The organism is Clostridium fessum (assembly GCF_003024715.1).
Lineage (GTDB): Bacteria > Bacillota > Clostridia > Lachnospirales > Lachnospiraceae > Otoolea > Otoolea fessa.
In genome coordinates, this window is the sequence record NZ_PYLO01000001.1 from 805675 (window position 1) to 861434 (window position 55760).

General features: G+C 49.9%; 63 protein-coding genes and 2 pseudogenes (2 of these 65 only partly in view). 7 read left to right on the forward strand and 58 right to left on the reverse strand.

Annotation, left to right across the window (positions count from 1 at the left end):
- From C7U56_RS03695 to C7U56_RS03715, 5 genes are all read right to left on the reverse strand, one after another.
- A protein-coding gene (locus C7U56_RS03695; RefSeq protein WP_107000179.1) for a phosphopentomutase crosses the window boundary here: on the reverse strand, positions 1-357 show its 5' portion. The gene continues 831 nt to the left of window position 1, outside the view; 357 of the gene's 1188 nt are visible here — the first part of the coding sequence; the start codon lies at positions 355-357; its stop codon lies off the left edge, out of view.
- A gap of 49 nt (positions 358-406) precedes the next feature.
- The gene (locus C7U56_RS03700; RefSeq protein ID WP_107000180.1) at positions 407-1423 is read right to left on the reverse strand and encodes an alpha-hydroxy-acid oxidizing protein; all 1017 of its coding nucleotides are present in this window, start codon (positions 1421-1423) and stop codon (positions 407-409) included.
- 148 nt (positions 1424-1571) lie between these two features.
- On the reverse strand, positions 1572-2933 hold the full coding sequence (locus C7U56_RS03705; RefSeq protein WP_107000441.1) for an MATE family efflux transporter: 1362 nt from the start codon (positions 2931-2933) through the stop codon (positions 1572-1574).
- A gap of 255 nt (positions 2934-3188) precedes the next feature.
- Positions 3189-3263 (reverse strand): hypothetical protein, encoded by a 75-nt coding sequence (locus C7U56_RS16270; RefSeq protein ID WP_368043812.1) that lies wholly within the window; start codon positions 3261-3263, stop codon positions 3189-3191.
- Positions 3264-3296: 33 nt separating this feature from the next.
- Complete coding sequence (locus C7U56_RS03715) at positions 3297-3824, reverse strand: VanZ family protein (protein ID WP_107000181.1); 528 nt, start codon at positions 3822-3824, stop codon at positions 3297-3299.
- Positions 3825-4034: 210 nt separating this feature from the next.
- Between C7U56_RS03715 and C7U56_RS03720 the strand changes: the two genes are divergently transcribed.
- Complete coding sequence (locus C7U56_RS03720; RefSeq protein ID WP_107000182.1) at positions 4035-4310, forward strand: hypothetical protein; 276 nt, start codon at positions 4035-4037, stop codon at positions 4308-4310.
- A gap of 346 nt (positions 4311-4656) precedes the next feature.
- Here the strand turns inward: C7U56_RS03720 and C7U56_RS15850 are convergent, their stop codons facing one another.
- From C7U56_RS15850 to C7U56_RS03800, 16 genes and pseudogenes are all read right to left on the reverse strand, one after another.
- Positions 4657-5229 (reverse strand): hypothetical protein, encoded by a 573-nt coding sequence (locus tag C7U56_RS15850; RefSeq protein ID WP_233430170.1) that lies wholly within the window; start codon positions 5227-5229, stop codon positions 4657-4659.
- Between the two features lie 52 nt (positions 5230-5281).
- On the reverse strand, positions 5282-5431 hold the full coding sequence (locus C7U56_RS15555; RefSeq protein WP_181357156.1) for a hypothetical protein: 150 nt from the start codon (positions 5429-5431) through the stop codon (positions 5282-5284).
- Between the two features lies 1 nt (position 5432).
- A pseudogene (locus C7U56_RS03730) lies at positions 5433-5657 on the reverse strand (VOC family protein); the annotation flags it as partial.
- A 356-nt stretch (positions 5658-6013) separates the two neighbouring features.
- Positions 6014-6337: a hypothetical protein gene (locus C7U56_RS03740; protein ID WP_146143898.1), complete on the reverse strand. Its 324-nt coding sequence runs from the start codon at positions 6335-6337 to the stop codon at positions 6014-6016.
- Between the two features lie 111 nt (positions 6338-6448).
- Complete coding sequence (locus C7U56_RS15855; protein ID WP_233430171.1) at positions 6449-7234, reverse strand: hypothetical protein; 786 nt, start codon at positions 7232-7234, stop codon at positions 6449-6451.
- Positions 7235-7236: 2 nt separating this feature from the next.
- Positions 7237-7620 (reverse strand): SMU1112c/YaeR family gloxylase I-like metalloprotein, encoded by a 384-nt coding sequence (gene gloA2 / locus C7U56_RS03750; protein ID WP_107000186.1) that lies wholly within the window; start codon positions 7618-7620, stop codon positions 7237-7239.
- Between the two features lie 122 nt (positions 7621-7742).
- Positions 7743-8063: a hypothetical protein gene (locus C7U56_RS03755; protein WP_107000187.1), complete on the reverse strand. Its 321-nt coding sequence runs from the start codon at positions 8061-8063 to the stop codon at positions 7743-7745.
- Positions 8064-8111: 48 nt separating this feature from the next.
- A complete protein-coding gene (locus C7U56_RS03760; protein ID WP_107000188.1) occupies positions 8112-8303 on the reverse strand; it encodes a hypothetical protein in 192 nt (63 codons plus the stop codon).
- 18 nt (positions 8304-8321) lie between these two features.
- A complete protein-coding gene (locus C7U56_RS03765) occupies positions 8322-8912 on the reverse strand; it encodes a hypothetical protein (RefSeq protein WP_107000189.1) in 591 nt (196 codons plus the stop codon).
- Positions 8913-9054: 142 nt separating this feature from the next.
- A complete protein-coding gene (locus C7U56_RS03770; protein WP_233430172.1) occupies positions 9055-9504 on the reverse strand; it encodes a VanZ family protein in 450 nt (149 codons plus the stop codon).
- 168 nt (positions 9505-9672) lie between these two features.
- Entirely contained in the window at positions 9673-10575 is a 903-nt protein-coding gene (locus C7U56_RS03775; protein ID WP_107000191.1) for a sugar phosphate nucleotidyltransferase, read from the reverse strand.
- 10 nt (positions 10576-10585) lie between these two features.
- Positions 10586-10966 carry an alanine:cation symporter family protein gene (locus C7U56_RS03780; RefSeq protein ID WP_233430173.1) on the reverse strand — a complete coding sequence of 127 codons (381 nt, stop codon included), beginning with the start codon at positions 10964-10966 and terminating at the stop codon, positions 10586-10588.
- Positions 10967-11449: 483 nt separating this feature from the next.
- The gene (locus C7U56_RS03785; RefSeq protein WP_107000193.1) at positions 11450-11935 is read right to left on the reverse strand and encodes a hypothetical protein; all 486 of its coding nucleotides are present in this window, start codon (positions 11933-11935) and stop codon (positions 11450-11452) included.
- Between the two features lie 54 nt (positions 11936-11989).
- Entirely contained in the window at positions 11990-12682 is a 693-nt protein-coding gene (locus C7U56_RS03790; protein ID WP_146143899.1) for an integrase, read from the reverse strand.
- On the reverse strand, positions 12630-14504 hold the full coding sequence (locus C7U56_RS03795; RefSeq protein ID WP_107000195.1) for a recombinase family protein: 1875 nt from the start codon (positions 14502-14504) through the stop codon (positions 12630-12632). Before C7U56_RS03795 ends, C7U56_RS03790 begins: the two co-directional genes overlap by 53 nt.
- A gap of 13 nt (positions 14505-14517) precedes the next feature.
- Complete coding sequence (locus C7U56_RS03800) at positions 14518-15498, reverse strand: AAA family ATPase (RefSeq protein ID WP_107000196.1); 981 nt, start codon at positions 15496-15498, stop codon at positions 14518-14520.
- 249 nt (positions 15499-15747) lie between these two features.
- On the opposite strand from C7U56_RS03800, the gene C7U56_RS03805 reads away from it, so the two are divergent.
- Complete coding sequence (locus C7U56_RS03805) at positions 15748-16089, forward strand: helix-turn-helix domain-containing protein (RefSeq protein WP_107000197.1); 342 nt, start codon at positions 15748-15750, stop codon at positions 16087-16089.
- 554 nt (positions 16090-16643) lie between these two features.
- Here the strand turns inward: C7U56_RS03805 and C7U56_RS03810 are convergent.
- The 12 genes from C7U56_RS03810 to C7U56_RS16175 all read right to left on the reverse strand — a co-directional run bounded on the left by C7U56_RS03810 (position 16644) and on the right by C7U56_RS16175 (position 39650).
- Positions 16644-17042, reverse strand: a complete 399-nt coding sequence (locus tag C7U56_RS03810) for a hypothetical protein (protein ID WP_107000198.1) — start codon at positions 17040-17042, stop codon at positions 16644-16646.
- A 148-nt stretch (positions 17043-17190) separates the two neighbouring features.
- The gene (locus tag C7U56_RS03815; protein WP_107000199.1) at positions 17191-19395 is read right to left on the reverse strand and encodes a recombinase family protein; all 2205 of its coding nucleotides are present in this window, start codon (positions 19393-19395) and stop codon (positions 17191-17193) included.
- Positions 19395-21497: a recombinase family protein gene (locus C7U56_RS03820; protein ID WP_181357157.1), complete on the reverse strand. Its 2103-nt coding sequence runs from the start codon at positions 21495-21497 to the stop codon at positions 19395-19397. The genes C7U56_RS03815 and C7U56_RS03820 overlap by 1 nt, the downstream gene beginning before the upstream one ends.
- Positions 21498-21717: 220 nt before the next feature.
- A complete protein-coding gene (locus tag C7U56_RS16365; RefSeq protein ID WP_107000201.1) occupies positions 21718-23190 on the reverse strand; it encodes a glucosaminidase domain-containing protein in 1473 nt (490 codons plus the stop codon).
- A gap of 65 nt (positions 23191-23255) precedes the next feature.
- Entirely contained in the window at positions 23256-23963 is a 708-nt protein-coding gene (locus tag C7U56_RS03830; protein WP_233430174.1) for a LysM peptidoglycan-binding domain-containing protein, read from the reverse strand.
- A 54-nt stretch (positions 23964-24017) separates the two neighbouring features.
- Positions 24018-24440 carry a phage holin family protein gene (locus tag C7U56_RS03835; RefSeq protein WP_107000202.1) on the reverse strand — a complete coding sequence of 141 codons (423 nt, stop codon included), beginning with the start codon at positions 24438-24440 and terminating at the stop codon, positions 24018-24020.
- 103 nt (positions 24441-24543) lie between these two features.
- Positions 24544-26907, reverse strand: a complete 2364-nt coding sequence (locus C7U56_RS03840) for an SGNH/GDSL hydrolase family protein (protein WP_107000203.1) — start codon at positions 26905-26907, stop codon at positions 24544-24546.
- Positions 26908-27041: 134 nt separating this feature from the next.
- Positions 27042-30440, reverse strand: coding sequence for a hypothetical protein (locus C7U56_RS03845; RefSeq protein ID WP_107000204.1), 3399 nt, complete (start codon positions 30438-30440; stop codon positions 27042-27044).
- 20 nt (positions 30441-30460) lie between these two features.
- On the reverse strand, positions 30461-31141 hold the full coding sequence (locus C7U56_RS03850; RefSeq protein WP_107000205.1) for a hypothetical protein: 681 nt from the start codon (positions 31139-31141) through the stop codon (positions 30461-30463).
- Positions 31141-33000 (reverse strand): phage tail spike protein, encoded by a 1860-nt coding sequence (locus C7U56_RS03855; RefSeq protein ID WP_107000206.1) that lies wholly within the window; start codon positions 32998-33000, stop codon positions 31141-31143. The genes C7U56_RS03850 and C7U56_RS03855 overlap by 1 nt, the downstream gene beginning before the upstream one ends.
- A 15-nt stretch (positions 33001-33015) precedes the next feature.
- Positions 33016-33792, reverse strand: coding sequence for a hypothetical protein (locus C7U56_RS03860; RefSeq protein WP_107000207.1), 777 nt, complete (start codon positions 33790-33792; stop codon positions 33016-33018).
- 14 nt (positions 33793-33806) lie between these two features.
- The gene (locus C7U56_RS16175; RefSeq protein WP_107000208.1) at positions 33807-39650 is read right to left on the reverse strand and encodes a phage tail tape measure protein; all 5844 of its coding nucleotides are present in this window, start codon (positions 39648-39650) and stop codon (positions 33807-33809) included.
- 154 nt (positions 39651-39804) lie between these two features.
- On the opposite strand from C7U56_RS16175, the gene C7U56_RS03870 reads away from it, so the two are divergent.
- Genes C7U56_RS03870 through C7U56_RS03885 form a run of 4 tightly spaced genes read left to right on the forward strand, consistent with a single transcriptional unit; the run spans position 39805 to position 41209 of the window.
- Positions 39805-40026 (forward strand): DUF3791 domain-containing protein, encoded by a 222-nt coding sequence (locus C7U56_RS03870; protein WP_107000209.1) that lies wholly within the window; start codon positions 39805-39807, stop codon positions 40024-40026.
- Positions 40023-40604: a DUF3990 domain-containing protein gene (locus C7U56_RS03875; protein WP_107000210.1), complete on the forward strand. Its 582-nt coding sequence runs from the start codon at positions 40023-40025 to the stop codon at positions 40602-40604. Before C7U56_RS03870 ends, C7U56_RS03875 begins: the two co-directional genes overlap by 4 nt.
- On the forward strand, positions 40585-40845 hold the full coding sequence (locus C7U56_RS03880; protein ID WP_107000211.1) for a hypothetical protein: 261 nt from the start codon (positions 40585-40587) through the stop codon (positions 40843-40845). Before C7U56_RS03875 ends, C7U56_RS03880 begins: the two co-directional genes overlap by 20 nt.
- Before the next feature lie 25 nt (positions 40846-40870).
- The gene (locus C7U56_RS03885; protein ID WP_107000212.1) at positions 40871-41209 is read left to right on the forward strand and encodes a hypothetical protein; all 339 of its coding nucleotides are present in this window, start codon (positions 40871-40873) and stop codon (positions 41207-41209) included.
- Positions 41210-41333: 124 nt separating this feature from the next.
- Here C7U56_RS03885 and C7U56_RS15560 read toward each other — a convergent pair whose 3' ends face one another.
- The 22 genes and pseudogenes from C7U56_RS15560 to C7U56_RS15565 form a co-directional block, all read right to left on the reverse strand.
- Positions 41334-41498, reverse strand: coding sequence for a hypothetical protein (locus tag C7U56_RS15560; RefSeq protein ID WP_173702803.1), 165 nt, complete (start codon positions 41496-41498; stop codon positions 41334-41336).
- Complete coding sequence (locus tag C7U56_RS03890; protein ID WP_107000213.1) at positions 41495-41875, reverse strand: hypothetical protein; 381 nt, start codon at positions 41873-41875, stop codon at positions 41495-41497. Before C7U56_RS03890 ends, C7U56_RS15560 begins: the two co-directional genes overlap by 4 nt.
- Before the next feature lie 66 nt (positions 41876-41941).
- The gene (locus tag C7U56_RS03895) at positions 41942-42769 is read right to left on the reverse strand and encodes an SPFH domain-containing protein (protein WP_181357158.1); all 828 of its coding nucleotides are present in this window, start codon (positions 42767-42769) and stop codon (positions 41942-41944) included.
- A 62-nt stretch (positions 42770-42831) separates the two neighbouring features.
- A complete protein-coding gene (locus C7U56_RS03900; RefSeq protein WP_107000215.1) occupies positions 42832-43446 on the reverse strand; it encodes a major tail protein in 615 nt (204 codons plus the stop codon).
- 31 nt (positions 43447-43477) lie between these two features.
- Positions 43478-43795 (reverse strand): hypothetical protein, encoded by a 318-nt coding sequence (locus C7U56_RS03905; protein WP_107000216.1) that lies wholly within the window; start codon positions 43793-43795, stop codon positions 43478-43480.
- Between the two features lie 10 nt (positions 43796-43805).
- On the reverse strand, positions 43806-44183 hold the full coding sequence (locus C7U56_RS03910) for an HK97 gp10 family phage protein (RefSeq protein WP_107000217.1): 378 nt from the start codon (positions 44181-44183) through the stop codon (positions 43806-43808).
- Positions 44161-44514 carry a phage head closure protein gene (locus C7U56_RS03915; protein WP_107000218.1) on the reverse strand — a complete coding sequence of 118 codons (354 nt, stop codon included), beginning with the start codon at positions 44512-44514 and terminating at the stop codon, positions 44161-44163. The genes C7U56_RS03910 and C7U56_RS03915 overlap by 23 nt, the downstream gene beginning before the upstream one ends.
- A complete protein-coding gene (locus tag C7U56_RS03920) occupies positions 44514-44852 on the reverse strand; it encodes a head-tail connector protein (protein ID WP_107000219.1) in 339 nt (112 codons plus the stop codon). The genes C7U56_RS03915 and C7U56_RS03920 overlap by 1 nt, the downstream gene beginning before the upstream one ends.
- 26 nt (positions 44853-44878) lie before the next feature.
- Positions 44879-46084 carry a phage major capsid protein gene (locus tag C7U56_RS03925; protein ID WP_107000220.1) on the reverse strand — a complete coding sequence of 402 codons (1206 nt, stop codon included), beginning with the start codon at positions 46082-46084 and terminating at the stop codon, positions 44879-44881.
- A 399-nt stretch (positions 46085-46483) separates the two neighbouring features.
- Positions 46484-47041, reverse strand: a pseudogene (locus C7U56_RS15865) (head maturation protease, ClpP-related); the annotation flags it as partial.
- Positions 47038-48447 (reverse strand): phage portal protein, encoded by a 1410-nt coding sequence (locus tag C7U56_RS03935; RefSeq protein ID WP_107000222.1) that lies wholly within the window; start codon positions 48445-48447, stop codon positions 47038-47040. The gene C7U56_RS03935 and the pseudogene C7U56_RS15865, both read right to left, overlap by 4 nt.
- Positions 48447-48662, reverse strand: coding sequence for a holin (locus C7U56_RS03940; protein WP_233430175.1), 216 nt, complete (start codon positions 48660-48662; stop codon positions 48447-48449). Before C7U56_RS03940 ends, C7U56_RS03935 begins: the two co-directional genes overlap by 1 nt.
- Positions 48663-48686: 24 nt before the next feature.
- The gene (locus C7U56_RS03945) at positions 48687-50252 is read right to left on the reverse strand and encodes a terminase large subunit (protein ID WP_107000445.1); all 1566 of its coding nucleotides are present in this window, start codon (positions 50250-50252) and stop codon (positions 48687-48689) included.
- 59 nt (positions 50253-50311) lie between these two features.
- Entirely contained in the window at positions 50312-50791 is a 480-nt protein-coding gene (locus tag C7U56_RS03950; RefSeq protein WP_107000223.1) for a phage terminase small subunit P27 family, read from the reverse strand.
- 191 nt (positions 50792-50982) lie between these two features.
- Complete coding sequence (locus C7U56_RS03955) at positions 50983-51360, reverse strand: hypothetical protein (RefSeq protein WP_107000224.1); 378 nt, start codon at positions 51358-51360, stop codon at positions 50983-50985.
- Between the two features lie 199 nt (positions 51361-51559).
- Complete coding sequence (locus C7U56_RS03960) at positions 51560-51844, reverse strand: Nmad4 family putative nucleotide modification protein (RefSeq protein ID WP_107000225.1); 285 nt, start codon at positions 51842-51844, stop codon at positions 51560-51562.
- 135 nt (positions 51845-51979) lie between these two features.
- Positions 51980-52186 carry a hypothetical protein gene (locus C7U56_RS03965; RefSeq protein ID WP_107000226.1) on the reverse strand — a complete coding sequence of 69 codons (207 nt, stop codon included), beginning with the start codon at positions 52184-52186 and terminating at the stop codon, positions 51980-51982.
- A 123-nt stretch (positions 52187-52309) separates the two neighbouring features.
- Entirely contained in the window at positions 52310-52501 is a 192-nt protein-coding gene (locus tag C7U56_RS03970; protein WP_107000227.1) for a DUF6900 domain-containing protein, read from the reverse strand.
- Positions 52502-52671: 170 nt separating this feature from the next.
- Positions 52672-53121, reverse strand: coding sequence for a hypothetical protein (locus C7U56_RS15435; protein WP_146143901.1), 450 nt, complete (start codon positions 53119-53121; stop codon positions 52672-52674).
- Between the two features lie 202 nt (positions 53122-53323).
- Positions 53324-53584, reverse strand: coding sequence for a hypothetical protein (locus C7U56_RS03980; RefSeq protein ID WP_107000228.1), 261 nt, complete (start codon positions 53582-53584; stop codon positions 53324-53326).
- 15 nt (positions 53585-53599) lie between these two features.
- Positions 53600-53806 (reverse strand): hypothetical protein, encoded by a 207-nt coding sequence (locus C7U56_RS03985; protein WP_107000229.1) that lies wholly within the window; start codon positions 53804-53806, stop codon positions 53600-53602.
- 139 nt (positions 53807-53945) lie between these two features.
- On the reverse strand, positions 53946-54122 hold the full coding sequence (locus tag C7U56_RS15565; RefSeq protein WP_181357159.1) for a hypothetical protein: 177 nt from the start codon (positions 54120-54122) through the stop codon (positions 53946-53948).
- Positions 54123-54330: 208 nt separating this feature from the next.
- On the opposite strand from C7U56_RS15565, the gene C7U56_RS03990 reads away from it, so the two are divergent.
- Positions 54331-54582 (forward strand): hypothetical protein, encoded by a 252-nt coding sequence (locus C7U56_RS03990; RefSeq protein ID WP_107000230.1) that lies wholly within the window; start codon positions 54331-54333, stop codon positions 54580-54582.
- Between the two features lie 198 nt (positions 54583-54780).
- On the opposite strand, the gene C7U56_RS03995 is transcribed toward C7U56_RS03990, so the two are convergent.
- From C7U56_RS03995 to C7U56_RS16180, 3 genes are all read right to left on the reverse strand, one after another.
- Positions 54781-54972 carry a hypothetical protein gene (locus C7U56_RS03995; protein ID WP_107000231.1) on the reverse strand — a complete coding sequence of 64 codons (192 nt, stop codon included), beginning with the start codon at positions 54970-54972 and terminating at the stop codon, positions 54781-54783.
- 71 nt (positions 54973-55043) lie between these two features.
- Positions 55044-55415 (reverse strand): DUF3846 domain-containing protein, encoded by a 372-nt coding sequence (locus tag C7U56_RS04000; RefSeq protein ID WP_181357160.1) that lies wholly within the window; start codon positions 55413-55415, stop codon positions 55044-55046.
- A protein-coding gene (locus C7U56_RS16180; protein ID WP_107000233.1) for a DUF4314 domain-containing protein crosses the window boundary here: on the reverse strand, positions 55412-55760 show its 3' portion. 119 nt of this gene lie beyond the right edge of the window; the window shows 349 of its 468 coding nt (coding positions 120-468); its start codon lies beyond the right edge, outside the window; its stop codon occupies positions 55412-55414. The genes C7U56_RS04000 and C7U56_RS16180 overlap by 4 nt, the downstream gene beginning before the upstream one ends.

The following is a 55760-nucleotide window of genomic DNA, read 5'->3' on the forward strand; positions in this document are numbered from 1 at the left end:
GCGCTTTTCCAGTTCGTCAATCAGTTCCTTGGGAAATCCATGTTCTGTAAATGTGATAAATGGCTTATCCGTCCGGATGCCCATCATCTCCCAATGACCGGTCATGGTATCCTTGCCATTGCTCGCCTCATTCATCGCCATAAAATATCCTTCCGGATGTTCTGCCGGCTTAACCTGCTTAAGGGCCTTGAGATTGGCAAGTCCCAATCTCTGCAGATTCGGAATATCCAGATGTTCCACTGTTTCTGAGATGTGCCCCAGCGTATCCGCACCGGTATCATCAAATCTGGCTGAATCCGCCATGGGCCCGATTCCAAGGGAATCCAGTACGATTACAAATATACGATTAAAACGCATATCACTCACCCTTTCTACTAATTTTTGCTATATTTGATAGTTTACTTTTTTACACTCTCACACAGTCGCGGGTAATTTCAGCAAGGGAAGATACGCCGCACATAGCCATGGTATCTGCAAGCTCACTTCCAATCTTCTGGATATACGCTTCAACTCCTTCTCGGCCTCCGCCATATACAGCTGTGACGAAAGGTCTGGCTATGATAACCGCATCTGCCCCCAGTGCCAATGCTTTAAATACATCAGTACCGGAACGGATTCCGCCATCCACGAAGATTTTCATGGAACCGTCCACTGCTTCTGCTATTTCTTCCAGAACTTCTGCAGTTGCCGGGCACTGATCCAGGACTCTTCCTCCATGGTTAGATACCACGATGGCTGCCGCACCGGCCTCTTTAGCCTTCAAAGCGCCTTTTACCGTCATAATACCCTTTACAATAAAAGGGACTCCTGCTGCCTTCACAATCTCACGAAGCTCCTCCACTGATTTACTTCCGGCCGGAGGATTGAAATTTTTCAAAAATGGAAGGCCTGCCGCATCGATATCCATGGCAGCCGCGAAAGCACCTGCATCCTTGACAAGCGCCATCTTTTCACGAATCATCGCCACATTCCATGGCTTCACTGTAGGAATTCCCAGTCCCCCTGCCTTTTTGATGGCTTCCGTGGCAGCCACCATCACATTGCTGTCCATTCCGTCTCCTGTAAAAGCAGCAATTCCAAACTCTGCGCAGGAAGAAACTAATATATCATTGTAAGAAACATCATTCAGTGAATCGCCGTAATGCATATTCACGGCTCCCACCGGACCTGCAAAAAACGGATACTGAAAATTCTTTCCAAACAACGAAAGAGAGGTATCGATGGGACGTTTCTCCACCAGTGTATCCATCTGGACACGGATTTCCTTCCATTTGTCATAATTCCGAATCGCCGTATCTCCGATTCCTTTGGCTCCCGGACCCGGCATCTGATTCTTGCAGGCTCTTCCGTTGCATTCCGGACAGGCCTTACAGTAATTTCCCATTTTTCCTCTTGCCAGTTCTAAACATTCTGCATAATTCATTAATCTGGTTACCTCCCTGTCACTTTCATGTGGTCTCGAAATCCTTTTGTACTTGATTCTGCGAGAAATTTTTTGACAGCTGCATCATTTCCGGTAAGCAGCTGTCCACCACTCAAAACAACCATTTCACATATGATATAATAAAAACCTATCCCTTCTTCGGCCTCTTCTCAAATCCATGCACCCAATTTCCCCTTAAAAACAAAAACAGAAAAATCACGGAGCTGATGCTCCAGGTCAGTGGGTATGCCCAGAATATGACCCGGATATCCGGAATCAGACGCACTGCCAGTGTGATGTAGCTGACCCGGAACAGACACCATACACAGAGCAGAACAATCATGGGCACGGCAGCATTGCCGGAACCCCGAAGTACAGCCGCGATACAGTGAGTAAATGCCAATAAACAATAAAACAACGCAATGGTTCTGGCCTGCATCACCCCATATTGTATCACATCCGGATCACGGTTGAATGCTGCAATTAGCACCGGTGCCGCCGTATATATGGTGATACCAATCAGTTCTGCAATGGAGATGGAGCAGAGGATACCGAACTTCGCACCTTTCTTTGCTCTGTCATACTGCTTTGCCCCAAGATTCTGTCCCACAAAGGTAGTTATCGCCATAGTAAAGCAGGTCACCGGCAGGAAGGCAAAACCTTCTACCTTAGAATAAGCTCCGCAGCCTGCCATGGTCATTTTACCGAATGCATTGATGTTGGACTGTACAAACACGTTGGCTATGGCAATGACTGAGTTCTGGAAACCGGAAGGTACACCATTCTGAATAATCTGCCTCAGCATATGTCTGTCAAAACGAATCCTCCTAAGCTCCAGCCGGTAATCTTCCTTCACCCGCATCAGATGCACCATACAGAGAATCGCACTGACAAACTGGGATATAGCCGTTGCCAGGGCTGCCGATCCCACTCCCATGCCAAGTCCTGTGATAAAGAAGATATCCAACACCACATTCACACAGGAGGAAATAATCAGATAGATCAGCGGATGGCGGCCGTCCCCCACCGACTGCAGGATTCCAACGAAAATATTGTACATGACTACACCCAGAGAACCTGCAAAATAGATTTGAAAATATACAATCGATTCCGGAAGTACATCTGCCGGTGTTCCCATCAGTACCAGAATCTTCGGTGCCAGATACATTCCCGCAGCCGTCAGTGTGATTCCGGCCACCAGACCGAAGGCTGTGGTTGTATGAATCGCTCTCTGGAGATAATCCTTGTTTTTCGCCCCATAATACCTGGCAATTACTACACCGGCTCCCATGGCAATACCGTTAATAAAACCTACCATCAGAAAAATCAGATTTCCCGACGAACTGACTGCCGCCAGCGCATTGCTGCCAAGATAATTACCTACAATCAGGGAATCCGCTGTATTATACAGCTGCTGAAACAGATTCCCCAGAAACAATGGTATGGCAAATAAAATAATCTTCTTAGAGATACTTCCCTCTGTCATCCTCGTTTTGCTTTCAGCCCCCATAAAACCCCCAAAATGAATCATATTTATGCACACAGTCGATGACTATTCATCGCCCCCTCTGCACGCATATGTTCTCGATCTCATTATAGCCGACTGCCAGCAAATTCTCAATACTTCTTGCGCTGAGGGTGTAGCCCATTGGCTGTGATTAACAGTGCTAATCGGAACACATCGTTTTTATGTTTCTTTATATTTTTGCTGTCAACCTGATCTCCATTTAACTTGCGTTCTTTTAAATCCAGCCACGCTTTCGCCTTAAATGGTATCAGGCAAATATTTGATGAAGAACACTGCTGTTGTTCTCGTATTGCCTTCCCCAAAGATATGAATTTGCCATAACCTTGAAACAAATACCGCAGCCCTCTATGAATGATGCAAACGGCGATGCACCGCATCGATTATCCGCATCCCCCCATATCCCAGACAACCGCCCAATGTATTCATAACTACATCGTCCAGCTGGCAATATCCTCTTTCTGTCACAAGCTGCATCCCCTCGATCATCATCGACAACAGCATACTGATCAAAAGCATTTTCCACCATTTGGCACACCGCCTTTCTGCCAACGGCAACAAAACTCCAAGCGGAAGAAACATAATCACATTCTCAACCATATATGCCCTGGACTGCCAGGTTCTGCCCCATGTCTCAAACAGCTGCCAGTCAATCCCCGTTCTGGAACCCGACTCCCGCGAAAAAAACGCCTGAATCCACACAACCGTTTCATATACACCCAATAAAAAATAATAATACACCTGCGGTCGCTTCCATGCCTTCTCCCCGGCAACCAGCCGCAATAACAAAAGCATCATAATCGCCGCTCCGACTCCCATGGGAAGGTACGAAACCGGTTCTTTTATATCATCTAACAATATTTTCCAAAATTCCAATGAGGTTCTCCAATTATTGTTTTTGTTTTATCATGATACCCATAAATCACTAACTCACAAGCATGCAACAGCCCCTCTTTCCGTCTTCACAATATTTTTCATCTCCACCACTTGTACCCCTTATACCCAACTGCCTTCTTCAATTATACCGTTTTCTCCTGCTTATAGGCAACCAGTTCTGTATTGGAAGGGTCCAGTTTCAGGAGTTTGTTGACATCCTTCAGTCCGGACTGCGTGACCGCTATGGAGATGTCAAACTATAACTTCACAGATACGCAGAAAGAAAGCTGTGCTGTCAGTCTCATGCGCGATACGGTCAAAGAACTCGCTTTGCGTGATACTATTTCCTGTGAAGATGCACTGTTACGCTTCACAAATTCAAAGGTATATGAAACACTTTTCGACTATGATACCGGAATTTGGAGAGAAAGCCCCGACTATCTTCTGAATCTCTATGACTATTGCAATTCTAAAAAGACTGCCTAAGTTTTCTTTCTGCTTGACTAGCACTACTACATCGGCTATACTTTCAACAGTGATCAGGTTTCGGTAACCTTGCGAGATCCGAGGCCGGGAAGATGACCTCCGGGCCACCTTCTTTCTCCCCCAGTTGTGTACGACTGGGGGATTTCTATGCCTTACCACCAGACGATTGTGCTTATTTCGTTCGTAATATAAGCACGGTTGTCTGGTTTTTGCTTTAGAACATAACGATAAAAAGGCAGTAAGGGCTCTTTCCACACTTAGTTGATTTCACAGCGAAATTGTTCATGAAGCAGTACTTTTGCCTTCAATAATTCAAAACTATTTCTGCCATACATAATACGTTTTATTACTTTGAGTTGCGGTCTTTTAGACGGCCCATCTTCTCCTTTACCTTGTCCGGCACATCAATCAGTCCGAACCGATAGAACATTCCGTATATGTAGGTCATTCCCCGGATATCACCCAGAGCTTTCGGGCGGTCTACTACCTCCCCTTTAATATTCTTCAGCGCCAAAACTATAGAACTCCACGCCAGACTTTTACTCTTCTCCCGGCGGTCGATCCACAGCTCTTTTGTGTACTCGCCATTCCTACCTTTTTTAATTTCGTAAGAGAATGGTAATCCAGAGTAGGTTTTGAATTTCACACCAGCATAGGCCAGAACCGCTCCCCAGAAGCTCTCTTCTGTTGGCTCATCCCTCCACCGCTTCATTGCTCTGTATCTCCGCTGCCGCTCTGCTCCGACACTAATCTTCTCTTTGGATGCAGTACTTGGGTAGTACACGCCCTTTTTATAAGGCAGATACGAAGTAACAGAGGCTTTTGAAAGTTTCAGGGTGTTTGCAGTTGAGAGTATGGAGGTTTTGTAGTCTTGTGTTTCACGGTATTCTTCAAAGGTAGCTTGCACCTTCTCCGCCACTTCTGATTCATACACACCTGCCGTGATGAGGAGCTTTCTTACTTTGATAGGGTTAATTCAGCGCATCTGCGATGGATTGGAGGGAGCATTCCTCCCCATAAAGTGCCACAGCAGCATCCATCTGCTCTTTCAGATTCTTCCCGGCATCATACTCCGGCTTCAGCTTCTTCCGGCCACCACCGGGCTTTCTGGTTTTCTTCATTTTACTCATGCAACTCCAGAGGCAGTCCATCCGGGTCGTGGAAGAAAGTCATCTTCTTGCCGGTGTAATCATCCACGCGGATTGGCTCGCATTCAATGCCTACCTCCGCCATTTCATTCACCGTCTGCTCCACGCTATCAACGCAGAACGCAAGATGGCGTAGACCACAGGCCTCTGGACGGTTTACACGCTTCGGAGGATTTTCCTCAGAGAAAATCTCCAGCTCCGTGTATGCGATAAGCAAAGAACTGCGAATTTACACAGGTTTTATAAATAATACCGGCAAAGAGCTGCCGACCATTATTGCATTTGAAGATATATTAGAGATTGGGGTGAATATGACTTGAATTACTATTTTTGCGATGCCTGCCGTTACTGCTTCTCTGCTGAGAAGCTGCCAGATCGATGCCCCGACTGCGGAGCACAAATATATAAAGAGAAGCCAGCGGTGCGCTTGGCGAATAAAAATGAAATAGAGGAATTGCTCAGAATACGGGCAGAAGATAATAACTGACCAGCGCCCCACTGTGTATCACACACAGCGAGGGCTTTTTTGAACTCCAGTAGTTCATTTTATTTCCGTCATAAACTATATACTTCCATCATGAGTCGTATCCCGACTTTCAGACCTTCCTCAAAAGCAGTCTTCTCCCATGCACAGCACACCGCTCCCTGCCGGTCCATGATCTTCTCCCAAAGCGGAATCTTATCTCCGACGTAGTCATCTACGAGCCTATCCATTCCATCCAGCCCTCTCAGCCACTCTTCCAGTTCCTTTTCCTTGGCCTTTGCTGCTTTTCCGGCAACTGTGTTTTTCTCTACTGGGTTTTTCTCTGTGTAATGCTCGTAGATCAGATCCAGCAGATTCTCCACCGGTGGGTAATACTCCGGCTCTGTTTTCTTCAAATACTCCTCCAGCATTTCCTTCAGTTTTTCTATAATGCTACCGTCCTTCCCAACTGAGATTCACCTCCTCAGTTACGGCACATATTACCGTAGACTTTTGCACATAGCAACCTATTTTTTGCGGTCTTTCGTACACCCCATCTTTTCCTTTACTTCATCTGGCACATCGATCAACCCGAACCGATAGAACATCCCGTAGATGTAAGTCACGCCCCGGATATCCCCCAGAGCTTTGGGTCTCTCTACTACTTCACCTTTTATATTTCCCAGTGCCAAAACTATAGAACTCCATGCCAGACTTTTACTCTTCTCCCGGCGGTCGATCCACAGTTCTCTTGTGTACTCACCGTTCCTGCCTTTTTTAATTTCGTAAGAGAATGGCAACCCAGAGTAAGTTTTGAATTTCACTCCGGCATAGGCCAGAACCACACCCCATAAGTTCTCTTCTGTCGGATCAGCCCTCCACCGCTTCATCGCTCTGTATCTCCGTTGCCGCTCTGCTCCAACACTGATTTTCTCCTTTTCTGTACTTGGAAAGTACACGCCTTTCTGATAAGGTAGGTACGAAGTAACGGAGGCTTTGGAAAGGTTAAGCGCCTTTGCGGTTGAGAGTATGGAGGTTTTGTAGTCTTGTGTTTCTCTGTACTCCTCAAATGTATCCTGCACCTTCTCGGCCACTTCCGATTCATACACACCGTCTGTGATGAGGAGCTTCCGGACTTTGATAGGATTTAGGTTCAGAGCATCGCCGATGGTCTGCAAGGACATCTCAGAATCATAAAGTGCCACAGCAGCATCCATCTGCTCTTTCAGATTCTTCCCGGCATCGTACTCCGGCTTCAGCTTCTTCCGGCCTCCGCCGGGCTTCCGGGGTTTATATGCTCTTTTCTCTCCCATAATTATTCGTGCAACTCCAGCGGCAGTCCGTCCGGGTCATGAAAGAAAGTCATTTTCTTGCCGGTATAATCATCAACTCGAATCGGCTCACATTCAATGCCAACTTCTACCAGTTCTCTGACCGTCTGCTCCACGCTATCCACGCAGAACGCAAGATGACGTAGCCCACAGGCTTCCGGGCGGTTCACACGCTTCGGAGGATTTTCCTCAGCGAAAATCTCCAGCTCTGTGTGTTCATTCACTCGCAGATCCAGCTTCCAGTCCTTACGCTCTGGACGATAGTTTTCTCTGATGACTGAGAATCCCAGTTTGTTTACATAGAAATCCTTTGCGGCTTCATAATCGGATACGATGATTGCAATGTGATGTATTTTTGATAAGTTCATTTTGTGTCACGCTCCTTTTTATTTTCGTTATAAACTATATAGCCACCTTCAAAATATACCGTGTGAACTTCTCGCTGGAGTTCAGTTTGTCCACACGGCATTTATTTTTTTTTGGTTCTTGTTTATTTCAGCTTTTCGAGGATCTCGTCCGCACTCATGCCGCTTGCCAGCAGCTTCTTCAGTACACTCTCGGCTTCAGCCTTCTTTGCTTCTTCAGCTGCTTTCTGATCTGCTTTGGCTTTCTTGGCTTCGAGCTTGACCACTTCTTTCTCGGCGGACTTCAGTTCGGATTTCTTAGCTTTCAGGTCGGCCTTCTTTTCTTCGATATCCTTCTGGATTTCCTCTACCTCTGCGGTAAGAGTTTGGATGACAGACTGCTTCTCTGCAATCTGGGACGCGATATCAGATTTGGTGTGGTTCTTGCTTCCTTTGGTTCTGGGCATAATATGTAGACCTCATTTCTATGTTCATATTGTATTGTTTAGCCGTACTTATTTCTTATCCTTACAGTCCTCTTCATCCTGAGAGAATTGGAGATATTTTGTGCCTCGTATAGCGTCTGCATAATATCCACCGTCATTTTTTGTGCTTAGCTCCGCTGTACCTCGTACCATACTTTCATCCATCGGTCCACTTTTTCTGCTCGCTTCAAGTGCTTTTCTAATATCTTCTTTATCTGACATTGTTTTTCCTTCTTTCTTTTATATGCCTATAAAAATGCTAACCACCGCAAGGGATATTAACGTCACCGTGCTCACACAAAATAATCCAACACATTTGTTAAATGCTGTGTACTTCTTTTCCAAAATTGCATTATTGTTATCTGTGTTCTGAGCGTAAATACTTCCAATAAATCTTACCGCTGTCGTGTCCTTTTCATCCGGCAGACCTTCAGTTAATAAAAGTCCTGCATCTAATCGTCCAAATCTCAGGCTTCTTAATAGATTGACCGACATAATAAGCATCGCAACATTACTTACAATAGCTATAACAAGTAAGAGGGCATAGATTATTATCCCATATAATTCTGGTTTCGTTTGAGGCAAATTCACATTTCCAGCTTTTTCGATTTGTGTTGTCAACAGGACAAATATAAATGCACAAGCCGCCAATAGAATATACACCTTATTTTCTAGCTTTTCTGCACGTGTTACACAATAGTCATATTCAGCTTTTATTGCTTCAAAGCATATGGAAGCACTTGACTCTTCATTATTTGTTGTGTTTGCCTCCACATCGGCTACTTCCACTTGGTATATCTGATCATTTACCTTCACATTATATCTGTTCATCTATTCACATCTTTTCATTATCACATCTTCACATCTCAGCCGATCATAAGATCGTTGCCTGCTGCTCACCACGAAGAGGTGTGTGATTATCAGAGCAGCGTAGGGAGCTACCGCTCCCAGTATATCACAATTTTATCCAGTTTTACAGACGCTTTCTTGCCTTCATTACTGAACAATACATCAATCCGCCAATCATCCCACCGACTGTGTTATAGAAGATATCTGATAGCTGGAATGTTCCCAAGCGAAGCAACAACTGCAACATCTCAATGCTTATCGAGAAGATGAACGCTATCTTCCCGCTTTGCCACAGTATTTTCTTCCAGCCGTTTCCTATCTTCTCTCCGAATGTCCACAGCACTACTGCTGAGAACGGCATCATCATGATTACGTTCTCGATGCACTCGGTTGTCAGCTTCTGTTCGCCGTTCACTGTTTCCCAGATGCCCCAGCCACCCATGACATCGGATAAAGGATTCATCCACAGCTGACGGTTTAACAGGGTTCGGAACAGAATAAGTGAAGTCACAAAAGCCAGGAAAAATAGTTTCCGAAAGAACACACTCTCCTTGAACTTCTGATACCAGGTCACTATGGCGCTCTTCCATCCTTTGCCCGCATGTATTGGCTCATACGCATACAGGTAGAAAAACATAGCCAAAAAGGAAAGAAGAATTGAGAATCCAAACGGTTCATACAAAGCAGTCAGGATGTTTGTGAGAATTTTCCCTAGTAAATCAATCGTTTCCTTCATCGCTGTTTACAGATCACTGAACAGATCAGCCTTGTACACACCGTTCTCCAGCATCTTCTTGAAACTGTCCTTTACTGCTACAACGTCCTCATGATAGGTCATTCCGTACCAGGTGTCGTTAGTCCTCAGAACCTTCACTGACATCTTTCCCTGCTCTAACAATTCACCGATGAAGATTGGGATCAGATACTCTGCTTTCAGAGGATTATCCGGTACCTCCTTCTCGAAGAACTCTTTGAAGCCCTCTTCCAACACATCCAGAAAATCAGGGGTCAATCCCCACATATTCATGGAAACCAGAGAATCAACATCAATCACTTTTCCGTCCGCTTCTGCTCCGGTTGCGGTCTTCACAATATTCTTTGTCTCTACAACTTCGGTCAGGTTTCCATTCTCGTCCATCTTGCAGATGCCACGGGTCACGCCACCATTATCAGACAGAGTGTTCTTCAAAACGAAACCAGCCATACAGGACTTTCCGCCATTCACCAGATACTCATGAACAGCCTTGAAGCCTTCTTTGCCATAGTAATCGTCTGCATTGATAACGATAAATGGCGTCTTGATAACCTTCTTTGCGGCAAGCACAGCCTGACCGGTTCCCCACGGCTTTGTACGACCTTCCGGCAGAATGCCAGGAATATCATTGATATCCTGAAAAGCATAATCCACTGTTACATTATGAGAAGAACAAATGGAGGCAATGCGATCACCGATGACCTCTTTGAACTCTTTCTCAATATCCTTACGGATAATAAATACTACATGGTTGAAACCAGCCTCAATCGCATCATGGATTGAGTAGTCCATGATGATATGTCCAGCATCATCCACTGGCTCCAACTGCTTAATTCCTGTTCCGAAGCGGCTACCGATACCAGCAGCCATGATAAGTAACGTTGTTTTCATAACTCTCTCCTTACTGCGTTGCAATACCATAGCGCATGCCCGAAATCACAAATGCAAATGGGATAACTAAGATTGAAAACAGCATTCCAAGCCATTTCTGATGCAGCCCCTCTGACAAATAGTACATTGCACCACCACTGACCGTTCCATCTTCATGAACTTTACGATACTTAACACCCAATGCAATCTCAGCAAATTTAGTGGCCATTCCAACAAATGCAGCCAGAATCATCCAGATAAGCGCGCCAGGTCCCCCCATAACAATTGCTGTTGCAGCGCCTGCAATATTACCAGAACCCACGATTGCAGAAACAGACGTCATTGCTGCTTGAAAACTAGTAAGTTCTCCCGGGACAGTAGGTCCTTCATCCTTTTTCTGAAACGCTTTCACAATACAAACGCAGGTAGTGATACTGAAAGTTCTTATGATAAAATCATCTGCTGTTACCAAACCCAGGTGGCGAAATAAAAACTGCTCTCGCAGCTCTACTCATCTCTCGAAAAGCGCCGTAAATACGTCATTTTTCCGGCATTTTCACTATGTACCTCTCACTACCTGCGTTCGGTTAGAGGAGATTCCTTTACTACGCATTTCTTCGGTAAAATACAATATGTCGGTATAAAGCAATCATCAACCACTACATATAGTGTTTCTATGTTTTCAGGCGCAAAAAATAGGCCATCAACTCGAAAATTGATGACCTAAATATCGGTGCAAAAAGCTCACTTATTTGATTATTGAAAAAAGCCCACCTGGTTTCCGTTCCTGCCTGCTATGCTTTAAGCAAGCCGGATGGTGACCAAGTGGGCTTCTTTTATTTCGGATATTCTATTTTTCTGATCCAGTCTTTTCCTTTGCTTCGCCACACGCCCCTCACATTGCCCCACTGTCGGCTTTTTCTTCCGGGGTGGGATTGTTTTGCGATGGAGACCCTTCTGCCCGACACAGGGCAAACGTGGGGCTTCCTGTTCCGTCCAGCACTCTTCCATTTTCAATAGGCAGTGCTTCTTGAATTTGAAAGCTGACCAGCCTCTGCTCAGGGAACGGATTTCCAATCATGCGGTAAGATCTGCGCTTATCCCATTGGGCATTTTTATAAACCATTCGCACGAAGGCCACGCACTTGATCTCACAGCTGCTGAGCTCATTCAATTTACCCACCCGATGAGCTCCCGCATCCGTGGCACTACATACCTGCACGGCGATCTGATTCATCTGAGGATTGTATAGAAACCGATAATATGACGGCCAGCCAAGCACTTCAAGCGTACTGCGAAAAATGGTGATTCGTCCTTCATCCACGTTTAATGTCATACCGAGGACACCGGTGTGCCATATTTTTTCTTCCTGTTCTTTCACCTTGCTCACCTCCTAAAAATGGGCGCACTTCCCCCTTGGTTTCTTTTCATCAGTCTAATCCGCACTGGCATTGGGGACCTTCCCCGTCAGGATGCCCATCGACACATACCCATCTATTTGCTTCACCTCTGATTCTTTCAGGTGTTCTTCTACAGGCACGCCAAAAGTACCCGCAATATCATCTGGGTAAAATCCCTTCCTAGTATTCACGGGCTTTGTTTCCTCTGATTGTGGCGCACTTTCCCCTTTCTTCCGTTTCTGACTTTCGTGGAAGATTTCTGGCACAAGAAGGTCAAAAACATACAATGTCTCCCCTTCAAAGTTAATTCGATACCCCAGTATCTTATAGCGGCAGTCGCTATCCCAGCCCATCTCGTTATAAACCAATTCTGAAAAAGGCTTACAGGACATTTTTCTGCTCTTCCGCTTGTCCGGCTTCGCAATACACCAGCGCAAAGCGTCCTTATCATTTTCATCACAACCACGTACAACGATGCGCTTCAAATCACTGTTGAACATGACGTGTACATAAACCACATCTTCCAATCCACTGATGCAGGCTGTGTTGAATGTGATGCTGTCTTTTCGAATCACAATTGCCGGGTCCCGGAGGTGAGCGAACAGTTCTTTTCGCACCACTTGATATCCATCATATGAAAAAGTGCTCTCCAGTTCTTCAGCCTTTGCATCTCTTTCAGTCTCCAATGCCTGCTCCTTCGGCGGCATTAACGTTTTGTTTTCCTCCATCTATGTCAATCCATCCTTCCATTATTTCTTCCGCTTCATGGAGCAGTGTATTTAGACCATCTGCGGTAAAAATGTTCATTTCCTTAATTTCTGATGCCGGCCGAAGTACATCCCAATTGCCGGCATAATGCTCCTGCTGCAAAATACCAATCTGTGCGACGCTCGTGATTGGCTGGCCAAAAGTCCCCGCCCATTCCGGTGGGAAAATATAAATCGTCTTTTTAACTGTTTCGCCTTCCGATTCTTCCTCCTTAGGTGGCAGGACGATTTCCTCCACCTTGATCATCTCCGGCTGATCGAGTTCAAAGAGCATCAGCTTATCGCCTCCCTGCTCCACAAGCTGACCACGGAAGCGGTATTTCAAATCTTCGTCCCACTCCATAATGTCAAAAAGAGCCTTTGCCAGTCCTCGGCACCCAAGGGTATTTGCACACCAGCGTCCTTCTTTCAATCTGCCCCAGCGGATTGCATTCGGATTGCTCTTTTCGCACGGCCGAATGGCAATACATCTGTCAACTGAATTCAGAAGCAATTCTACATACTCCACATCATCAAACTTTTTCAGACAGGCAGCATTAAAACGCAGCCTTCCGTTTGAAATTGTCATCGCCGGATTCTGCAAGGTTGCAAAATACTGTGCCCGGACTACTTCATAGCCAGTAAGATCCAGACGATTCCTTACTTCTACCGTGTTGGACTGTTTTTCCCGCATGACGCTTTCGGATGCTTCCCGGTATTCCTCTGCCGAGAAACCTGTCCAATCCTTATCAAAAGGCACATATCCGCGAAGGATGCCATCATCTACCACACTCAAAACTGGCAACGGATGATTTTTCCTTTTATACGTCCGGGATGCGCGCAGATGATTGGCCGCATTGAAAACATCTCTGGAAACAATCGCCTCGTGATGGTCCCGCTGACGGTACTGCGTTCGATCATTGTTGTTCTTCTTTGCCTTGTGCGTAAGGAAGTTTGGTGTGAAAGTCTTTCTCGCCAGCACATCCCCACAATGGCGTTCATTTGCAATGATTCCGGCAATCGTGCCCGGATTCCATTCCGTGTTTCCCAGCTTCGTCTTCCGCTCGTAATCTGTCAGAAGTTCCGCAATATCCTTTAGCGAAAATCCATTCAGGTACAGGTAATAAATGACCTTTACTGTCTGAGACTCATCCTGATTCACCATAAGGTTGCCATCCTCATCCTGGTCATATCCAAGCAACGCCGGCGTAAGGAAAAGTCCACGGCTGAACCGGCGATCAATGGACCAGTTCATGATAATTGATTTGGAATGGGATTCTTCCTCTGCCACGGATGCCAGAATCGTCAGAATCATGCGTCCGTTACTGTCAAGGGTGTAGATATTATCCGCTTCAAATTTTACCCCTACGGGTGGGTCAAGATTCTTCAGCGTTTCGATAACAGAAAGGCAGTCAACGATATTTCTGGCAAAACGGGCGATGGACTTTGTAAGAATCAGGTCAATCTTTCCCGCCTTACAATCCTCGATCAGTTGCTGCATTCCTTTGCGGTGTGCCAGCGAAGTGCCGCTGATTCCTTCATCATCATAAATGCCAACAAACTCCCAGCCGGGTTGGGCCTTAATGTAGTCCGTATAATAATTTTTCTGAAGCTCATACGAGGAGGTCTGTTCATCATTGTCAGTGGAAACACGTACATAGGCAGCGACACGACGAATAGAGGTGCTTTCTCCAAGCCCCTCCACAATTTTGGCCGGGATAACCTCCAGTTCGGAAGTATCCACGCCTCTATATCGGTCTCTAATTCTCTGCTTACGATCTATCGCTTCTGTTCCACTGCTCATTCTATAGTTCCTCTCATTCCCCCGGTTTTATGCTCCAATACCACTGGCGCATCTTCCGATAACTTCGGATGCCGAGTTCTTTCTTTGTGTTTTCTGCTGTTCTACGGCTAATACCTTCATCGCTCAACCGCATATAGATTTCTCTGGATCTCATATCATCTTCTGAAAGCAGCTTCTTAATCAAGTAGGCTGCTTTTTCAGACTTTGATTCAAATACTGGTGTTTCCGGCTCTGCTGCCGGGTCCTGTGCTATTTCACATTCCAGCCATTGGAAGCCCTGCTCCGCTGTTATCGAAAATTTGATTTCTCCATCTGACGGAGCCAGACTGTTTTTTATCTGCCGGACGATACGGACATCTGTGTTCTTTGGATCTCGCTCCACCTGCAGGACACTCCGGGCAGCCGCCACCACATCAATACTGCCAAGGCTCCGATACAGGCCTTTTGTTCCCTCTTTTTTATTGAGGTGACCGATCAGCACAATGGCGCAATCATATACAGATGCCCACATACCAAGACGCTGCATCAGCTTTCTGGCTCTGCCTGCAATCTGAAGGTCAGAATCACTTCCGAGATAAGCCTGTATCGGGTCGATGACTACCAATTTCGGCCGAAATTCTATAATAGCCTGCCGGATGCGTTCATCATCCAGTGTCAGGCCACTGTATGTTTCTTCATTTATAAAAGCCACATTCCCACAATCTGCCCCACACTTTTCCAGCCGGGGCTTGATGGTATCTGACACACCATCTTCTGAACATTGGTAAATAACCCTCTGCGATAATCCGACTGCTTTGCCATCCGGCAGCTTTCCGCCTTTGGATAACTCTGCTATCAGATTCATCATCATTGTGGACTTACCATCGCCGGGGTCGCCTTGCAGCAATGTGATCTTCCCAACTGCTATGAACGGATACCACAGCCAACGAACAGAAGTCGCCTGTACATCACTGTATAATGTAAGAATCCCTTTTTCTCCTTTGCTCGTCATCATCGTTCCTTTCCATGTGCAGTCTTTTATACATTTATATTATAAGGATTGCATGACGATTTGACTGCCACCTGTTGGGTGGCACATTATCATTTTTGCCACCTGATAGGTGGCAAAACAGCCTAAGACCACACAGCAGATAGGGGTGTGAGATTTTGCGGTCTTAAACTCTTCTATAACCAGTTGCTATGTATTTTTCTCTACGGGATAATTGTGACAGCCTTATGCGGGTAAACATAAGGAGGACCACACATGGCATTAGATTATTCTGCATTAGGAAAACGTATCAGTAATTTTCGCAATGCATCTGGATTTACACAGGAACAGTTTTGTGAAAAACTGAATATGTCCCGCAAACACATTAGTCAGATAGAGGCTGCCACTAGCCGTCCCAGTCTGGAAGCACTGGTTGATATCGCCAACCTTCTCGGCATATCAGCAGACGACCTTCTCGTAGACAGTCTGACACACTCGGCTTCCACTGCCGATTCCGAGATTCACCGTCTGCTTTTGGACTGCAACACACTTGAGCAGGAGATTCTTACCCGAATGGTAAAGGAACTGAAAGCGATTTTATACGGATTGGGAGTATGATTTTGTAACCCGTTGACCACATAACACAAAAACCCGCATAAGCCACAACTGCACTTCGGAGCATGCCGGGGTGCTGTCTGTGGTTCATGCGGGATGAGGCAAAAAAAGAAGCCCACCAGCGTACCATGTAGGATTTACACGGTACGCCAGTGGGCAAAATACATTATTTTATTATAATCTGGTCTTGTGTTTCCTTAAACACTCTTGGAACATTTGACATAGTATTTCTCCTATAAAAAAAAACCCGGGCCCGTAGGACACCGGAGTAAGATCAGCAATATTATTTGCAAGCTCACCACTTGCTATACTTAGCAGTAGCCTATTTAATGCTAAAAGTCAATAGGTCGTTCTGATAATTTTCCGAAAATCGTGTGTTTTATGCTGGCCGTCGGCCTCGATACCCTGCCGAGCATCACAAAGTGTAGGTAATCAACCTCACCAGCCGGAGTACAGCTTTAACGTGTCGCCACACGGAACTTATCCGTTTATATTATACTCAACTCAGGCCAAAATATCAACTTGAATTCCGCCTTTTCTCCCCAAAATGTACAACCTCACTGCGTGTATTTCAAACTTCGATACGCATCCAGCACGAACTCTAAAAACTGGGGACTCATCTGTTCCACCATGCTCTTGCCATCCACGTTTCCTAGCATGGTCACACCAGCTTTTGACAGGTCATCTTCTCTCTTCTCCTGCTCCCTGATGCTGTCTGCCACGGCCGCATCGATGAACGTAGCGAGCTTTGCTCCGTCAACATTGCTTTGTATAGGCATCGGTGCGCCATCATCACCGGCTAACCGGATTACCTTCGGGTCAAGGATAGCCTCTACTTTTTTAAATGCTTCTTTCTCCGGCATCCGCCGCAGATACCCTTTCATTGCACTCACGACCACCAGCTCCATCTGGGTCGCTGCATAATCTTCTACTGAAAGCCATGCTAATCTCTTCATGTCGTTCTCTCCTGCTATGTGTATTTCTGTACTCTCAACATATAGCAGAATTTTGCACATAGCAATGGGTTCGGGAAAAAAATCCTCCAAAAACAAAAAAATCCCCACCAGACAAGACAGAGTGTCTCATCCAGTGGGGTTCCCAAAATCACGCTTCCTGCTCCAGCAATGCTCGCTCTTGTGCTTTCCGTTTCCGGATCATCAGCGTGTGTGCCGTTTTTTCCTTTCTCTTTTCTCTATGGTACCGAATGCAGAGTCCGTTGACCTGCCAGCCGTCCATCAGCACCTCGACCGTTTTATTCGGATTGCATCTGCGGAATCCGATGAAAGCCATCAGCGTCCGGCTGTTGCCGGTGCTGGTCAGCTTGACTCCAAAATTCGTCGTGTAGGTGATCACATCACCGTCAACGATTCCTTCCTTGATGAATGCGAAGTAAACGCCCTTTTCAAATTCCAGGAAATCCGGAGCCTGTTCCACCCGGTCTGCACCCATCTTTCTTTTTCCACGCCGGATATCACTCAGGATTTTGCTTCGTGCCTTGCCGCCAAAGTCACGCAGGCAGCTTCCATCTGTATCCAGACCATTGACATTCAGCTTCATGCCGGCCTTGTTGATTTCGGGCAGGGCTTCCAGGCAGCGGATGAAAAAGTCGTAGTTGTGCTTCATCTCCGAAAGAAGCTGTTCTTCCTGGCTGAGTTGCTGCCGTTCGTCCATTTTCTCATTCAAACGCTCTCGCAGATCATCCACCAGTCTTTCGTAGGTATCAATCTCCGGGCTGGCTTTCTGGTGGCCACGCTCTACTGCTTCTTTCAGCCGCCCCTGCATCTGAGCCATTTTTTCCTCCAGCTGCAGAATCTGCTCATCCAGTTCTGTTTTTCTGGAAGAATCCCGTTCTGCGACGTGCTCCTGCACCTTCTGGTAGATCATCCGGAATTCCGAATCGATCCATGCGTTCTCCCCGTTTTCTTCATGATCGCGCTTGATGGCGTACAACATTTCCATGAAGCTCTGCTTGACCGCCGTCTCGTATACAAAATGGGAAGGGCACTTTGCATCTCCTTCGCCAATATAAATCGGATGCCAGGCAACATCCGGGTCTGCTTTTCCCATAAATGGCCCATCGTTGGTCGGTGAGGTATCTTTTAGACTTGAGCATCGCCAAACGGGATAGGTGTAATAATACCGTTCATAGTAGTCATCCGGCGAACTCCCCTGTGCCAACAGCTCACTGCGGCAGGCATCCAGGCACCTGTCATCCTCGAAGTGCGTGGCTCTTGCCTGCAGGGTTCTGCGGTAAAAGGGGGCTCCGCATTTTCCGCATACCAGGTTATCAAAGACATCCTTGCCCACTCGTTTTTCCCGTTTTTCATCCTTCTTTTTCGTTCGGTTTTTCTTTCTGTGTGCCAGGATTTCCTGTGCCCGCATCCATACCGCGCGATTGATAATCGGGACATGGTGGTCCGTCACATAAAATTTCGGAGCTTCTCCATTGTTTGGAATCGTCTTGTGGCTCAGGAAATCGACGGTAACCGTTTTCTGCATTTCGCAGTCACCAACATATTTTTCATTCCGGAGGATAAAATCCACACTTTCGCTTTGCCATTTTGTCCCTTTGGATGAAGGGATTTCCTTTTCATTCAGTTCATTGCTGATTTTGTAAGAAGATTTTCCCAGAAGGAACTCATCGAAGATGAACCGCACCACCTTGGCCTGTTCTTCTACAATGACCCAGTCCTTATTCGTCTCACCGTCCGTATAACCGTAGACCGACCGTGGATTTCCAAAGGCAATCCCTTCCTGAAACCGCTTTTGAATACTCCAGCTGATATTCTTGGAGATCGAATTGCTCTCTTCCTGTGCCAATGCTGAAAGGATGGTCAGGAGCAGTTCGCCAGACGCATCCAGCGTGTCAATGTTCTCCTTTTCGAAGTATACACCGATTGGCGGGTCACACTGCCGAAGCTGTCTCACGCAGTTCAGCGTATCGACCGTATTTCGTGCAAATCGGGAAATGGACTTTGTAATGATGTAATCGATCTTCCCGTCCAGCGCATCCTGCATCATCTGATTAAACTCGGTGCGGTGGTTACGGTTGGTGCCGGAGATTGCTTCATCTGCATACATTCCGGCAAAAGTCCAGCCTTCTTTTTCATTGATCAGCTTCGTGTAATAGCTTTTCTGCCCCTCATACGAAGTCTGCTGGGCAAGCTCATCGGTTGAAACACGGCCGTAAGCGGCAACCCGGATGTCCTTTGCCTTTTTCAGCTGACCGCCGGCAGACACTCTCCGCTTCGTTGCCGGAATCACCTGCACATTGTTTGCAACCGTCCCTTGTGTCATTTGTCTGTTCATCAATACTTCCTCCTTATCATGCCAGGCTGCTGATAGCCCTCAAATACGCTGTCACACTCCACTTCCGTACAGGTGTCATCAAACCAGTGGATTCTAAAATGTTTCGGTGAAAAAATGGTAACGGAAAGCACAAAGGCTTTCACATACGTTCCAACTGCTTCATCCAGAAACATCTGCGTCCCTCCCGCCAGAGAATCCAGCCATTGCAGCGTTTTCTCCCGGATTTCATGGGTCTGCTCCAGCTTCTTCCAGTAATCTTCCATGTACCGGACCTGTTCGGCCTGTTGCTGGGCTTCATGTTCCAGCTTCTCCAGCTGTTCTTCTTCATTGAGAAGTCGGTTTTCTAACCCTGTGACTGCTTCTTTATCTCTCGGTTCTCCCAGCACCTCACATCGCACTTTCAATGCTTCTTTTTCCGCCTGAATATCCCGGATGTGCTGGTGGACATCCCGAATGCTATAGTTCACTGCAGACAGCTGGCGTTTCAGAAAATCCCCTTCCTGCTCCATCTGGTCGAAATCATGGATCTCTCTCAGCTTCTCAGTCAGGTTCTTTAATGCCTGATTTCTCGCATTATCAATGGGTGCTTTGGAGATCATCTGCATGACCTCATGGACTTCTGCATCCATCTTCTCACCCATCTTGAATTTTTCGGCAAATGCTTTGCAAAGCAGCGTCTGGATCTGCTCTTCATAAATCGGTTCCATTCGGCAGCGCTTCTGTCCCTGCTGGGCGAGCTTCGTCGCACACCGCCAGATGGTTGTCCTTGTTGTGGAATGGCCTTGAAAATACCGTCCGCATTCTCCACACAGCAGGAGCTTGGAATAGTTTCTTTCGTTTCTTCCCTTTTCGATGCCCCTATACTTTGCCGTGTATGCCTTCCAGACTTCCTGTGCTTCCTGCCACAATTCTTCCGAAATGATAGCCGGATGATGATTTCGTATCAGGTATTTCGGCTTTTCCCCCTTATTGACCTTCTGTTTATGCCCATTCCTGTGATCGGTGTAGGTCTTCTGACAAAGTACGGAACCGCAGTAACGAACATTTGCGATCATGTACCGAACATCCGTTGCCGTCCACCCCCGCTTATCTTCTTCCTTTAGTGCGCCAGCTGGCAGCACAGTCGGCTTCCGCTTTTGCCGCTGTCTGCATCCGCTGTTCGGCGGCGGGATATGCAGAGCATCCAGCTTCTGGGCGATCTGTGTGAAGCTCAGCTCTTCTTTTGTAAAAAACCGGAACACCATCCGAACAATCTCTGCTTCTTCCGGGATGATGAACACTGCCCGGTATCGGTATCCGTTCTCGTTCACTGTATACTCCCCTTTGCGGAATTCGTATCCGTAGATATCCTTGTTGCAGACATTTCCGGCCGGAAACCGTTTCTGATTGCTCCATGCAATGTTTGCTGAAATCGAACGACTCTCTTCCTGGGCAATGGCAGCCAGCGTAGTAAGAATGAACTCGCTGTAAGCATCCGCTGTATCCATCGCTTCCCGCTCAAACAGGATCGTGACATTGTTTTCCTTTAAGGTCCGCAATGCCACAAGAAAGTCCTGCGTGTTTCGGGCAAAACGGCTGATGGACTTGCAGATCACACGGTCGATCTTCCCCTGCTTGCAGTGTCGGAGCAAACGGTTGAAACCTGTCCGTCCTTCCCTGCTTGTTGCGGAAATGCCATGATCGGAATAAATGCCGGCGGATGTCCACCCTGCATTTCCTGCCAGGAGTGACATAAAGTAGCGTTCCTGCATTTCATACGAATCCTCCTGTGCCGGATTGGTGGAGGAAACACGGATATATGCGGCGACCCGAACAGTCTTCTCTGAAATTGATGTTTTCACCGCTGGTATTGCCGGCCGGCATTCCTGCATCACATCGGATGCGAGCTGGGAGAATTCTTCCATACTCTCCAGCTCATTCACCGGCATTTCTTTTGTCGGTGCGTAGCTGGTTACAGGCGGCTTCTTTTTCTCAGTCTTGACCTTTTGCATGGCGGCAAGAATCTGCGCCACCGATTCACTCTGTTCTGCCTTTTTCTTTCCTTTTGCTTCCGGCAGCTTCATCTTTGACATCAAGTCATTCAGAAAAGCATTTGAATCCATATCGTCCTCTCCTTTCGTCAGATTTTCCTTCCGAAAGGAAAACGTGTGGTAATGCCACCGCCTTTTCCTATCTTCGGGTAGTGACATATTTGCTCTATCCGGCACTTATAGCAAGTGATATCCGAACTATAAATCGTAGAATATCTGCCCATATAATCGGGCAGAACTGACGATTGCGTTGTATGTAAAAGGCTCTCCTTTTCAGGAAAGCCCATGAAGGTCAGATACGTGCTGCGAAGTCAAGTGCGATCCAGCCTGCACCGGATTTCAGCTTGCCCCAGCCTTTCACAGAACCAGCACCAGCAGATTCTGCCACGATGGTGAACACGCCCCTTCCGGTGTAATAACCGGTCTTGCCGTAGTTTGTGCCTGGTCCTTTACGGATGTTGAGGTCATTGATGGACACTCGAACCGCATACGGCACAGATGCAGTCTGATTCACAGGATAGACCGCCTTTCCGGTCGGGTCAAAAACCGTATACCCCGGATTCGCATCCGCACACTGCTTCGCATAGGACAGATCATGGAACGCCCCTTTCTGGGAAGCTGCATTCTGCCAGCTCTTACGCACACGATACCAGCCAGAGATGATACTTTCATGGTTCTGGGTTGCAGCATTATACTGTGTCAGGTTCCAGCGTTCGATGATATTGCAGAGATTCTGCACATAGGTGTGGCTGGTGGCATAGCCGCCGTCCTTGATAATCTGCACAGCCTTCTTGTAGTCCATGCATCCAGCCAGAGCTTCATAACGTTTCCTGCTGCCATTCATCGCACCGAGCAGATATGCCGCATGGTCGGCAATGGAGTCCTCCACACAGGCGTACTTTCGGAAATCAGCGGTGATCGTGACATAGCTGCCATCGGCATTCTGCTCCTGCGTTTTCTTAGTATAGACAGACTTACCATCCCAACTGCTGCCACTCCAGCTGTTCCCGGAAAGAGAGGTCTTCATGCCAAAGCAGTTATTTGCATTCTGTGCCAGCTCAGATTTACCATAGCCGGACTCCAGAATAAACTGCGCCATCGACACGCAGGCGAGGATGCCGGACTGCTTCTGGTTTTCGGTAAACAGCGGGCCGATCTTTGCCACTGCCTCTGCTTCTGACAGGTTCTTAAGGGAAGATGCCTGCAGGCAGGATGAAGCTGAACCGCCCAGTGCCGCCGTCACCCTTGCGGCCAGATCACCCAGACGGGCATACAGCCAGTTTCCGGGACAGCTTTTGTTGGCAAACCAGCGATGAACAGTCAGGATCATCTCGTCTGCTGCCGGAGCGTAGTTGAGGGTTTTATTCTTGTCGCCCAGCCACAGCAGTTTCTTCTTGCCGTTACGTTTGCAGATATCGATGCAAAGCTTAATGAGCGAGCCATATACGGCGCTGTTCATCGCATACGGCTCGTTCATGTCGCTGGCACATTCGATGGTGACTGCTCTCTGGTCATTGGAATTGCTGGACGAGCACCAGCTGCGGTTCTTCTCCTCCACGCACAGAGAAACACGGCCGTCCGTGCCAATGCCATAGTTGCAGCTGGCCTGACGGGTCGGGCTGGTAAAACATCCGCAAATGCTCTCTGCAGAAAGCTGGCCTACCACGCAATGCGGAGTGATGCGGTCAATGCTGTGTGTTCTCTGCCCGGAATGGTTCGGGGAGAGTTTGGTATAAACAACGAGTGGACTATTGGTGTATCCCATATTGATTCCTCCTAAAAAATTGAGACCCGGATCACTCCGAGTCTCATGTGTTTGTGTTATTGTGTTTAAGGGATCAGCAGCTTCATGCCGACCCGGATGGCATTGGAGGTCAGGCCGTTCAGTGCACGGATATCGGCACAACGGCTGCCATCCCCCAGTTCCTTCTCTGCAATCTTCCAGAGGTTGTCGCCCGGAACAACGGTGTAGATCTTGCTGGCGGTAAAGGCATAGGTATCCGCACTGTTGAGAACATAGGCCAGACCGCTCGTCGCTTCCGGGCATTTGATCTTCAGCCAGCCGGCACAGAACTCCACGATCTCGATCAGCGTATTCTTCTTATAGATGGTCACAACCTCTGCACTGGTATCCGGCATTTCCCGGATATTCATAAGAGTCTTGAGCTTGCCATAGGCGATCGCTGCCGGGAGTTCCTCTGCAGTCGGATACTCTTCCTTTCCGGCTTCCTCTTTCTGCTCATCCGTCACAGGGGTGTCCTTCTCTTCCGAAGATTCCTCTTCCGGTGCTTTCCCTTCCGGCTCGTCCATAACCGGCTTTTCCTCCGCTTCTTCTGCACCTGTCACCGGCACAGCCTCCTCCGGGTAGATCACATTGCCGTCATTGTCAAACACACGGCTGCCGGGATTCTCATCGCACTTGGCTTTTGCATTCGCCAGTAGACGGTATGCACCAAGCTGGGATGCTTCATCTTCCCAGTCCTCACGCACACGGTAGTAGCCGGTCGTCAGCTTTGCGGGATATTCTTTCATACTCATGGTCCGTTCCTCCTAAATAAAATGTGGGAGAGGCTTATCGCCCCTCCCGGTTGATTACTGCTTGTCGATTTTGTCCTGATCGCGCTCGTCTTTCAGCTGTGCCAGCATCTCCTTGAGCTTCTCCGGCACCGGAAGACCGATCACTGCTGCATTCTCGAGACAGCTCAGACCCTCGTTTGCCAGATAGAAGAACACCACAGCGGTGCGGATGGCGGCTCCATTCTGGAGGATCTGTGTGTCAATGATATTGGCAATACCAACCAGCACAAAGATACATACCTTCTTGGCGATACCCTTAAAGCCAACTTCAGAAGAAAGCTCATGCTTGATTGCTGCCGCCAGCACCCCGGTGAAGTAGTCACAGACCACGAACACTACAAGTGCATACAGGAAGCCGTCAAACCCGCCGAAGAACCAGCCCAGGAAACCACCCAGGCCTGCGAACATCCATTCAATCTTGTCGATCACATTCTGCATAATTCCGTCCTTTCCGCCCGTATCCGGGCAATAAAAATAGACAGCCGAAGCTGCCCTGTGATATGGATTGTATATAAAAACACGGACAAGCCGTGGGATTTGATTATCGATAGCTGGCAATCACTGCACTGGCATTGAACATTCCGATCTTCTTTGCGCCTGCCGCATTCGGATGCAGACCATCAATCAGGTAGCGGCCATTGGCATTCTTTTTCTCGTAGATGTCACAGATACCACAGCAGAAAGTATCAATGACTTCCAGAGACATCCTGCCGGCAAGAAGTTTCAGATAATCGCCTTTCGCCTTGGACTGTGCATAGCTCCGGGTCGTGATATAGCCCTGAATCGGCGTACAGATATAAATCTTCGCCGCCGGGTATAGCTGCTGAAGTTTTTCGATGCTGTACCGGAATGCTGATGCAAACACCCTGCGGTCCAGCTCTTCGATGGCGACCATTTCATTCTCTGAAGTGAAAGAGCCTTCCATATCGCCGGAAGGAACACCATCATTCGTACCACAGGCGATCAGGATCATATCAAAGTCGGCGTAGGCAGTCACTTCCTTGTAGTGAGGGCTGGTCTTGTCCTTGCCTCGGATGAGTTTTTCCACCTGATTGCCCATGACATTGTTGTGGTTCTGATCCGGTCCGGAAAAGACCGGGTTGCCATCGTAAACGCTGTCCTCATAATCGCACCATCTGGCACTGGATACCGACAGGTTTACAAACCGCTCCGGCTGGATGATCTCATTGAAGTATCTTACCCAGCCACGCTCCGATGTGTTCAGTGCCGTGATGCTGTCTCCCAAAAACAGGATCTTCTTTCCGGTGAACGCAGATTTCTGCTTCATGACCACCTGCATATCCGTAGACACGGAACTGATCGTTTTGGAAAGGTTCTGCATATTCGCATCTGCTGTTTTGATCGCATCCGCATTTACACGGACCTTTTCCGACAAGGTAGCAAGCTCCTTTGTATTGGTGTCAGCCTGCTCATGAAGGAGGCTGTAATCTTCCCCAAAGTAGCTGCCATTCACATTGAAGTAATGTGCCTTTACGTTGGACATGGTCATATCGTAGGTGCTGTTCTTCGTGAACACGATTTGGATATAATCATCCTTATACCCGGCATCTTCCAGCTTTTTGGATGGGATTTCAAGCGTGATCCTCTTTGGTTTTCCATCTGTAGAAGCAATCGACCCAAGGTTTACCAACTTTGAACCAACCACATAGTAGTGCATCAGCTGGTCGTTGCAGTAATCCATCTCGACATAGAGCTTATCAAACCGCTCCGCACGGGGAACTTTAATGCCGCCGCCATAATACCCGCTCTCATACTCCGTCAAAAAATGATGGATGGTGGCTCCTTCATCCACGATCTCCCATTTTCCTTTTGAAAAGACACAGGGCTGGAATGGAACTTCAAGGCTCTGTGACATCAGCGCATCCCGTGCAAGTTTTGCCGCGCTTACACAGGCATCTGCGAGTTTATCCTTTGTAACGGTAGCATCCAGGAGTTTCTGTCCGTCCACCGATTTATCCCGAAGCATCGTGCCGGACAGCGTATGGTCGCCAAACGGCATCCTGCCATCCACCTTGAACGGAAAGTAGCCATAAGACCGTTCCGGATATTTACAGTCCACTACAAAAACGATGACATCATTCTCTTTTGGAGAATCCGACCAGTCCGCTGTCACCAACGTCCCTTCCACTGTATCGTAGGAGATATAGGTCAAAAGAGCATCCGGGTTATATGGAACCGGCTCTGGTTTCGTAAGCAGCTTATTCCCCTTCGCACCCAGATAGATAAAGTTCCCAAAAAACTCCAGCTGATGCTCTGTGGTATTCAGATTGACTGCTCCTGTATAAGAGAAAGGCATACCGTTGGCATAGAACTTATCGGCTCTGGACCGTAAGTGTGCACCAAATGAGTCATAGGTCTTCCCTGCCGAATCGACCCGCGCATCCAGAGTCTCCTTGTCCGTAGTCTTACCGGATGCAATGCTGTTCATCCTGGAATTCAGGGATGCTGCACTCTGCTGCATGGCTGTCCGTCCATCCTCCAGCTGCTTCTGAGCATCTGCCACCTTCTTCGCCAGCGTAGTGGTCGTATCACTCAGGCTGTCATTCACGTTCTGCACCGTATCCGTGAGTTTTTGGGTGACCCTTTCTTCCGTTTCGGACACATTTTTACTGATGCGGCTTTCTGTTTCTGTCAGTTCCGTATGGACGTCCTCTGCTGTCCGGGTCAGATGATCCTCTGCCAGCCTGATCTGCTCACTGAACTGACTGCATACAGACCAGTAGTGTTCATTAAAGATTTCCGTTCCAGCCGGGACCGGCAGCTTGGAGATATAGCTGACACCAGTTTCTTGACACAGCACGATGATCAGTTCCTCGTACTCTTTTGTCTTGTCCCAGATGCCGCCATGCTTCGGGACGATGCGTCTGCCAACATACTTAGGCATAGAACACACCTCCCCTCAGCACAGAAGAGATCAGATTACTGCACAGGTCAGATAATCCGATACCCCCCCCCCGAATTTTCAGACAATTATTACGGTTCATCATAGTTTTTCCTTTCTCCGGGATATTCCCGGCATCACTTCATATCCTGTAGTGCCAGTGTATACTTGACCAACGCATACAGCTGATAGCCCCATGCGCAGTGTGCGTAGTTGTTCGGATGCCAGTTGGGGCCTCCGTACTGACCCCGGCCGTATGCCATGTGCAGTACCCTGCCACTCTGTCTGCCGACCGAATCCGCAGACACATAATCCAGTGTAGGGTAACTCTCCACGGCAGGCTGGATCAGATGCCCACTGCATACATAGACACCGTTTGCCTCATCCTGCAGTTCATCGCAGAAATACTGGTAGATGCTCACATTCTTGCTGTGAAGTCCACCCAGCGTGATCTCAGAAGCCCGGTACTCCGGGTATTTTGCCGGGAAGTAAGTGCCGGTCTCATCAATGGACATGAGGATCACGATGATATCCGGATACTCACGCTTGATCGTTTTCACGATATCCGGGATATTGGCTTTGTACTCTGCAAGGGAACTGTTGTGGTTTAAGTTGATCACCACATGGGTCGGCGTGCACAGATCATAAGCGTTGGCATCTTTTACTTCCGTGCCTGCGGTTTCGCCGGGAATAAGCCGGGTCATGCCGTTATCCGCCAACGTCCTGTACTTATCCAGACAAGCCTTCAGCGAGAAGCCCTTCGTCTTTTCATCGTAGAACGGGTTAATATTAGATGCGCTCTCAAAAGTTGCAAGGTTCAGATCCTCTGCACTCCAGCCGCCCTTACCCATCGCATAGTTCACAACCGTCTTTCCATCCAGCTTGAACGAGGACGAGGAGCCGTAATGCTTGCCATTCATTGTTCCCGGCATGCCGACCATCAGACAGCGGTATTCGGTTTCTGCCGCTTTCGCGTCCTTGCGGTCCAGATCAAACAGGTAGCGCACCCACGACCAATAGTGGGTCGGAAGATCCGCATCTGTTTTCCCAACACCGGCTAGATACCCATCCGTCACACTGTCACCGATAACAAGGATCTTCGGGAACTGGTTCTTTCCCATACTGGCCAAGGTGCTGCGGTGCTTGAATTTGAGTTTCTGCGTCTTATAGACATCTGACACAAACGATTTCTCTACCGTCTGTTCCAGAACATCCTCCCCGCTGTTGACTGCCGTGTTGGTAAACGGTGAGTACAGGTCAAAGCGCTCCTCCATCTCCGTACCAAAACCAGCCGCTCTATTCTTCCAGCCTGTCTCAGCAATCAGATGGTCCACCCAGACTGAAACATGATAGTTTCTGGCGGTCGAAAGGTTATTGCAGACCGTATACACCGGAGCCGCCGGGACAAGGCGAAGGTCTTTCTTTTCCGGCACGGCCACCAGCTGATCCAGCCGGGTCGTCAGATTTGTCAGCTGCTTTTTCTGGTTATCCGCCTCCGTCTGCAGGGAGTTCAATTCCTGTTTCAGATCATCCAGCGGCTTATAATCCGTGTATGCTTCGTATACATACTCCGTTCCCTCAACAACGCAGAGCTTCTGTCCGGAAGAGGCCATATAGAAGAACATCACATAGGCATCGCCTTCCTGATAGGTGTACTGGTCATTGGCATCTACATAACGGAGCGCCTTCTTCGCTTTGTCAAACACGACCTGGCTGGTTACACCGTTCGTGCCGGAGCCTTTTGTCACAAGGCCTTTCTCGCTGACCGGGATATAATCCGTAGAACCATATCGGAGATTGTCTGCATGATACTGAATGATGGACGAGTGTACAAAAGCAAACCATCCCGGACGGTACCTGGAAGGGTCGAGCAGGTTCCGGCTACGGACTGCATCCAGCTTGCCGGATGCCAGGGTATCCGTGTATTCCCGCTCTTCCTTGAAAGCCTGTCCTACAATGGCGGCATCCGCAGCCATGCCGGAATAGGATAGCGTCGTATCCACCTTACCTGTACCAATCAGGATCTTGCCCATAAAGACGATCAGACGGTTTTTGTAATCATACTCCACATTCCCGGACGGTTCATTGCTGAAGAAATCGTTGCGGATTTCTTTTCCGGTATTCGGGCGCACCGGATAATAGAGCACCTTGTCTGTACTGCGCACACGCAGTTTGTATGCTCCTTCATCTATAAATCGGTGCAGAATCAAGGTGATCCTGTTATCTCCCTTCACTAGTTCTACCGACTGGCGGAACACCTCGCCTTCTTCCGATTCAAGCATGGCAGTCAGGGTCGTCTCCCCAATGGTTCGGAGTGTGAACTGGATTTCCTGTATAAACACACTTCGCAGAACAGTCAGCGGCACATAGTAGGTCTGGAGTACCGGGCTGCTGCCTTCCCAGATATTGCTGACACCGTCATATAAAAAGGGCAGGTTCAAACTGGTCATCGTTTCCTTTGCCAGCGCATCATCCGCACTTCGCAGTGCTTCGATCTCGACTGCCATCTTTTTCTGATTCTGTCGCTCCCTCTGAACCTGATTCCACAGCTTTGCAGACTCTCCGCACACCTTCAGGCTCAGGTCCTTCGCATAGGAGCTTGCCCGGATCTGGAATACCCCTTCCGGGATCTCCAATTCCTTTTCTTTGTACTCCTGCGGCTGTTCCGTATCCCTGGAATCCAGAATGGATGCCACAAACGTACCATTGGCATCATAGCCTGCAACTCCGATCCAGTTGAACACCTGCCCGGTATAATAGACCTTCTGGCAGGCGGTATCTACCGGGATCAGTGCTGTCGTCTGGACATGCTCAAACTTCTGCGTTTCTCCGTTGATCGTGTTGACTGTAATGCCTTCTGTCAGTTCGCCGGTCGCATCATAGTTTGCATCCACCTTGGATTCCTGCAGTGCATCCAGCCCTTCTTTTGCTTTCGGATAGATGGAACGGATCGCCGCTCCAAGGTTGTCAAAGGTATTCCCCTCCGAATCCACTCTTGCATCAAGAACTTCTGTGTCAGAGGTTCTCCCTTTTGCAATCTGGTCCATCCGGGCATTCAGAGCCTTGTTTGTCTGTGCGACATTCTGGGCGTTCTGATTCATCTGCCGCTCTGCCGCTGCGACTTTTGCAGTCAGATCCGATTTTGCATTCTCCACACGCGCAGTCACACGGTTTTCTGTCTCGGACAGGCTGGTGTTTACCTTACTTTCTGTGCTGGAGAGGCTTTCATTGATACGGCCTTCCGTGTCGGATACATTTTTGTTGATCCGGTTTTCTGTTTCCGAAAGCTCTGAGCGGATATCTTCGGCCGTCTGGGTCAGATGCTCCTCTGCCTCTGCGATCTGCTCACTATGCAGGCTGAACAGGCTCCAATACTTCTCATCACTCAGAGCCGTTCCTTTCGGCACTGGAAGATTGGAGATAAAACTGTTGCCGCTGTCTGCATCCAGTACGATCTGCAGCTCTTCATATTCTTTCCGGATGTCCCATTCGCCTGCATGTTTGGGAACGATCCGGCGGCCTGTGTATTTTGCCATATTACCCCTTTCTGTCAGCCTTACACTGACACATCATCCTCGCCATATTCCACGACCAGATGTCCTTCTTCATCGGTTGTGAATATCAGCCCAAGGTCGCATTTTGTTTCAAATGCAAAATAGCCCTCCTCCGTAATCGATCCTTCCACGATCTCACGGCACAGCTTTTCTACGGAACTGGACTCCGATCTATCACTCAGTCCCAGACCGTCATCCGACTCAAAGCCAAAGCAGCCTGCCTTGTCTATAAACAGATTTCGGATGCCATCCCGAACAGCTTTCAGGAATGCTGCAAATGTGTAAGTGGCGATCTTGCCGTTATTGATGGCCGCCCTCTCCACCTTTAACGTAAGAGAGAATGACCCAAGGACATCACCTTCTGTGCTGAGCATAACAACATCCAACGGAAAACGTCCGGCCTGCGCCGTCATGAAGGTCGTGATCGTAAAGAGGACTGCCCCCTTCTCAACGAATACAAGGTCTGGCGCAGTTTCACTCGTGTAGTGGAAGATTGTACCATCCGGACGGGTACCGGAACAGGCTACAATACAATTCTGCGGCACGGTATATTCCACAGAGTTGTTATACAAAACACAGCGAACTTTTCTCGCCTTGTTGTCATACTGCTTGACCGGAACCGTCACCGGGATCAGATTCTCCGTCAGCGACAATTCCACTTCCTGATAAATGCCTGTGACCATTACGAACTCCCTCCTTCCTGATCCGTCTCCTTATTATCTGTTTCCTCTTTGTTTTCCGTATCCTTATCTTCACTACCCGGCTTTTCGGTATCCGGGGTTTCAGGCTCGGTCGGTGTGGTCGGTTCCGTTGGCTCTGGATCAGGTTCTTCCGGTTCATATCCAATCGTCTGCCACTGTTCTCCGTCCCACAGTTTTAACCGAAGGTTCTTCTTATCGACCCAGAAGGAATCCTCTGCCGGGTCTTCCGGCGCACTTTCGGACACAGGGATATACGGCTGATACTTCGCGTCCAGTTCCTCATACAGTTCTTTGGACAGCTTCTTTGCCGTTTCATACCGCTGATCGAGCGTTTTCTGAAGTTCTACAGAAATAGCGGTCGCTGTTTTGTACCGCTCATCCAGTTCCTCCAGCAACTCCTTGGAAAGCTCGGCTGCTTTCTTGTAACGGTCGTCCAGTTTCTTGAGTGTCTGCTCCAACAGGATTGCTGTTTTGACTGCGGAATCATCTGACTCCCAGCCATATCCCCATGTCTTCCCGCCATCTGTGGAAACAAAAAATCCGGCCGGGCTATTCTTCCACGCAACCGTTGACTGTTTCAGAGTTGCTGCGTTGAATGCGTACCGAGTCGTATTCCCCTTACTGTCCGTCTCATTTTTATAATGAAGGCCGAACAGTGCTGCAAACAACGCACCATCATAGATAATGGAGGCCGAAATGCCGCCCATCTGCTCTCCCACTGCTGTTTCCACACGGACTGCGGTATCGTATGCGGCGGTTGCTGTATTTCGGATACTGTTAAGGGAGCTTGTCAGGGAGGAATTTCGGCTGCTGACCGTAGAATTCGACAGCGTGATGCTGTTATACCGTTCCAAAAGCGAGTCATATTCGGTTTCTGTAACCTTGGAACTGGCTTCAATGCCCAGCTTCGAGATATACACATGAACCGTATCACAGAGCGAGACCTGTTCTGCCTGTACAACATCCTCATATCCGGGTGTATTCCAAAGCTGAATGAAGTCGATTTTAATGTCGACCTCCGGCTCTGTCAGGCTGGTCGTATCAATATAGTCCTGTGCATACTCTCGCAAAGCCGCTTCCGATGGCCTTTCCTGAAAGGCACTGGTGCAGTCCAGCACCGTAATCTTCTGATACGGCACAGATTTTCGGCTGACCATGACCACTTTTTCTGGCAGTTCCATAACCGCCTGCGTTTCGTTGTCTACCCAGTACGGATGCACTCCTGTAATGGTATTCTCGATGGATTTCTCCATCTTGAAATCCGTCAGATTTTTGCCGTAGACGATATGAACGTTGTGGTCCGCACCTCTGGCTCTGTGAAACTTGACTGTGTAGCGGTCCCACTCGAACTCTCCTCCAAAAGTATCCAATACCGAGCCATCCATACCGCCAAGACAGTTACGGAAAGATGCCGGAACGGACACAGTAAACATCGCACTGGATGCCACATCTGTCCAAACTGAGAACGGACAGTCGGAAGCCGCATGGCTTTTCAGCCCCTGCATTGCCCCGACGCAGCCGGTCACTGAAAAAGGCGATACCGTGATAAAGTTGAGCTGATAGGAAATATGCCGTGCCTGAACTTCCAGCTTTCCATCGATCGGAGTCGTGATCTTGTAGATTCGGAACGGCTGCGGCTGCATCGTATCAGATGGTTTGGCAAGGATGACGTTTCCCTCCTCTAGCATCTCAGCGTGGATGCCATCTGCCGGACAGATGAGCTTCAGCTCATAGCTGCCGTTTCGTTTTTCAGTCACGGTACAAGACTGTGCATCTGCCAGCTTTCCAATGCCGTTATTATCAAATTTCATTTCTCTGGAATCATATAAACACGGGATCACTGGCTGCACCTCCCCTCAGAGCGTCCACCAACGGGGAATGACTTCCACCGCCGTGATACCGCCTGTCCATGTGATCTGTGTCTTTCCCTCCGGCAGTTCCGGGAAGTCATCCGAAAGGATGGTCTCATTGCAGAAGCCGGAAGCGTTGTAAGCGTTGTGCGTCTCACAGTTGAGCAGCACATAGTCTTTGATGCTGTGGATGGTGATCTTCTCTTCCCCCACATACAGCTCGCCGCCGCTGTCTCCGTAAACCTTGAAGATGGGCTGTGCAGGAAAAGCAAAGGGGTTCTTTAAGGTCGACCTGCCATCCAGCCGGATCGTCCGCTGCCCGTCCACGCTCCACCTCTGGGGCTTACAGTTAAATGCCAGCTCCATCTCAGCGGCTTTCTGAGCAGTCACATCAAAGGCAAGGGCATCCTTGCAGACTGCCATCCGGAAGAAATCCGGGTCGTAGGTATCCTGCAATTTCTGATACCCCACCGGCGACAGAAGCCATGCCTTGACTGCTGCTGTCTTAGCTGGCAGTCCGTTGAAGAAAAATGCCTTATACTTGATATTCACATTCTGATACCTGCGGCGGCCTGCCTTTGCATTCTCGGTAAGGATGTCTCCGTTCCTGCCGGGTACGGAGGTGCTCTCCACATCCGCAGCCGGGGAATCATACACACCGGGACCAGACAAATATAATAGGAAGTCTTTGCTGGACTTCCCAGCAAACGACAGATACTGTCTGGCATATCTGTCTTTTAACTGAAACTGTGATACTGTTTGCTTGGGGGTGTTATAGCCCATACGCATCTCCTCCTTTACTTGAAGACCGAATCATCCTCATGGATCATGCCGTTGATCTTATCGGCAACGGTCTGTGCGAGTTCATCGTCGTTCCGGGCATTATAACCGTTGACTGTGATATACACACCGCCAAGGTTGGTCGTCCGGGTGGTGCCACCTCCGGCCAGAGCCGCCTGCGGGAAGTTCCAACCGGAGCCATCGAAATGTGGCAAGGTCAGTTCCGGCAGACTGAAGGAGCTGATGCCCTCCATACCCTGCTGTACCTTTGCTGCCATCGACCTGATCTGGCTGATCAGTCCGCCTTCGCCTTTCTTGATGCCACCGGAAAGCAGCTTCATGAAGTCGGGCATATAGGTGTCGGCATCTGCCAGCGGTCCTTCATCCGGCACAGAGAAGTGCAAAAACGAGCGGATGCCATTTGCCACACTCTTGACCGCATTGCCGACCCAGCTCACGCCTTTCTTGATACCGCCCCAGATGGACGATGCCACATTGCCAATAGCAGAAGCCGCATTAGAAATACCGTTCTTGATGGCGTTTACTCCATTCGAGAATACCGACGTAACCTTGTTCCAGATATTTGTGACACCTTCCCGGAAGCCATCGCAGTTTTTCCAGAGGCTCGTCAGTCCAAGACCGATGCCACCAACTGCTGCCACTGCGATACCTGCAGGACCCGCCAAGCCGGCAAGTGCTGTACCTGCGGATGCGAGGAACCCACCTGCGGAGCTTGCTACGCCTGCAAGGGCTGTACCCGCGCCAGCGGCCAGACCGGATACGGTCGTACCCACAGATCCGAGCAGACCGGAAAGCGTTGTGCCGACTGTCCCGGCAATACCGCCCAGCGAAGAACCGATAGACGATACGATACCGGAAAGACTGCCGCCTAAGCCGCCGATCTTCGACACTACACCGGAAAGCAGCCCGCCCAGATTCGACAGGATTCCCCCACCGCTGGAGCCAAGGCTTCCCAGCTTCGAGATGATGCCGGAGATTCCCTCTCCCAGACCGCCCATTTTAGAGGTCAGCCCAGAGATCAGGTTGCCAAACTTCGACACGATCTGTGCGCCATCAGCATTACCAATCTTTGACAGGAAACTGCCGATATTCGACAGCAGGCCACCACCGTTCTCTGTACCGAGGACATTACCGAGGTTCTGCATGGTATTACCAAGGTTTCCGATGGTGTTCTTCATGGATCCGAGCTTGTCCACAAGACCGGTGACCGTATTGACCGTGTCACCGACCTTGCTGATGCCACTGCCCAGGCTCTTTAGAAAATCCGAGTTGAAGGTATCGCCAAGGCTGCGGATCGCATTTCCAAGGGAACTGGTCTGAGAACTCAGCTCTCCAATGGAATTCTTCATATCCGTAAAGCCAAGCTTCACTTCATCGCTCATACTGCCGACTGCAGTTTTGGTGATGCCCTGCAGGTCTGTCCAGAGTTGCTGGAACTGTGTTTTCAGCCCGGAAAGCCCGGACATCAGCTGGGACTGGATACCGCTTCCCACATCCTTTGCAGCACTGCCGATACCGCTCTGGCTTCTCTTGATCGTGGTAGCAAAACTGCCGACCACGGAATCCATCCAGTCGCCCAGAGAATCTACCGGGGTCGTGAGGTTGTTGCTCATAGACCCGGCAAGTCCCTGCACGGCTTTCACCACCGACTTGACATTTTTCTTAATGCCGGTCGCCAGCAGCTTCATGAAGTCCGGCATATAGGTATCTGCATCGGACAGAGGTCCTTCATCTGGCACGGAGAAATGCAGCAGACTCCGGACTCTTCTTGCGACATTTTCTGCCGCTGCGATCACGGAACCGGCTGCTGCACGGACACCTGACGCCATCTGGGAACAGATATCTGCACCCCAGCGGTATGCCGAAGAAGCAATCGAACCGAGCGAGTTAAAGCTGCTCCTGATACTTGCAACACCGGAAGAAACCGTGGTGCGCAGGCTGGACATTGCCGAAGACACCGTGGACTTGATGCTGTTGAAGGCAGCGGTCGTGGTAGATTTCAGTGTGTTCCAGCCGCTTGTGACCGTACTGCGAACTGCGGATACAGAGGAAGTTGTAAGACTCTTAATGCTGTTCCATGCAGTCGTGATGACTGTTTTGATACCATTCCAGCTGGTATTCGTCAGGTTTTTCACCGCATTCCATGCGCTGGTCATGGACGTTTTTACAGAAGCGGTCGCAGAGGTGGTAAGGGATTTAATCCCGTTCCACGCTGTGGTAATGACCGTTTTAATTCCGTTCCAGCTGGTCGTTGTCAGCGACTTCACCGCATTCCATGCACTGGTCATGGACGTTTTCACTGTTGCTGTCGCAGAGGTCACATTGGATTTCACCGCCGAGAAACTGTTCTGGATACTGGACTTGATGGTATTCCATGTGCTGGCGGTACTGGTCGTAATGGAACTCCATGCGGATCTCATCGCAGCACTCACACATGCCGTTCCGGTTTTCACCGTCTGGCTGATGGCTGCCCAGCTCTTACTGTATGCCTGCTCCACACCCCTCATGGAGTTGGTGATGGAGGTAGACAGCGTGGTGGACAGGTTCTCCGCCGCCGCAGTCACAAGGCTGGTGTTGGTCGTGATACCGTTTGCCAGACCCTGCATGAAGTCCGGCATCCATCTTTCCATATCTGCCAGAGGTCCTTCATCCGGCACAGAGAAGTGCAGGAAGGAACGGATACGGTCTGCCACTCCCGATACAGCACTTGCCACATCCTGAATCCTCGACTGGATACCGGACACAATGTTGCCGATCATGTCAGAGCCCCACGAAAATGCCTGTCCAGCCAGACCCTTAATAAAGGAGACCGCACTGTTAAAGTCATTCGTGATGGTGGACTTAATACCGGAGATCGTGGAAGAAATCCCGGATTTCATCGAGTTAAAGGCTGTGGTCGCCGCACTCTTGATGCTGTTACTGAGGGACGAAACCGTAGACTTCATGGCATTCCAGCCGGAAGAAATCACGGACTTGATACCGCTCACCACGCTGCTAATCTTGCTGCTGATGACAGTCCAGATGGACAAAACCGTGGACTGGATCGCAGAAAGGACAGTCGAAATGACCGTCTTGATTGCATTCCATGCCGTGCTCATCCGGGTCTGGATGCCAGTCAGCAGCGGAGACAGGAACGACACAATGGCATTCCATACCGTCGTCACGGCAGTCTGAATTGCTGTCAGCACCGTCGAAACAGCGGTCTGGATTGCTGTCCATACTGTGCTGAAAGTGGTTTGCAGTGTATTCAGGATCGGTGTGATAAAGGCGACGATGGCATTCCAGATAGAAGTGATCTTCGTCTGGATCGCGGTCAGTGCTGTACCGATCAGGATTTGGATCGCCTGCCAGATAGTTTCAAACAGATACTGGAACGCATCCAGCAAGGGCTTGATGGTGTTGTAGATGCCGTTCCACACCGAAGTGATCGTCGTGCTGATGGTGTTCATTACCGTGGTAATCGCGGTAGAGATCGCCGTCCACACAGTTGTCACCGTGGTATGGATCGTATTCAGCACAGAAGAAACTGCTGTGGAAATGGCAGTCCAGATGGTGCTGAAGGTCGTCTGGATCGTAGTCAGGACAGTCGTAAAGAATCCGGAGACCGCCGTAAACACAGTCGTTGCCACTGTCTGGATGGCAGAAACCGTGTTGGAGAAGAAGCTGCTGATTCCGCTCCACACGGTCTCAAAGAAGCTCTTGATACTGCCCCAGACGGTCTGCCAGTCCGTACCGAACAAACCGAGGAACACATCCAGCGCACTCTTTAAGGCATTCAATGTCGTGGAGAAGATGGACTTGATGCCCTCCCAGATGCCGGAGAAGATTCCCTTTGCTGCCTCCCACGCTCCGCTCCAGTTGCCAGAGAACACATTGGAAAAGACATCGAACAGCCCCAGTAAGGTATCCAGAACGACACCGAGGATAGTCGAAATATTCTGGAATGCTCCCTCAAACAGCGGTGCAAGCACCTGACAGAAGCCATCCCAGACTGCTTTCAGCACCTCAGTGACATCCTTAAAATCAAAGCCCAGACCATTGATGCGTTGGGTCAGCTGGTCACAGAAGCCTTTCACCTTGGACACAATATCGTTCCAGATGCCGGTAATAGCCGAGCGGAACTCTTCATTTGTATTCCAGAGGTTCATAAACGCCGCCACCAGCGTACCGATGACCGCCACCACTGCTACGACCGGTCCGGACAGGCCACCCAGAACCACACCCAGCTTGCTGAACACACCGCTGGCACTGCCCACATGGGTGATGAGAAGCCGGACACCCTTTGCAAGAGAACTGAACCCCCGCATCGCTGTGCCGACGGTCGATATGGTCTTGCCCAGCACAATGAGCAGCGGACCAATGGATGCTGCCAGTAGTCCGATCTTGATGATTGTTTCCCTGGTACTTTCATCCATGCTGTTCAGCTTGTCCACGAACTGCTGCACGGCAGATACGATCTTACGGATGGTCGGCATCAGGATATCACCAAAAGAAATGGCCAGCTCTTCCAACTGAGATTTCAGAATGGTGAGCTGACCATTTAAATTGTCCTGCATGATCTCTGCCATGCTCTCGGATGCACCATCGCAGTTTTCAATAGCACCACACAGTTTGTTGATATCCGTCTCGCTGGAATTCATCAGGGCAAGGAAGCCGGACATCGCATTCTTGCCGACCAGTGCCTCTGCGTTGGCGGCCTTCTCAGATTCCGACAGCCCGGAGAATGCCACACGGCAGTCCGCAAGGATGTCGTTCAGGCTTCTCATGCTGCCATCTGCGTTGCTGGTGGCAATCGTGACCTCACCGATGTTTTTGCCAACAAAGGTCACTTCACCGGAAAGGTTGTTCATGATGGTACGAAGGGAAGTACCAGCCTGTGAAGCCTTGATACCACTGTTTGCCATCAGACCGATGGCTTCTGCGGTATCCTCTGCCGAGAACCCAAGCGCACCGGCGATAGGCGCACAGTACTTGAACGTCTCGCCCATCATGCTGACATTGGTGTTCGCATTGGAAGAAGCAGCTGCAAGGATATCTGCAAAATGCCCGGAATCTGCCGCAGACAAACCAAAAGCTGTGAGGGCATCCGTGACAATATCCGAGGTCGTGGCGAGGTCTTCACCGGACGCCGCCGCGAGGTTCATGATACCCTCGATGCCGTTCAGCATATCCCCCGTTTTCCATCCGGCCATGGCCATGTATTCCATCGCCGAAGCTGCCTCGGATGCAGAGAACTTGGTCTTCGCACCCATTTCACGGGCTTTCGCACGGAGCTGGTCGAAATCATCCCCTGTCGCACCGGAAATGGCAGAGACCTTACTCATTTCAGAATCGAAATCAGCTGCGGTCTTCACTGCGGCAGTGCCAAGACCCGTTACCGCTGCGGTCACAGGCAGGAACTTCTTGCCGACATTCTCCACAGAAGATCCGATGTTCTGGAGCTTTTCTCCGGCTTCATCGATCCTGGCAAGAGTCGCATTCGTGGTCGCCGCCTGGTCCTGTAAGGATCGCAGATTCTGTTCGGTCTCCACGATCTCACGCTGGAGGGCATCGTACTGCTGCTGGGTGATCTCACCGTTGGCAAGCTGCTCATTGGCCTGCTGTGCGGCAGTCTTCAGAGTTGCCAGTTTTTCCTTGGTAGCTTCAATGGCATCCTTCAGCATCTTCTGCTTCTGGACGACCAGTTCTGTATTGGAGGGGTCCAGTTTCAGGAGTTTGTTGACATCCTTCAGTCCGGACTGCGTCCCCTTGATTGACTTGTTTACACTTTCCAGTGCTTTGGAGAGCTTCGTGGTATCGCCGCCGATCTCAACGGTGATGCCCTGGATTCTGGATGCCATTTGCGTAACCACCTCCTCGCAGGCATGAAAAAAGCCCATCTGCACAGGGCAGACGGGCAGAAAATAATCTGAAATTTACAATTCTGCCGTTGCTAAGCGACAGAAAAAGAGCTATACTTAAATTGAGAAATTATACTCAAAGGAGGTATGCTCTATGAGTGGATATAATATTGACATTGCCGATATGCAGTGCTGGGTCTTTCGGATGGCTCAATCCAAATGGAAAATGTCTCCCAGCGACTGCGCAGAACTGTTTAAGAAATACGACATTCTCGGATTTATCGCTGACTGCTATGACATTCTTCATTTGAATAGCTACGAATGTGCTTTGCATGATGTTGAAACCCTGCTCAAGAATCGAGGTGTTACCGTATGATAGGACTTGAAGATGGAATGCTGCTCTACCACGGAAGTTATGTCAGTATTCCTGACATCGACTTAAACCGCTGTATGGGTGGTCTCGATTTTGGTCGTGGTTTCTACTTAACCTCATCTTATGAACAAGCATATAACTATGTCCAGCTTTCTGTTCGCAAAGCAAAACACATCGGTGCTGTTCCAAAAAACTTTGATCCAGCTGATGGACAAATATCCGTCTACAAATTTCACTATGACCCAAACATTCTCGCTTACTTTTTTCAAGAACCCAGTATCGAATGGCTGCATTTTGTAGCGGCCAATCGAAAGAAAGACCTCTTTCCTCAGCTTCTGAAAAAATACAGCGTAATTGATATCATCGGTGGAAAGATTGCCGACGATCAGACAGCCCGTACCCTTCAGATTTATATCAGCGGTGAAGGTGCTGGCGAGCCTGGGACTCCAAAAGCAGACAAAGAAACGATTGAAAAACTTTTACCAAACCGTCTCAAGGATCAATTTTGTTTCAGAACTCAGGATGCCGTCGAGCATCTTGAATTTGTAAGGAGTGACCGCTATGGCGACATCAAATTGTGATAATGCTATAAACTATAAATCTACAGATTCTCAAAAGGAATGCTGCGCAGTAATTGCAATGCGCGAAGCTGTAGAAACCCTTGCAGCACGAGAAAAAATTTCTTACGAGGAAGCTCTTCTTCGTTTCACAAGTTCTCGTGCGTATGAAGCCCTCTTTGATTTTGACACAGAGATTTGGAAAGAAGGCTCTGATTATCTGCTGAGTCTTTATGACTACTGCACTTCCAAAAAGACTGCATAAAAGATAATTACTAGGAGGTGGTTTTATGAACGAGGTTGTCATCGATGATTCACAACGCGAAATGTGCGCCGTACTCGTTATGCGTACTATGCTCACAGACTACTGTAATGATACCGGTGTTTCCTTCAACGACATATTTTTTCGCTTTGTAACCTCTCCCGCATACAAAATGCTATTTGACTATTCCACCGGACTCTGGATGGAGGGACCCGATTATCTCCGCAACATCTTTGAAGATACCATGCAAACAAACACCTCTCTAAAGCAGACTGAATCTTACTTAATCTCTGAAGAGGAAATGCTTCGTCGCCTTGGCATCACTGAAGCTGACCTTGTCGGTTTTGAAGACGTGGAAATCGAATAGTGACAACATATATCCCACCCAGTCACATGGCTGAGTGGGATTTTTATGCCTTACCACCAGACGATTGTGCTTATTTTGTTCACAATATAAGCACGGTCGTCTGTTTTTCTTTCAGAATCTGTCATTAAAAGACATCCATATCGTGTTGAGAAGCCAGCTCTTTGTACGGATAGTCGTCGTTCTGCCGCTCTGTGAACATATCATTGACCAACCCGATTGTCAGCAGATCGAGATCGGCGATGCTGATACCGAGCTGTACACAGCGCAGCAGAAAGAGCGGGGTGGTCATTTCCCGCTCACTTTTGCGAGGTTTTTTCTGGATTCCACCTCCGTCTGCACGTTGAGGCCCCACAGTTCGATCAGCTGGGGCAGGATCTGATAAATGGAGAAGGTGTTGAACTGGTCCAGGAACTCCTCTGGGCTGTCCGGCACATTGGCCGGGTCTGCATGACGGGCCATCAGCCACGCCAGATCCTCAAACATCTCCAGACTGAACAGGTCGAGGTTGGAATTATCCTCATCATTCTCTCCCACGCTCTTTTCCAGCTGGCGCAGGTCTTTGTAAATGTCACGGCCAAACTTGATGCGGTACAGGCGGGGTACAGCGGCACTTGCCTTAAAGGTAACTTCCTTGCCATCGATCTCGATTTTCTTTGTAACTGCCATAATCGTAATCCTCCAAAATTTCATGTAAAATTGGCAGAGCCGAAGCCCTGCCGTATATCGTGTTTCTTACTCTGCCGGGTCAATGCTGACCAGTGCATTACCGCCGCTCACAGTAGGCAGCTTTCCATCCCATTTCTGAACCTTCTGGTAATCGATCAGCGTATCGGACAGGCTTTCTGCCAGTTTGCGGTTTGCCTCTGCCTGTGCGTCTGCGGCAATAGAAGTCTTCTGAGCTTCCGCCTCTGCATTGGTGATTGCCACCTGCTTATCCGCTTCTGCCTTGGCAATGGCAGCTTCATTCTCAATCTTCTGCTTATCCGCGTTCTGCTGTGCAATGGACTTCTGCTGGATGGCTTCGTTATAGGCATCCTCGAAATTCATGTCGTTGATGACGACCTTGTTTACGAACACAACGTCCTCACCATATTTCTGCACAAGGGACTCTGCCAGCTTCTGCTGTGCCAGAGGCTCGATCTTGGTGCGGTTGGTTACCTCATTGGGGCCAAGTTCAGCCATTGCAGACTTGATTGCCGATGCCACCAGCTCGTCACCGACCAGATTCTTGATGTCGGACACATTCGCATACAGCCATGCACTCTTCTCAGGAAGCACCTGATAGGTCACGATGACATCAGCAGCATACACAGGGGTCTTGTCAGAGGCTTCGCCCCAGACCTGCGCTTCGATGTGCTTATCCTGCTGCTTGTTGTTGACCTTGTGAATGCTCTGCACAAAGGGGATGCAGAAGTTGAGCTTACCGCTCTGGATGGTGGTTTCCTGGATCTGACCGAAGCTGGTCTTCACGCCCGTGTATCCGGTGGGGATGATGTGGAACGAGCAGACAGCCAGTACCAGAACGATGATCACTGCGAACAAAGGAAAAATCTTCTTCATAGTCATATACCTCTTTATAATAATGTAAGCAGAGCCGAAGCCCTGCGGTGTGTGTCGGTCACTTAGCCCTGCGGCTCCTCGGTGTGACTGGTGTCTTCGGTGTCCACAGCTTCTGCCTGCGGCTCGTAGACCGCATCGTACCACTTGTTATAAACATCATCGGTGGTGTTGGTGCCGGTCTTTGCCTTGACATAACCGTTTGCCAGAGGGGTTGCCTGCAGGTTCAGGGTGTCTGTCTTGACTTCCTTGCTGTCCTCATTGGTCTCACCCTCGATGGACGGGCGGCTTGCCACACAGTTGTACAGCACATGACGGATGTGGCGCTGGTCGCCATCAAACTCGAACAGGAATGCGAAATGCTCCAGTTCCACATTGGCGTTCTCCGCAAGCACACCGTTGCCATCCAGTTCCTCGTGCATGATGTCCGTGAGGAAGCTCTCCGGGATCAGCGCGATCTCCAGATCACCCTCGTAGCCGGAGTTGTTATTCACGACATAGTAGGCAATATTGTCCGCATAGAACGGCTCGATCTCGCCATTGGCATCCATAGAAAGACTGACTGCACCGGGGATGCGGACCGGCTTTGCGTAAGTGACACTGCCATCTTCGTCAAAGGTTGCCTTTGCATAATGGCAGTTTTTCAGGCCAAATTTGACCTTATTGCTTTGCTTCGACATAGATTATTCCTCCTATCGCCCTGCGGCCGGCTTATATGGTCAGCTCATACAGGACTTCATACATCTTTTCGGTTTCAATCCAGACCTCGCTTTTCTCATAGTAAAGTTCGTGTGCGGTCAGGACCTCTTCAATGCTTGCTTCCATATCCGGGTCTTTGTAATCGGTATACACCTCAATGTCCAGCCGGTTGAAATGGTGGTACACAAGGTTGTCCGCACCGAAATTCTCGGCTTTCGGATACAGGAAGCAGATAAATGGTGGATCAGGGCTCTCCCCTTCTGCGAAATGGTCATACGCATAAGGAAGCCCCATCTCCTCCACCAGAGCTTTTACTTCTTCGTGGGTCATTGGTTCCTCCTTACTTTAGTGCCTTTTCGATGAGAGACTGGAGCTGCTCGATGCCGGCCTGCTCTGCCGGAGCGATATGGGGTCTTCCTGCCACCCGGCCGCCGCCGCGCTTGGCATGACCTTTTTCCAGCAGATGTGCCAGCTGGTAGCGGTTCTTGGAATGTACCACCATCTGAAGGCTCTGGCTGGATTCGGACTGTTTGGTCGCCACCCAGCTTCCTTTGTATGCGCCCGTTCTAGACGGTGCATTGGCCGAGATCTGGTCTTTGACCGTTTTGGCAGACTTACGGACAGCACTCTTCACCTGCGAGGAAGCAAGCGTTGCATATTCTTTTAAGCCTTCGTTGATGGCGTCAGCCATCTCATCAATGCTGACGGTTCTGCTCATCCGGCTGCCTCCTCTCCAGTCTGCAATGAATCTTCAGGATCTTCTTCTGATAGTTCATCGGGTCAACGGATTCGATATTGTAGAGCTGCTCCCGGAAGCGGATACGGTAACCAGTGGAAGTCAGACCTCTCGTCTCACTGCACCAGCGAACCATAAACACCACGCTCTTCTGTTCGGCTGTGACCTCATCCTCTTCTTCCTGCGCCTGATAGGTTGAAGCGTAGGCAAAACAGGTGAAATATTCCTCCCATGTGTTCCGATGGTTTCCGATCTTATCGGTCACGACCGTGCATTTCTCGATCGTGATTCGCTCATTCAGTTTCTCGATCATCAGAACACCCCCTCCCTCACAGCAAACAGAATGGAACGAAGCGTCAGCATCAGTTGGTGATGGTCAGCTTCGTCCCGGTGCTCATAGAGATACCCCAGTGCATACAGAATCGCCACACGGCAGGTGCTTCGCAGGGCTTCCAGTTCCCTTGTGGGCTGTACTCCGTTCTCGGCATCCCGGTCAGCGGCATTGACCGCCTCCCACTGGTCTTCCGAGAGCCGTCCCACATCCTTGCACATCTGCTCCGCAGAAGATAAGAGGATGCCGATCAGGGCATCTTCATCACTGCTATCTACCCGGAGGTAGGTTTTTGCTTCGTAAAGCGGGATCAGTGCCATGACCGGCTCCTCCTTTCCTGGCTTTCTTAGCCCTGCGGTGCCATCTGCAGGAGCTGTACTGCTTCGGGCAGGATCAGCTTGCCATCCACACGCTGGGTGGTCAGGAAACCGACCTGATCAGTACGGGCATACAGCTCGTTCAGACGGCGGAAGGTGCGGTTCTGGCGGTCAGCCACCCAGTAGTAGCTGTAATCGCCAAAGGCCATGACCTTGCTGCCACCCTTGATCTCCGGCATGAAAGCAGAAGTCTTCAGCGGACGGTTCAGCAGGGTATCCGGCTTGCCGATCTCCAGACCCGGCTTCCAGATATAGTTGCCGTTGTTGTCCTTGATGGTCATCAGCTGCAGCACCAGGGCTTCGTTGCAGAGGAACTGTGCCTTCTTGCGGTAAGGAGCCTTCAGTGCATAGTAGAGCTTGAAGATCTCATCAAAGGACACAGCATCCTTCTGGGCAGCGGTCACACCGACCTTGGCACCGCCGGTCTCAGCCAGCAGACCCAGAGGCTTGCCCACACCGTCACCAGTGATAAAGGCACGCTCCTCTGCGTTGCCCATACGCACACCGAAACGGCGGGCAATATAGGTGGCGAGGTCAAAAGCAGAGTCATTCAGCAGCTCGTTGGAGATCTTGATCATAGTGCCCAGCTTGTACGCAGACAGCATGGTCTGGCCAAAGGTGGTATCGCTCTCCGGGATCTCCTCACCCTCATCGATCCAGCTTGCCTCGCCGGTATCCTCAGCGATAGGGATCTTGCGGGTTCCGGAGCTGGTGCGGATGACAGTCGCCAGGCCACGGAAGATGTTGTTCTCCTCCAGTGCCTCCACCAGCTTCTTCTCGAACTCATCGGGAACGGTAAAACCACCCTCGGTATCCTCACCCACAGACAGGGCATTGCGGACCTCGCCGTAATGACCACGGTTGCGGATCATGTTCCAGAAGTTCTCGGCATACTCGGCAGTGGCAGTCGGCTTGACATCCTTCTTGGCACCGTTCTTCGGGTCAGCATGGACAGGACTGGAAGTCGGTGCGGACAGCTGTGCCTCGATCTGTGCCTGCTGCTCCAGACGCTCGATCTCTGCACCCAGGTCCTTGACCTCCTGTGCCATCTTGTTGTACTGCTCCACGGCCTCAGTCTTTACCAGACCGTTCTCGCCGCGGTTCTTCTCCAGAAAGTCCTTGGTCTGCTCCCAGAGAGTGTTGCGCTTGGTGCGCAGTTCCAGAATCTTACTCATAGTGTTTGTCCTCCATAGATTGATTTGTGATGATATGAAAAACAGCCTGAATGCACATCACTTCATGCACTCAAGCTGTTTCATCAGGATATTGTAGGGGATGCTGCCATCCTCGGTCTTGCCGTCCAGATCAAGGACAGGGCCGGAATTGGCAGGTGGTTCGGCCGGAGGTGTCGGCTCTGCGGACGGTTTCGGGTCAGCAGGCGGCTCCTTCGACTCAGTGTGCTTCTGACCTACGTCTTCCGGCTTCACCCCCAGACGGTTCAGGACGATTAGATCCATCTGACGGCTGGAGAAAAGGTGCCCTGCCGTATCCTTCTGGAACGGCTTCTTTTCTTCGCCCTCGCCCGGTTCACTGTCAGGGTCTTCTTCCGGATTCTCCGGGTCTGCCGGGTCACTGTCCGGCTCCTCCTCTTTCTTTGCAAAGAGGATCTCGTCTGCGAAGCCCAGCTCCACAGCCTTCTTCGCATTCATCCAGGTCTCATTGCTCATGAGGTTGGCAATACGAGCGTGGCTGAGTCCGCTCTTTGCAGCATAGGCATTGATGATGCTCTCCTTGACTTCGGTCAGCACCTCAATGGCTTTCTCCATGTCCTTGGTGTTGCCCATCGCAACCGTGCTGGGGTCATGGATCATCAGCATGGCAACAGGACTCATCTGAACAGTATCACCGGCCATTGCCACAACAGATGCAGCAGATGCCGCAATTGCATCGATCTTGACCGTGATGCTGCCCTTGTAGTCCTTAAGCATGGTATAGATCTCGGCAGCGGCGAACACATTTCCGCCCGGACTGTTGATCCAGACGGTCACATCCCCCTCGCCGGATTCCAGCTCATCCCGAAACATCTGCGGCGTGATCTCATCACCCCAGAATGATTCCTCATCGATGGGACCTTCCAGCCGGAGGATTCTGGTGTCGTCACTGTTTTTGATCCAGTTCCAGAATTTCTTCATCGGGTTCTCCTTCTTTCATTCTTTCGTGGCTTACTCTCACTCAGCCGATTTTCGCTGTCAGGTTCTTCTTCCGGATCTTGTTCCTCTGGCTGTGTCAGTTTGGGCTGATTCTGCTGGACTGCGGCAGCTTTATTCTGCTGTGCCACTCCTGCATCTTTCAGCTTCACATAGCCGCCGTTCAGGTAGTAGTCGTCACCACCCTCCTCTGCCGGGATGAGATCCATGTTCTCCAGACGATGCACATCATTCGGAGAGAGGAAGCCGTTGCTGATGCCGGTCGCATAACCGTTCATCCGGCTCTGGTAATCGCCACGGAGCAGACCGTCCACATTGAATTTTGGAAAGTAGGTATCCTGCTCCTCCTCCAGCAGCAGATCCTTGATGATGCCCTGCTCGATGCGGACAAGCCACGGGGTCAGGGAGTGCATCACGAAATTCAGTGACTGGTATTCAATGTTGGAGAAGGTCGCCCTGGACAAATCGGCTACCAGATGCGGAGGCACACGGAAGATGCGGCAGATCTCCGTCACGGAAAACTGCTTCGTTTCGAGGAATTGGCTGTCCTCTGGCGGAAGAGAGATTGGTTTATAGGACATACCCTCTTCCAGCACTGCCACACGATGGGCATTGGCTGCACCGCCATAAGCCGCTTCCCAGCTATCACGGATACGGTTCGGGTCTTTCACAACGCCGGGATGCTCCAGCACACCACTGGGCTGTGCGCCGTTCTTGAAGAAAGAGGAACCGTATTTATCTACCGCAATGGAAGTACCGAGGCTGTTCTTCATCATGGCGATTGGCGAGAAACCGATCAGACCATTAAAGCCAAGCCCCGGCACATGAAAGATCTCGTCCCGGCGGAAGTAGATGTCCTTGTTCTGCTCTCCCGGAACTTCATCCGTGTATGCGTGGTAGATATAGTAGAGCTCGCCACTTTCATCTCGGTCAACTTCGACATTTTCCGGCAAAAGCGGATACAGACCCAGCACCGTGTTCTTGCCATCCCGGACGATCTGTGCGTAGGCGTTGCCCCAGAGAAGCAGATGGGTCATCAGCGTTTCCCAAAAGACAAAGGATGTCATCTCCGGGTTGGGCTGGCGATACAGAATCTTATACAGCGGATGATCCCGCGCCTTTTCCTTGTTTCCATTATCGTCTGTCATCCGGTAGAGATGCAGCGGCAGTGCCGCAATGGACTCTGCCAGCAGACGGACACAGGCATACACAGTCGGGATCTGCATGGCAGCTTTTTCATCCACCTGCTCCCCGGCATTGGAACGGCCAAATACAAAGGTCTGCCCGGAATCGCGGACGTTATCCGTGACCTTCGGCAGGCCTTCTTTTGGTTGTTCTGTTTTGGGAGAATCCCTTGGATTCTCAAACCCCATCCATTCCCAGAATCCCATTAAGCCTTATCCCCCTTTTCCAGTTCCGGCAGACCAGCAAGGCTGGTACCGAGGGACGCAACACCTGCCACGATCACTGCACTGCCGACCGCCATCCAGTCCACCGTGCCGCCGGGCATCTGTGTCACAACCAGGGCCGCGCCGGTCTGGAACATTGTCTTTGCAGCACGGATGCCGGCTGCCTTCCACCATTCTGCACTCATCAGATACTTCATTGTGTTTTCCTCCAAATCTTCATATCAAAAAACGATCATGTCACGTTCGTCATAGACGCTTCCCTGCTGCTGTCCTTCGTTTCGGATGCAGCGGTCCAGTGCCATGATCGCAGCGACGATACCATCGATCTTCTCCGGCGATTTTGCCTTTGTCGGCTTGATATTGCCTGCCGGGTCGGTATCCACGACCACATTTCCAGCCATCCATGCCATGACCGGGTTGCCGCCGTGGATGATGTTTCCTTCCATCAGGAGCTTGTAGAACTCTTTGGTAGGCGGGCTCATATCTTTAAAGCCCTGACCGAAAGGCACGACCGTAAATCCCATCCCCTCAAGGTTCTGGGTCATCTGCACCGCACCCCATCGGTCAAAGGCAATCTCCAGAATGTGATAGGTCTTGCCCAGCTCCTCAATGACTTTTTCGATAAATCCGTAGTGGATGACATTACCTTCTGTCGCCATCAGGTAGCCCTGCTGATACCAGACATCATACGGAACGGATGCCCTGCGCACCCGCTGGGGGATCGTATCCTCCGGTATCCAGAAAAACGGAAGCATGATGTACTTCTCCTCTGGAACTCTGGGCGGGAACATCAGCACAAAAGCCGTGATGTCTCCAGTGCTGGACAAGTCCAGTCCTCCATAACAGTCACGGCCTTTAAGTGCTTCCATATCGATTGGCTGATTGCCGAGGTCATAGATGTGTTCCGGGATAAACCGGGTCAGCGAGGACACCCACATGTTCAGACGAAGCTGCTTGAACACATTCTCCTCTGCCGGGTTATCCAGTGCTTCCTGATATGCATCCCGGACACGCTGGATCTGAATGGTCTGCCCCAATGAGGGATTTGCCTTATACCAGTTGGCTTCATCATGCCAGTCATCCTCATCTGTCAGTCCATAGACCACAGGATAAAAGGTGTGGTCGATCTTACGTCCAGCCAGCAGGTCAAGGGCTTTCATGTGGAGCTCGTAGCAGATGCTCTCCTTGTCCGTGCCGGCCGTGGTGATCAGGAAGAACAACGGCTGCTCACGGGCATCACCGGAACCTTTGGTAAGGACATCGTAGAGTTTTCGGTTTGGCTGGGCATGAACCTCATCCAGCACCAGACCTGACACGTTCAGACCGTGCTTCGTACCAACTTCGGCAGACAGAACCTGATAAAATCCTGCGTTCCCGTAGTTCACGATGCGCTTGGTGGCTGCCATGATCTTGCACCGTTTCAAAAGTGCCGGGGTCATCTGCACCATCTGGTGGGCAACATCAAAAACAATGGATGCCTGCTGGCGGTCAGCCGCCGCACCATAGACTTCGGCAGATGGCTCATTATCGGCAAAAAGCAGATACAAGGCCACCGCAGCGGCAAGTTCGGACTTGCCGTTCTTCTTACCTATTTCGACATAAGCCGTGCGAAACTGACGGTTTCCCTTTTCATCCACGATGCCGAACACATCCCGGATGATCTGCTCCTGCCAAGGAAGCAGCCAGAACCGCTTGCCCGCCCACTTGCCTTTGGTATGACGCAGGTTTTCGATAAAAGTCACTGCCCGGTCTGCTTTTGCGGCATCGTAATGGCAGGTCGAAAGCATGAACCGGCTGGGTTTGTAGTCCTTCAGTTTCGGATAGTTTTGGGGTCTGCACTCTGCCATCAGCTTCCACCTCCTCCCAGCAGATTCTCCATCTCATCAGCTGCATCCGCAGGACCGCCGTCCGAAGCAATGATCCGGCTTCGGGAGGACGGGGTCAGACCGAACTGCTCTGCAAACTTGTTCATGATCTTCAGATAGGTCTGGGCGATGGACACCTGCGGCACCTGCTGCCAGTACCCGGACGGAGTCTTGACGATAGTGCCGTGCTGGGTGATGAACTCCTCTGCCTCCTTCCATCGGGCATACGCCTGACAGTAACCGGCAAAGGCCGCCATGTCCACTTCGGTCAGGATGCCGATGGCTTCCATCTGTTTGGCAAGTCTACGCCACTCTTTCTTTGCTTCCGGCTCCAGCCACTTCGGACAGGCCGGTGCTTTCTTATTGGGCTTCGGTTCGCTGGTATTCAGCGGATGCTTGCCCGGATTACCTTCCAGTTCCTTCATGGCGGTCGGCTTTGGTTTTCTGCCTCTGGTAGCCATTGGCATCTCCTCCTTTCTGCAAAAATGGGTAAAGAAAAAGGACCTCCAAAGAAGTCCTCGAAATATCATTTCCCTAAACAGGAAACTTTTCTGTATAACTAACAAATAGTTTCCCATTTCGGCAACTTTATATAAAACACATCGGATACGAGGCACAGCCCCTTTTCGGGGCGTGTACCTTTTGGGTGCTGTTAGACGTTGGGGTTGGCTTCCTTCCAAGCCTCGTATTCATCGACCAGCTCTGCTTCCTCGATGACCTGCCAGACGCTGCAGAAGCGGCTTCTCTGCTGCTCGATCTCCGCTTCCGTCCAGTCTTCCGGCTTGCGGCTCATGTCGTGGTAGGCATCCATCTCCGCTTTCGTCCGGAAGAAAAGGATCTGCTTCAGCTTCAGCGTTTCCTCGTTATTCCGCAGGCTGTACCGCTTGTCTTCTGCCACCCTGCAAAGACTTCCGAGATCGTTGCAGCTGAGGGTCATGTCCTGCTTGAAGGCGATCTCGATGCCGATCAGCTTCTTCTCGGTGTCAGCTTCCTGAATGTTCTTAAGGTAGGTTTTTGCTTTGTTCGTCATGGTCTGTATCCTCCGTGCGTTTTGTTTTCCGTAGGGCTTTTCCCTTCGTTGTGACTGTATATTACCGTCACTGCCCGGACATAGCAAGCGGCTATGCTGCACGATCATACACACCTCTTTTTGTCGGATTTATGTGTATTTCCACACTGGAAGAATCCGCCACTACGAGCAAAAGCCCCCGAAGGAGCTCTGCCCTTTTTCAGTGTGCGTTCTTGATGCACCACTCGATCGCGTGACCGGCATCCGAGTAGGTCTCATCGGAAATCTTCAGAAGCTCCAGTCGGCACTCAATCGGTGACCAGCCTTCCTCTGGGTCTTCCACAAATCCGTATACCGCACCCTCCAACATGCCGTTCCAATTCATCTGGGCAACCAAAACCCGGTCACCGAACTGCATGATGCTGTCGTAGCAAGGTCTGAGCCGGTCGTAGAAACTCTCGATGCTGATGTTGTTTTCTGGAAAGTCGATCAAATGCTTTTTCATGGTGAATTCCTCCGTGTTTTCGTTTTTCCCTTGGGGCTTTCCCCTTTCGGTATGTGCATATTACCGTCAGGTGCAAAGAATAGCAAGCGTCTAAAGTACACGATCTTCCGCCTGGAATACCAGGCAGAATGTACATCACTCTGCGTCCTGCTCCATGAGTTCCACAATGGTATCGTAGAAGAACTGCGGGTCATATGCCAACGGTTCCCGTCCGGCTTGCTTGTCCATCCTGACTTGGTCTTCCACCATATCCTCGGCAGCCTCCAGCGTGAAGGCATCCTTATCGCTGTCATCCATGTGGTTGTAGATTTCCACGATGACATCCATCATCCGTTCTTCCATGTGTGCTTCCCCTTCCTCCACGCCGCCACATCTGCCCCTGTCTGGGGCGTTGTCGGTTCATTCGGATCGTTTTGCCCCCCGTGGCACAAGCCCCTGTGTGGGGCTGTGTTGGGGGCTGTCGGTTTATCTGTTCATCCGTCCCAGCAGGTAGGCTTCCTCCATTGCTTTCTGGATGCTCCAGACCGGAACCTCAATAAAATCCTCGCTGTCATTATCGCGGGCTTCCAGGTCGCCCCGACTGTCTACCGCTGCCATCAGGCGCTTGGCGATCTCCAGCAGGGCTTTTTCTTCTTCCTTGGTAATGTTCTTCTTCATGGTTGTTTCCTCCGTTTTTCTTGGTTTTCCGTTTCGGTATGTGCATATTACCGTCTATGTCACACACTATCAAGCGTCTATACTACACAAAGATAGCTGCCCGGAACTGTGCGTATTACAGCAGAAGAAAAGGGCTGCCGTTACCGGCAAGCCCCATGTGTTTCTCTGGCTTAGTAGTCTTCTTCGTCCTCGTAATCTTCCTCTTCGCCCCAGTCATCTTCCTCTTCATCCCAGCTGTCATCCTGGTCTTCTTCCTCATCCTTGAAGTCCCACATATCTTCGGTCGGCTGGTTTCTAAGGTCTGGGTTCTGCTCAACATAGTCGGCAACCGCTCCGCAAAGGATGTCCAGAACCTTTTCGTAGGCTTCCTCACTGTAGACTGCCCAGGCATCTGCAGTCAGCTTTGCGATTTTGTCGTTGCCCTTGGCTCCAAGGAACCGCCCTGCAGGGTTGCAGGTTTCCTTGCCGTAGCCGATGCCCAGCTGGTCGCCGTCGTTGTAAAAGCGGTATCCGATGCGGCTCATTGCCCTTACCAGCTCCCCTGCGAGGCTGTCTGCCTTGCCCGTCTCCGGTACCAGTTCCTTAAAAAGTTTATTGATGCGGTCTTCGTTTTTCGTCATTGTCGTATCCTCCGTTTTTGTTGTTTTCCCCTTTCGGTGACTGTATATTACCGTCACCTCGGAACACTATCAAGCGGCTAACCTACACGATCATTTGACCCTGTAATTGTCATATTTATGTGCTTTTCATGCCAGCTTTCGGAAGACAGACACGAGCAAAAGGCTGGTCATTTCCAGCCCCTTGCGCCTGTCGGTCTTGCCTTTAGCGGATGATTTCGAGGTAGCTTACGTTGCCCCAGCAGTCCGTTCCCTTGAAGCGGATGCGCTTGTCGTTCTCCCTGTCGAGGGTGAATTTCCGAAGGAGCTTCATCTTCTGGATGCGGTTCAGAAGGTCCTTGCCGTTCTTCGCATCCTCAACGGCATCCCTGATCTCGACCACCGCACTGTCGCTTCCGTACCAGAGGTTGCTGAGTGCCTCTGGAATTCCGTTTGCAAGATAAAGGTTGATTTTTGTGTAGGTCATGTTTTTGTTCTCCTCTCAAAATGTCATCGTTTCCAGAATCTCATCCATGCCTGTCTCCCAGTCATGGCGGCTAAATTCAATTTTGCTGTACATCTCTGCGCTGTCCGGCTCATCGAAAAGCCGGAAGCATTCTCTTGCCAGCTCCTCGCTGGTGTGCTGCTGGATTTCATCCGGCTGTCCATCCAGCCGTGTAAAGGTGATCTCGTAAGTGTAGCGTTCCATGTTCTTTGCCCCTTTCGTTTTGGTAGCTGTATATTACCGTCACTGCCGGATACTATCAAGCGGCCAAAGTACACGATCATCTGCACCCTGATCTGGTGGATTTATGTGTTTATCCGGGGAGGTTTCCCTCCCCGTTTTCTTAGCTGAACATCTCTGCCGTGTCATCGTCGATCCAGAGGTGCATGCCGTCTGCTTCCATGATCGCGTGGTCTTCATGAACCTCGGTGATGATTCCTTCTCGGCTTCCGCTTCCATCGAATTCGTCCCAGTGCCATGTTGTCTTTCTCCCTTTTTTCCATGTTCTCCAATCAGTCATTCTGCTGTCCTCCTTTGCTTTTTGTAGCTGTATATTACCGTCACTGCCCTGTGATAGCAAGGCCATAAAACGTCATATTATCAACGATCTTCGCCCCTCATGTTTGGTACATATATAACCCCTGATTGACTTGCTATATATGTGTTTCTGCGGCATTATACACACAACAAAAGCAAAGAAAACCAAACCAAAACGGAGGACAAAAATCATGAAAAAGACCATTACAGAAGTTGAAACCGCAATCGAAAACCGCATCGCAGAGCTTGAAGAAGAATACGAGCTGGACATTTACGACCGCAACGACATCCGGGAAGAAGAATACCAAAAAGCCGGATGGCGGCACGACCCCTTCCCAGAAGAGCTTGAGGAAGAGGACGAAGAAGAGGAAGAAGATTGGCACTACCACAGCATGGAAGAACGACTGAACGAGGTCGGCATGAGCATGAGGGATTTCTTCTAAGGAATCCCTCATGCTCCCCCAGCAGATGCTGGGGCTCTGCCTCGTATCCCCCGTTTTGGTTTGATATGATACACAAAACCGCTGCCAGATGTTTGTGTACATTATGGCGGCGGTTCTCCTTGCTATCGTTGCTTTCCAGAGGTAATATACAGTAAACTGGAAGGGGGTTCTCATTCTTTTGAGGCCCCCATTTTCCATCTAATCGGCTTCGCCCTGCATTGCCTGATGCATCACCCTGCGGTTATGCGCTCTGGCTTTCTTTTTCAGGTCCCTTTTCCATCTGCGGATGGTCACCGCCTTGCAGTGGTTTCTCGACCATTCGTATTCATCCAGAATGTATCTGCCGCCGTGTTCCCTCTCGCCATAAGCCGGCATCTTCCTGTGTCCCATAGGCTCCTCCTGTTAAACCAAGCCCTCCCGGTCTTTTCTGGCCGAGAGGGTATTTTTCTGATTGTGGTATCTTATTCCGGCTTCGTTCCGTCATCCATCTGGATGACTGCCATCTGCCCGAACATGCTGACGAATGCCTCCGGCACCCAGAAGCGTTCCCTGAATTTCCGGATCAGATCCTGGGGCAGCTCTGCGAAATCTTCCTCGCCCAATCCGCAGATGAAGAAGTTTCCCTTGATGGGCTGCTCCAGTTCCGGGATGTATCTGCTGAATGACTTTTCAGTGAATAGCCCGTTGTCATCGGTGACCAGGGCGGCTCGTTCTTCCCACGGGTAGGTGGCTGTGATACAGTCGCAGTCGAGGATGCGGTAGAACTCTTTCAAGGAGTTTTCAATGTCCACCACCTGCGGATGCTCCATCGGTTTGATCAGAAGAACTTTCATTCGACCCATCCCCCTTTCACGATTGCCCAGTCTGCAAGATGCATCTTCTGCTGTCCGCCCCATGCAGTGTCCTCTAATGCTTCCTCCGTTCCGCAGCGGTTGCAAATCTGGATGTCCGCCCTTCGGCTGAGTGCCTGCTGCTGATGGTCGTAGCAGTCAGGCTTTGCTCCGCACCTGGGGCAACGTGGGCCGGTCTGTCGCGTTTTACCAAGGTGGTCGAGCGACACCTTGACCTCGGCTTCCAAAGCCACACGGTGGCAACTGTCCGCGCCGTAGGCAATGTTCAGATGACTTCCGGTGTCCCAGTTCACCAAGATGTTTCCGGCATCATCGACCCCATTGCAG

What these genes read in the sequence shown, in the direction of transcription:
- C7U56_RS15560 (WP_173702803.1), bottom strand. Translation starts at nt 41,498, where the DNA reads ATGACCACCCCGCTCTTTCTGCTGCGCTGTGTACAGCTCGGTATCAGC.
- C7U56_RS03755 (WP_107000187.1), bottom strand. Translation starts at nt 8,063, where the DNA reads ATGCCCAGAACCAAAGGAAGCAAGAACCACACCAAATCTGATATCGCG.
- C7U56_RS03840 (WP_107000203.1), bottom strand. Translation starts at nt 26,907, where the DNA reads ATGCCTAAGTATGTTGGCAGACGCATCGTCCCGAAGCATGGCGGCATC.
- C7U56_RS03915 (WP_107000218.1), bottom strand. Translation starts at nt 44,514, where the DNA reads ATGATCGAGAAACTGAATGAGCGAATCACGATCGAGAAATGCACGGTC.
- C7U56_RS03815 (WP_107000199.1), bottom strand. Translation starts at nt 19,395, where the DNA reads ATGAACAGACAAATGACACAAGGGACGGTTGCAAACAATGTGCAGGTG.
- C7U56_RS03985 (WP_107000229.1), bottom strand. Translation starts at nt 53,806, where the DNA reads ATGGAACGCTACACTTACGAGATCACCTTTACACGGCTGGATGGACAG.
- C7U56_RS03875 (WP_107000210.1), top strand. Translation starts at nt 40,023, where the DNA reads ATGATAGGACTTGAAGATGGAATGCTGCTCTACCACGGAAGTTATGTC.
- C7U56_RS03920 (WP_107000219.1), bottom strand. Translation starts at nt 44,852, where the DNA reads ATGGCACTGATCCCGCTTTACGAAGCAAAAACCTACCTCCGGGTAGAT.
- C7U56_RS03960 (WP_107000225.1), bottom strand. Translation starts at nt 51,844, where the DNA reads ATGAAAAAGCATTTGATCGACTTTCCAGAAAACAACATCAGCATCGAG.
- C7U56_RS03990 (WP_107000230.1), top strand. Translation starts at nt 54,331, where the DNA reads ATGAAAAAGACCATTACAGAAGTTGAAACCGCAATCGAAAACCGCATC.
- C7U56_RS03925 (WP_107000220.1), bottom strand. Translation starts at nt 46,084, where the DNA reads ATGAGTAAGATTCTGGAACTGCGCACCAAGCGCAACACTCTCTGGGAG.
- C7U56_RS03795 (WP_107000195.1), bottom strand. Translation starts at nt 14,504, where the DNA reads ATGAGCAGTGGAACAGAAGCGATAGATCGTAAGCAGAGAATTAGAGAC.
- C7U56_RS03830 (WP_233430174.1), bottom strand. Translation starts at nt 23,963, where the DNA reads ATGAGTATGAAAGAATATCCCGCAAAGCTGACGACCGGCTACTACCGT.
- C7U56_RS03935 (WP_107000222.1), bottom strand. Translation starts at nt 48,447, where the DNA reads ATGGGATTCTGGGAATGGATGGGGTTTGAGAATCCAAGGGATTCTCCC.
- C7U56_RS03970 (WP_107000227.1), bottom strand. Translation starts at nt 52,501, where the DNA reads ATGAAGAAGAACATTACCAAGGAAGAAGAAAAAGCCCTGCTGGAGATC.
- C7U56_RS04000 (WP_181357160.1), bottom strand. Translation starts at nt 55,415, where the DNA reads ATGAAAGTTCTTCTGATCAAACCGATGGAGCATCCGCAGGTGGTGGAC.
- C7U56_RS15435 (WP_146143901.1), bottom strand. Translation starts at nt 53,121, where the DNA reads ATGACGAAAAACGAAGACCGCATCAATAAACTTTTTAAGGAACTGGTA.
- C7U56_RS03835 (WP_107000202.1), bottom strand. Translation starts at nt 24,440, where the DNA reads ATGCAGAATGTGATCGACAAGATTGAATGGATGTTCGCAGGCCTGGGT.
- C7U56_RS03820 (WP_181357157.1), bottom strand. Translation starts at nt 21,497, where the DNA reads ATGGATTCAAATGCTTTTCTGAATGACTTGATGTCAAAGATGAAGCTG.
- C7U56_RS03705 (WP_107000441.1), bottom strand. Translation starts at nt 2,933, where the DNA reads ATGGGGGCTGAAAGCAAAACGAGGATGACAGAGGGAAGTATCTCTAAG.
- C7U56_RS03900 (WP_107000215.1), bottom strand. Translation starts at nt 43,446, where the DNA reads ATGTCGAAGCAAAGCAATAAGGTCAAATTTGGCCTGAAAAACTGCCAT.
- C7U56_RS03860 (WP_107000207.1), bottom strand. Translation starts at nt 33,792, where the DNA reads ATGGGCTATAACACCCCCAAGCAAACAGTATCACAGTTTCAGTTAAAA.
- C7U56_RS03995 (WP_107000231.1), bottom strand. Translation starts at nt 54,972, where the DNA reads ATGGGACACAGGAAGATGCCGGCTTATGGCGAGAGGGAACACGGCGGC.
- C7U56_RS03870 (WP_107000209.1), top strand. Translation starts at nt 39,805, where the DNA reads ATGAGTGGATATAATATTGACATTGCCGATATGCAGTGCTGGGTCTTT.
- C7U56_RS03760 (WP_107000188.1), bottom strand. Translation starts at nt 8,303, where the DNA reads ATGTCAGATAAAGAAGATATTAGAAAAGCACTTGAAGCGAGCAGAAAA.
- C7U56_RS03945 (WP_107000445.1), bottom strand. Translation starts at nt 50,252, where the DNA reads ATGCTTTCGACCTGCCATTACGATGCCGCAAAAGCAGACCGGGCAGTG.
- C7U56_RS15565 (WP_181357159.1), bottom strand. Translation starts at nt 54,122, where the DNA reads ATGACTGATTGGAGAACATGGAAAAAAGGGAGAAAGACAACATGGCAC.
- C7U56_RS16175 (WP_107000208.1), bottom strand. Translation starts at nt 39,650, where the DNA reads ATGGCATCCAGAATCCAGGGCATCACCGTTGAGATCGGCGGCGATACC.
- C7U56_RS03905 (WP_107000216.1), bottom strand. Translation starts at nt 43,795, where the DNA reads ATGACCCACGAAGAAGTAAAAGCTCTGGTGGAGGAGATGGGGCTTCCT.
- C7U56_RS03895 (WP_181357158.1), bottom strand. Translation starts at nt 42,769, where the DNA reads ATGAAGAAGATTTTTCCTTTGTTCGCAGTGATCATCGTTCTGGTACTG.
- C7U56_RS03700 (WP_107000180.1), bottom strand. Translation starts at nt 1,423, where the DNA reads ATGAATTATGCAGAATGTTTAGAACTGGCAAGAGGAAAAATGGGAAAT.
- C7U56_RS03765 (WP_107000189.1), bottom strand. Translation starts at nt 8,912, where the DNA reads ATGAACAGATATAATGTGAAGGTAAATGATCAGATATACCAAGTGGAA.
- C7U56_RS03790 (WP_146143899.1), bottom strand. Translation starts at nt 12,682, where the DNA reads ATGGAGGAAAACAAAACGTTAATGCCGCCGAAGGAGCAGGCATTGGAG.
- C7U56_RS03800 (WP_107000196.1), bottom strand. Translation starts at nt 15,498, where the DNA reads ATGATGACGAGCAAAGGAGAAAAAGGGATTCTTACATTATACAGTGAT.
- C7U56_RS15855 (WP_233430171.1), bottom strand. Translation starts at nt 7,234, where the DNA reads ATGGGAGAGAAAAGAGCATATAAACCCCGGAAGCCCGGCGGAGGCCGG.
- C7U56_RS03950 (WP_107000223.1), bottom strand. Translation starts at nt 50,791, where the DNA reads ATGGCTACCAGAGGCAGAAAACCAAAGCCGACCGCCATGAAGGAACTG.
- C7U56_RS03850 (WP_107000205.1), bottom strand. Translation starts at nt 31,141, where the DNA reads ATGGTCACAGGCATTTATCAGGAAGTGGAATTGTCGCTGACGGAGAAT.
- C7U56_RS03775 (WP_107000191.1), bottom strand. Translation starts at nt 10,575, where the DNA reads ATGAAAACAACGTTACTTATCATGGCTGCTGGTATCGGTAGCCGCTTC.
- C7U56_RS03805 (WP_107000197.1), top strand. Translation starts at nt 15,748, where the DNA reads ATGGCATTAGATTATTCTGCATTAGGAAAACGTATCAGTAATTTTCGC.
- C7U56_RS03810 (WP_107000198.1), bottom strand. Translation starts at nt 17,042, where the DNA reads ATGAAGAGATTAGCATGGCTTTCAGTAGAAGATTATGCAGCGACCCAG.
- C7U56_RS03965 (WP_107000226.1), bottom strand. Translation starts at nt 52,186, where the DNA reads ATGGAAGAACGGATGATGGATGTCATCGTGGAAATCTACAACCACATG.
- C7U56_RS16365 (WP_107000201.1), bottom strand. Translation starts at nt 23,190, where the DNA reads ATGGGATACACCAATAGTCCACTCGTTGTTTATACCAAACTCTCCCCG.
- C7U56_RS03885 (WP_107000212.1), top strand. Translation starts at nt 40,871, where the DNA reads ATGAACGAGGTTGTCATCGATGATTCACAACGCGAAATGTGCGCCGTA.
- C7U56_RS03940 (WP_233430175.1), bottom strand. Translation starts at nt 48,662, where the DNA reads ATGAAGTATCTGATGAGTGCAGAATGGTGGAAGGCAGCCGGCATCCGT.
- gloA2 (WP_107000186.1), bottom strand. Translation starts at nt 7,620, where the DNA reads ATGAACTTATCAAAAATACATCACATTGCAATCATCGTATCCGATTAT.
- C7U56_RS15555 (WP_181357156.1), bottom strand. Translation starts at nt 5,431, where the DNA reads ATGAAGAAAACCAGAAAGCCCGGTGGTGGCCGGAAGAAGCTGAAGCCG.
- C7U56_RS03910 (WP_107000217.1), bottom strand. Translation starts at nt 44,183, where the DNA reads ATGAGCAGAACCGTCAGCATTGATGAGATGGCTGACGCCATCAACGAA.
- C7U56_RS03955 (WP_107000224.1), bottom strand. Translation starts at nt 51,360, where the DNA reads ATGACGAACAAAGCAAAAACCTACCTTAAGAACATTCAGGAAGCTGAC.
- C7U56_RS03980 (WP_107000228.1), bottom strand. Translation starts at nt 53,584, where the DNA reads ATGACCTACACAAAAATCAACCTTTATCTTGCAAACGGAATTCCAGAG.
- C7U56_RS03845 (WP_107000204.1), bottom strand. Translation starts at nt 30,440, where the DNA reads ATGGCAAAATACACAGGCCGCCGGATCGTTCCCAAACATGCAGGCGAA.
- C7U56_RS03880 (WP_107000211.1), top strand. Translation starts at nt 40,585, where the DNA reads ATGGCGACATCAAATTGTGATAATGCTATAAACTATAAATCTACAGAT.
- C7U56_RS03890 (WP_107000213.1), bottom strand. Translation starts at nt 41,875, where the DNA reads ATGGCAGTTACAAAGAAAATCGAGATCGATGGCAAGGAAGTTACCTTT.